The organism is Mycobacterium parmense (assembly GCF_010730575.1).
Lineage (GTDB): Bacteria > Actinomycetota > Actinomycetes > Mycobacteriales > Mycobacteriaceae > Mycobacterium > Mycobacterium parmense.
Window position 1 is genome coordinate 2519087 of sequence record NZ_AP022614.1, and the last position, 56613, is coordinate 2575699.

Annotated in this window: 54 protein-coding genes and 2 pseudogenes (2 of these 56 only partly in view); 10 read left to right on the forward strand and 46 right to left on the reverse strand. The window is 70.7% G+C overall.

Annotated elements, in window-relative coordinates; genetic code table 11:
- The 3 genes from G6N48_RS11380 to G6N48_RS11390 all read right to left on the reverse strand — a co-directional run.
- Positions 1–810 carry the 5' portion of a lysophospholipid acyltransferase family protein gene (locus G6N48_RS11380; RefSeq protein ID WP_085269195.1) on the reverse strand. Its footprint begins 126 nt before the window's first position, so only the first 810 of its 936 coding nucleotides appear in the window; the start codon lies at positions 808–810; its stop codon lies beyond the left edge, outside the window.
- Between the two features lie 96 nt (positions 811–906).
- Positions 907–1464, reverse strand: a complete 558-nt coding sequence (locus G6N48_RS11385) for an MPT63 family protein (RefSeq protein ID WP_085269194.1) — start codon at positions 1462–1464, stop codon at positions 907–909.
- A 372-nt stretch (positions 1465–1836) separates the two neighbouring features.
- The gene (locus G6N48_RS11390; RefSeq protein WP_085269193.1) at positions 1837–2250 is read right to left on the reverse strand and encodes a ChaB family protein; all 414 of its coding nucleotides are present in this window, start codon (positions 2248–2250) and stop codon (positions 1837–1839) included.
- Positions 2251–2380: 130 nt separating this feature from the next.
- On the opposite strand from G6N48_RS11390, the gene G6N48_RS11395 reads away from it, so the two are divergent.
- Positions 2381–2854 carry a MarR family winged helix-turn-helix transcriptional regulator gene (locus tag G6N48_RS11395; RefSeq protein ID WP_139825767.1) on the forward strand — a complete coding sequence of 158 codons (474 nt, stop codon included), beginning with the start codon at positions 2381–2383 and terminating at the stop codon, positions 2852–2854.
- 73 nt (positions 2855–2927) lie between these two features.
- On the opposite strand, the gene G6N48_RS11400 is transcribed toward G6N48_RS11395, so the two are convergent.
- From G6N48_RS11400 to rpsB, 3 genes are read right to left on the reverse strand one after another with little or no spacing between them, the layout of a single operon-like run.
- Positions 2928–4343 carry an amidase gene (locus tag G6N48_RS11400; protein ID WP_085269192.1) on the reverse strand — a complete coding sequence of 472 codons (1416 nt, stop codon included), beginning with the start codon at positions 4341–4343 and terminating at the stop codon, positions 2928–2930.
- A 33-nt stretch (positions 4344–4376) separates the two neighbouring features.
- A complete protein-coding gene (gene tsf, locus G6N48_RS11405; RefSeq protein WP_085269191.1) occupies positions 4377–5216 on the reverse strand; it encodes a translation elongation factor Ts in 840 nt (279 codons plus the stop codon).
- Between the two features lie 12 nt (positions 5217–5228).
- On the reverse strand, positions 5229–6077 hold the full coding sequence (rpsB, locus tag G6N48_RS11410; protein WP_085269190.1) for a 30S ribosomal protein S2: 849 nt from the start codon (positions 6075–6077) through the stop codon (positions 5229–5231).
- Positions 6078–6352: 275 nt separating this feature from the next.
- Between rpsB and G6N48_RS11415 the strand changes: the two genes are divergently transcribed.
- The gene (locus G6N48_RS11415; RefSeq protein ID WP_085269189.1) at positions 6353–6844 is read left to right on the forward strand and encodes a M23 family metallopeptidase; all 492 of its coding nucleotides are present in this window, start codon (positions 6353–6355) and stop codon (positions 6842–6844) included.
- Between the two features lie 125 nt (positions 6845–6969).
- On the opposite strand, the gene G6N48_RS11420 is transcribed toward G6N48_RS11415, so the two are convergent.
- The 8 genes and pseudogenes from G6N48_RS11420 to G6N48_RS11455 form a co-directional block, all read right to left on the reverse strand.
- Entirely contained in the window at positions 6970–7866 is an 897-nt protein-coding gene (locus G6N48_RS11420; RefSeq protein ID WP_085269188.1) for a tyrosine recombinase XerC, read from the reverse strand.
- 31 nt (positions 7867–7897) lie between these two features.
- Positions 7898–9070, reverse strand: a complete 1173-nt coding sequence (locus G6N48_RS11425; protein WP_085269187.1) for a lactate 2-monooxygenase — start codon at positions 9068–9070, stop codon at positions 7898–7900.
- Between the two features lie 28 nt (positions 9071–9098).
- The gene (locus G6N48_RS11430; RefSeq protein WP_085269186.1) at positions 9099–9950 is read right to left on the reverse strand and encodes a siderophore-interacting protein; all 852 of its coding nucleotides are present in this window, start codon (positions 9948–9950) and stop codon (positions 9099–9101) included.
- Between the two features lie 32 nt (positions 9951–9982).
- Positions 9983–11137: a DNA-processing protein DprA gene (gene dprA / locus G6N48_RS11435; RefSeq protein ID WP_085269185.1), complete on the reverse strand. Its 1155-nt coding sequence runs from the start codon at positions 11135–11137 to the stop codon at positions 9983–9985.
- A complete protein-coding gene (locus tag G6N48_RS11440) occupies positions 11134–12645 on the reverse strand; it encodes a YifB family Mg chelatase-like AAA ATPase (RefSeq protein ID WP_085269184.1) in 1512 nt (503 codons plus the stop codon). Before G6N48_RS11440 ends, dprA begins: the two co-directional genes overlap by 4 nt.
- A complete protein-coding gene (locus tag G6N48_RS11445) occupies positions 12645–13031 on the reverse strand; it encodes a YraN family protein (RefSeq protein ID WP_085269183.1) in 387 nt (128 codons plus the stop codon). The genes G6N48_RS11440 and G6N48_RS11445 overlap by 1 nt, the downstream gene beginning before the upstream one ends.
- A 99-nt stretch (positions 13032–13130) precedes the next feature.
- Positions 13131–13952, reverse strand: a complete 822-nt coding sequence (gene fdhD, locus G6N48_RS11450; protein ID WP_085269182.1) for a formate dehydrogenase accessory sulfurtransferase FdhD — start codon at positions 13950–13952, stop codon at positions 13131–13133.
- 98 nt (positions 13953–14050) lie between these two features.
- Positions 14051–14149: pseudogene (locus G6N48_RS11455) on the reverse strand (epimerase); the annotation flags it as partial.
- Positions 14150–14382: 233 nt separating this feature from the next.
- Here G6N48_RS11455 and G6N48_RS11460 point away from each other — a divergent pair.
- Positions 14383–15117, forward strand: a complete 735-nt coding sequence (locus G6N48_RS11460; protein ID WP_085269248.1) for a GAF and ANTAR domain-containing protein — start codon at positions 14383–14385, stop codon at positions 15115–15117.
- Positions 15118–15132: 15 nt separating this feature from the next.
- On the opposite strand, the gene G6N48_RS11465 is transcribed toward G6N48_RS11460, so the two are convergent.
- The 4 genes and pseudogenes from G6N48_RS11465 to rplS form a co-directional block, all read right to left on the reverse strand.
- Positions 15133–15438: a DUF2469 domain-containing protein gene (locus G6N48_RS11465; RefSeq protein ID WP_007171389.1), complete on the reverse strand. Its 306-nt coding sequence runs from the start codon at positions 15436–15438 to the stop codon at positions 15133–15135.
- Positions 15439–15445: 7 nt separating this feature from the next.
- Positions 15446–16211: pseudogene (locus G6N48_RS11470) on the reverse strand (ribonuclease HII).
- A 13-nt stretch (positions 16212–16224) separates the two neighbouring features.
- Positions 16225–17121 carry a signal peptidase I gene (gene lepB / locus G6N48_RS11475; RefSeq protein ID WP_085269180.1) on the reverse strand — a complete coding sequence of 299 codons (897 nt, stop codon included), beginning with the start codon at positions 17119–17121 and terminating at the stop codon, positions 16225–16227.
- 78 nt (positions 17122–17199) lie between these two features.
- Complete coding sequence (gene rplS / locus G6N48_RS11480; RefSeq protein WP_085269179.1) at positions 17200–17541, reverse strand: 50S ribosomal protein L19; 342 nt, start codon at positions 17539–17541, stop codon at positions 17200–17202.
- Between the two features lie 334 nt (positions 17542–17875).
- On the opposite strand from rplS, the gene G6N48_RS11485 reads away from it, so the two are divergent.
- The gene (locus tag G6N48_RS11485) at positions 17876–18847 is read left to right on the forward strand and encodes a serine hydrolase (RefSeq protein WP_085269178.1); all 972 of its coding nucleotides are present in this window, start codon (positions 17876–17878) and stop codon (positions 18845–18847) included.
- 4 nt (positions 18848–18851) lie between these two features.
- On the opposite strand, the gene trmD is transcribed toward G6N48_RS11485, so the two are convergent.
- From trmD to G6N48_RS11510, 5 genes are all read right to left on the reverse strand, one after another.
- The gene (gene trmD / locus G6N48_RS11490; protein WP_085269177.1) at positions 18852–19538 is read right to left on the reverse strand and encodes a tRNA (guanosine(37)-N1)-methyltransferase TrmD; all 687 of its coding nucleotides are present in this window, start codon (positions 19536–19538) and stop codon (positions 18852–18854) included.
- Positions 19539–19541: 3 nt separating this feature from the next.
- Complete coding sequence (rimM, locus tag G6N48_RS11495; protein WP_085269176.1) at positions 19542–20072, reverse strand: ribosome maturation factor RimM; 531 nt, start codon at positions 20070–20072, stop codon at positions 19542–19544.
- Between the two features lie 17 nt (positions 20073–20089).
- Positions 20090–20332 (reverse strand): RNA-binding protein, encoded by a 243-nt coding sequence (locus G6N48_RS11500; RefSeq protein WP_003881089.1) that lies wholly within the window; start codon positions 20330–20332, stop codon positions 20090–20092.
- A gap of 5 nt (positions 20333–20337) precedes the next feature.
- Positions 20338–20871, reverse strand: a complete 534-nt coding sequence (gene rpsP, locus G6N48_RS11505) for a 30S ribosomal protein S16 (protein WP_085269175.1) — start codon at positions 20869–20871, stop codon at positions 20338–20340.
- A gap of 164 nt (positions 20872–21035) precedes the next feature.
- Complete coding sequence (locus G6N48_RS11510) at positions 21036–21458, reverse strand: nuclear transport factor 2 family protein (protein ID WP_085269247.1); 423 nt, start codon at positions 21456–21458, stop codon at positions 21036–21038.
- Positions 21459–21530: 72 nt separating this feature from the next.
- Here G6N48_RS11510 and G6N48_RS11515 point away from each other — a divergent pair, with 72 nt between their 5' ends.
- Positions 21531–22400: a D-alanyl-D-alanine carboxypeptidase family protein gene (locus G6N48_RS11515; RefSeq protein WP_085269174.1), complete on the forward strand. Its 870-nt coding sequence runs from the start codon at positions 21531–21533 to the stop codon at positions 22398–22400.
- Here G6N48_RS11515 and G6N48_RS11520 read toward each other — a convergent pair.
- The 5 genes from G6N48_RS11520 to ffh all read right to left on the reverse strand — a co-directional run bounded on the left by G6N48_RS11520 (position 22369) and on the right by ffh (position 29294).
- Positions 22369–23010 carry a TetR/AcrR family transcriptional regulator gene (locus G6N48_RS11520; protein ID WP_085269173.1) on the reverse strand — a complete coding sequence of 214 codons (642 nt, stop codon included), beginning with the start codon at positions 23008–23010 and terminating at the stop codon, positions 22369–22371. The genes G6N48_RS11515 and G6N48_RS11520 overlap by 32 nt on opposite strands.
- A gap of 1 nt (position 23011) precedes the next feature.
- On the reverse strand, positions 23012–24859 hold the full coding sequence (locus G6N48_RS11525; RefSeq protein ID WP_139825772.1) for an N-acyl-D-amino-acid deacylase family protein: 1848 nt from the start codon (positions 24857–24859) through the stop codon (positions 23012–23014).
- A gap of 61 nt (positions 24860–24920) precedes the next feature.
- Positions 24921–26540 carry a serine/threonine-protein kinase gene (locus G6N48_RS11530; RefSeq protein WP_085269246.1) on the reverse strand — a complete coding sequence of 540 codons (1620 nt, stop codon included), beginning with the start codon at positions 26538–26540 and terminating at the stop codon, positions 24921–24923.
- A gap of 48 nt (positions 26541–26588) precedes the next feature.
- The gene (locus G6N48_RS11535; protein WP_139825765.1) at positions 26589–27695 is read right to left on the reverse strand and encodes a metal-dependent hydrolase family protein; all 1107 of its coding nucleotides are present in this window, start codon (positions 27693–27695) and stop codon (positions 26589–26591) included.
- A 42-nt stretch (positions 27696–27737) separates the two neighbouring features.
- Positions 27738–29294: a signal recognition particle protein gene (gene ffh / locus G6N48_RS11540; RefSeq protein ID WP_085269170.1), complete on the reverse strand. Its 1557-nt coding sequence runs from the start codon at positions 29292–29294 to the stop codon at positions 27738–27740.
- Between the two features lie 259 nt (positions 29295–29553).
- On the opposite strand from ffh, the gene G6N48_RS11545 reads away from it, so the two are divergent.
- Entirely contained in the window at positions 29554–31317 is a 1764-nt protein-coding gene (locus G6N48_RS11545) for a DEAD/DEAH box helicase (protein ID WP_085269169.1), read from the forward strand.
- A gap of 6 nt (positions 31318–31323) precedes the next feature.
- On the opposite strand, the gene G6N48_RS11550 is transcribed toward G6N48_RS11545, so the two are convergent.
- The 6 genes from G6N48_RS11550 to G6N48_RS11575 all read right to left on the reverse strand — a co-directional run bounded on the left by G6N48_RS11550 (position 31324) and on the right by G6N48_RS11575 (position 41241).
- On the reverse strand, positions 31324–33795 hold the full coding sequence (locus G6N48_RS11550; RefSeq protein ID WP_085269168.1) for a [protein-PII] uridylyltransferase: 2472 nt from the start codon (positions 33793–33795) through the stop codon (positions 31324–31326).
- Between the two features lie 45 nt (positions 33796–33840).
- Positions 33841–34179 carry a nitrogen regulatory protein P-II gene (gene glnB / locus G6N48_RS11555; protein ID WP_085269167.1) on the reverse strand — a complete coding sequence of 113 codons (339 nt, stop codon included), beginning with the start codon at positions 34177–34179 and terminating at the stop codon, positions 33841–33843.
- Positions 34176–35564, reverse strand: a complete 1389-nt coding sequence (locus tag G6N48_RS11560; protein ID WP_085269245.1) for an ammonium transporter — start codon at positions 35562–35564, stop codon at positions 34176–34178. Before G6N48_RS11560 ends, glnB begins: the two co-directional genes overlap by 4 nt.
- Positions 35565–35753: 189 nt before the next feature.
- Positions 35754–37118 (reverse strand): signal recognition particle-docking protein FtsY, encoded by a 1365-nt coding sequence (ftsY, locus tag G6N48_RS11565; RefSeq protein WP_085269166.1) that lies wholly within the window; start codon positions 37116–37118, stop codon positions 35754–35756.
- Between the two features lie 63 nt (positions 37119–37181).
- Positions 37182–40790, reverse strand: coding sequence for a chromosome segregation protein SMC (smc, locus tag G6N48_RS11570; protein ID WP_085269165.1), 3609 nt, complete (start codon positions 40788–40790; stop codon positions 37182–37184).
- Positions 40791–40947: 157 nt separating this feature from the next.
- Positions 40948–41241, reverse strand: a complete 294-nt coding sequence (locus G6N48_RS11575) for an acylphosphatase (RefSeq protein WP_085269164.1) — start codon at positions 41239–41241, stop codon at positions 40948–40950.
- Positions 41242–41397: 156 nt separating this feature from the next.
- Between G6N48_RS11575 and G6N48_RS11580 the strand changes: the two genes are divergently transcribed.
- Complete coding sequence (locus G6N48_RS11580) at positions 41398–42171, forward strand: PIG-L deacetylase family protein (RefSeq protein WP_085269163.1); 774 nt, start codon at positions 41398–41400, stop codon at positions 42169–42171.
- A 7-nt stretch (positions 42172–42178) separates the two neighbouring features.
- Here the strand turns inward: G6N48_RS11580 and mutM are convergent, their stop codons facing one another.
- From mutM to sepIVA, 4 genes are all read right to left on the reverse strand, one after another.
- Positions 42179–43048 carry a DNA-formamidopyrimidine glycosylase gene (gene mutM / locus G6N48_RS11585; RefSeq protein ID WP_085269162.1) on the reverse strand — a complete coding sequence of 290 codons (870 nt, stop codon included), beginning with the start codon at positions 43046–43048 and terminating at the stop codon, positions 42179–42181.
- 284 nt (positions 43049–43332) lie between these two features.
- Positions 43333–44046 (reverse strand): ribonuclease III, encoded by a 714-nt coding sequence (gene rnc, locus G6N48_RS11590; protein WP_085269161.1) that lies wholly within the window; start codon positions 44044–44046, stop codon positions 43333–43335.
- Complete coding sequence (locus tag G6N48_RS11595; protein ID WP_179969871.1) at positions 44043–44621, reverse strand: YceD family protein; 579 nt, start codon at positions 44619–44621, stop codon at positions 44043–44045. Before G6N48_RS11595 ends, rnc begins: the two co-directional genes overlap by 4 nt.
- 81 nt (positions 44622–44702) lie before the next feature.
- Positions 44703–45440: a cell division protein SepIVA gene (gene sepIVA / locus G6N48_RS11600; protein WP_085269243.1), complete on the reverse strand. Its 738-nt coding sequence runs from the start codon at positions 45438–45440 to the stop codon at positions 44703–44705.
- Between the two features lie 255 nt (positions 45441–45695).
- On the opposite strand from sepIVA, the gene G6N48_RS11605 reads away from it, so the two are divergent.
- On the forward strand, positions 45696–46856 hold the full coding sequence (locus G6N48_RS11605) for a permease (protein WP_085269160.1): 1161 nt from the start codon (positions 45696–45698) through the stop codon (positions 46854–46856).
- 160 nt (positions 46857–47016) lie between these two features.
- Entirely contained in the window at positions 47017–48408 is a 1392-nt protein-coding gene (locus tag G6N48_RS11610; protein ID WP_163670821.1) for an HNH endonuclease signature motif containing protein, read from the forward strand.
- A gap of 29 nt (positions 48409–48437) precedes the next feature.
- Here G6N48_RS11610 and coaD read toward each other — a convergent pair whose 3' ends face one another.
- From coaD to G6N48_RS11635, 5 genes are all read right to left on the reverse strand, one after another.
- On the reverse strand, positions 48438–48920 hold the full coding sequence (gene coaD / locus G6N48_RS11615; RefSeq protein ID WP_085268022.1) for a pantetheine-phosphate adenylyltransferase: 483 nt from the start codon (positions 48918–48920) through the stop codon (positions 48438–48440).
- A gap of 24 nt (positions 48921–48944) precedes the next feature.
- A complete protein-coding gene (gene rsmD, locus G6N48_RS11620) occupies positions 48945–49499 on the reverse strand; it encodes a 16S rRNA (guanine(966)-N(2))-methyltransferase RsmD (RefSeq protein ID WP_085268021.1) in 555 nt (184 codons plus the stop codon).
- Between the two features lie 9 nt (positions 49500–49508).
- Positions 49509–50123, reverse strand: coding sequence for a vitamin K epoxide reductase family protein (locus tag G6N48_RS11625; RefSeq protein WP_085268020.1), 615 nt, complete (start codon positions 50121–50123; stop codon positions 49509–49511).
- The gene (locus G6N48_RS11630; RefSeq protein ID WP_085268019.1) at positions 50120–50884 is read right to left on the reverse strand and encodes a DsbA family protein; all 765 of its coding nucleotides are present in this window, start codon (positions 50882–50884) and stop codon (positions 50120–50122) included. The genes G6N48_RS11625 and G6N48_RS11630 overlap by 4 nt, the downstream gene beginning before the upstream one ends.
- Before the next feature lie 97 nt (positions 50885–50981).
- Positions 50982–52103 carry an alpha/beta hydrolase gene (locus G6N48_RS11635; protein ID WP_085268077.1) on the reverse strand — a complete coding sequence of 374 codons (1122 nt, stop codon included), beginning with the start codon at positions 52101–52103 and terminating at the stop codon, positions 50982–50984.
- A 268-nt stretch (positions 52104–52371) separates the two neighbouring features.
- On the opposite strand from G6N48_RS11635, the gene G6N48_RS11640 reads away from it, so the two are divergent.
- Positions 52372–53214: an aldo/keto reductase gene (locus G6N48_RS11640; protein ID WP_163670957.1), complete on the forward strand. Its 843-nt coding sequence runs from the start codon at positions 52372–52374 to the stop codon at positions 53212–53214.
- Positions 53215–53226: 12 nt separating this feature from the next.
- On the opposite strand, the gene G6N48_RS11645 is transcribed toward G6N48_RS11640, so the two are convergent.
- The 3 genes in view from G6N48_RS11645 to G6N48_RS11655 are tightly spaced (at most 2 nt apart) and all read right to left on the reverse strand, a layout consistent with a single transcriptional unit that may run on beyond the window.
- A complete protein-coding gene (locus G6N48_RS11645; protein ID WP_085268017.1) occupies positions 53227–53940 on the reverse strand; it encodes an HNH endonuclease family protein in 714 nt (237 codons plus the stop codon).
- Positions 53937–56156: an ATP-dependent DNA helicase RecG gene (gene recG, locus G6N48_RS11650; protein ID WP_085268016.1), complete on the reverse strand. Its 2220-nt coding sequence runs from the start codon at positions 56154–56156 to the stop codon at positions 53937–53939. The genes G6N48_RS11645 and recG overlap by 4 nt, the downstream gene beginning before the upstream one ends.
- Positions 56157–56158: 2 nt before the next feature.
- On the reverse strand, positions 56159–56613 hold the 3' end of the coding sequence (locus tag G6N48_RS11655) for a DAK2 domain-containing protein (RefSeq protein ID WP_179969938.1). It continues 1207 nt past the right edge of the window; the window shows 455 of its 1662 coding nt (coding positions 1208–1662); its start codon lies beyond the right edge, outside the window — the gene reads right to left on this strand; the stop codon is at positions 56159–56161.

A 56613-nucleotide genomic window follows, 5' to 3' on the forward strand; every position in this document is an offset into this window, starting at 1 on the left:
GAGTTCGACAGCCGGCATGAAACGTGTCCTGATCTTCGCGGGCAGCGGCAGCTGCGGCAGCGCCGCCGGCGCGATGCCCCAGGGCAGCGAGATCGCCAGCGGAAAGACCTTGAGCCGCAGCAGGCGGTCGAGGCGCAGCATCCTCGACAACCGGTCACCGCGCATCAGCACCGGCATGGCGTCGGCCCCACCGACCGTCGCGATCGGCACAATCGGGACTCCGGCCCGGATCGCCATCTTCACGAAGCCGCTTCGGCCGGCGAGGTCGGCATGGTCGCGTTCGGTCCACGGACGCAACGAGTCCACCTCGCCGCCGGGCCACAGCGCCACGTCGCGCCCCTCGGCGAGCGCCGTGGCGATCGCGTCCGGCGCCGCGGGCAGAACCCCCATGGAGCGGAAGTAGTGGCCGAACACCGGAATTGCCATCAGCGCGTCGTGGGCCGTTCCGTGCAGGGGCCGGTCCTGGCCGAAGCGGCGCCACCACTGCAGGCCGACGGTCCAGGCGTCCCAGACGAAGGGGGCTCCGGAATGGATTCCCACGAGAAGCACCGGCGCGGCGGGAATGTTTTCCCACCCGTCGATTTCCATCCGGAACCAGTAGTCGACGAGGAAATTCCACAGATATTTCTGGCGCTGCAGGGTGGTCTCGTCCTGTCCGCGCAGATCCCACTCCCCTGCCCGTTCGGCGACCCAACCGCCCAAGCCGCCCTCGAGTTCGCTGCGCCGCTTTTCCATCTTGGCCCGGGCCGCTCGAGCATGTTGTTGCGCCTGCGCCCGGACATCTGCCGGCCTGTGATCGGGATTACTCATTTGTGCGGTGTACCCGATTCGGGCGCGCAAAATTCCTTCTCAATGCGAACTCCCCGGGCCATGTCGAGTGGCCCGGGGAGCTCGGTGGGAAACGGATCAGGCGTGCGCCGCCGGGCTGGGCGGGGTGCCCGGAGCCGGGCTTGCGCTCGGCGCGCCGGGCGCGGGGTTGCCCGGCACGTTCGACGTCCACATCAGGATGTCCTGGTTTCCGTCGTTGTACACGACCCCGTTCGGGGGCGCGCCGGTCACGTCGAAGTAGAGCTTCCCGGTGGACTCGCTGCCCTGCGGGATGGGCGCCGGGTTGAGGCCGCCCGGGGCCTGCGCGTTGTCGATCACCCGGTAGTTCTGGCCGTTGGGGCCACGGGCGATGAAGTCGTTGACCATGGGCGTCACCACCCCACCGTCCGACTTCGCGGTGACGTCGGCCTGGTACAGGGTGCCCTTGGGCGTGTAGCCGGGAATGGCGACGCTGCTCGGTTGCAGGTTGCTGACGGTGTAGTTGGTGACCAAAGGCCCGTCCACGAGTTGCTCGCTGGTCCCGAAGCCCTGGATGTTCGGCGGCGCGGCGTTAGCCGTCGCCACGCCGAGAATGGCTGCCGCTCCAATTCCCCCGGCGGCAATTGCTGTCTTCACAGCGGTCCTGATGAACATCATCTGTTTCCTTTCGTGACACATAATCGCCCCCCTGAAGGGCGGTACCGCGTATTCCGCTGATATCCCGTCGACGCCGGCATTAAACATTCACACTCCCGCAAATGTCGGCAATTACGTGCTCGGCGGCCATTTTGCATTCGTTTATGCGGCAGCGGTTTACGGGGGCCACACCTTTAACTTCTTTATCAAAAGGGCCTTATTGCCCCAGCGGTCACAGCAATCGCCGGCCGGCCGGCGGCGTCGTCAGCGCCGCCAATTCGTAGCCGCCAAAGCCGGTTGATCATCGGTCGCGGGCCGGGCTTTTGGGGCCGCGTCTCGGCATGTTGACCATGCTTTTCTCGGCCACTGCAGGTCGCGCGGCTGCAAGCGCTTTCAGCGACCCCGAACCCGGCGGTTGTGCTTCTTGATCGCATCGATCAGTTCCGACTTATTCATCGTCGAGCGGCCTCGGACGTCGAGCCGGCGCGCGACGTCGAGGAGGTGCTTTTTGCTCGCGTTGGCGTTGACACCCTCCGCCGATTCTCCGGACGCGTTGGGGCCACCGCTGCGGGCGCGCTCGTCGGACGGCCCCTTGTGCTCCTTGGGCTCCCAGTGATCGCCGACCTTTTCGAAACTGTGCTTCAGGGCGGAATACGCGACCCGATGCGCGCGCTCCTCGCTGCCGTATTCGTCGGCGGCCGAATCGTGCGTTTTGGCGAACGTGCGCTGCGCTTTTTCGTTGGAACGCTGCAGCGTGCTGGGCAACTCGCCCTTCTTCGGCTTGCCGCCCTTGGTCGTCTTGGGCATCAGACCTCCTCGTTGGCCACCCGCGGTGAGGTGGCTGTCGAGTACCCCGCTGGGTGACGGGCAATCGCCCGTGGCGTGCACCGGCGTGCCGGTGGCCACAGAGAAGTTCCTGTATGTCAAGATGATTGACATGGTTCAGGCAGAAGACGCCCCACTTGGCTACCTGCTCTACAGGGTCGGGGCCGTTCTGCGCCCGGAGGTTGCCGCGGTGCTGGGTCCGCTCGGACTGACCCTTCCCGAATTCGTCTGCCTGCGCCTCATTTCGATGTCTCCGGGAGTGTCGAGCGCCGAATTGTCCAGGCACAGCAATGTCACACCGCAGGCCATGAACACGGTGCTGCGCAAGCTGGAAGACGTTGGGGCGGTGGAACGTCCGACGTCGGTGTCGTCGGGGCGGGCGCTGCCCGCGACGCTGACCGTCGCGGGTCGTGCTCTGCTCAAGCGCGCGGAAGGCGCGGTGCGCGAAGCCGACGCCCGAATCTTGGGCAAGCTCACGGCAGCACAGCAGCGCGAGTTCAAGAGGATGCTCGACAAGCTGGGGTCGGACGCGGCGACCGCGAGCGCGGCCAAGCCGGGCGAAGCGGGTCGCCGCCCCCAGCCCTAGCGGCGACCGCGAGCGCGGCCAAGCCGGGCGAAGCGGGTCGCCGCCCCAAGCCGGGCGAAGCGGGTCGCCGCCGTCAGGACATCTCGCGGGCTTGGATCCGGGCCCACGGCGCGGCCTCTTCGAGCTCGTAGGCGAGCTCCAGCAGCAACGCCTCCTGCCCCATGTCGGCCGACAGCATCATGCCGACGGGCAACCCGTCGGCGGATTGCGCCAGGGGCAACGAGATCGCCGGCTCGCCGGTGACGTTGTGCAGCGGCGTGAACGCGACCCAGTCGATCAACCTGGTGATCACCTGCTGGTAATCGATGGGAGCCAGGTGTCCGATGCGGGGCGTCTCGTCGGCGAGGGTGGGGGTGAGCACCGCGTCGTAGGTGCGGAAGAACCGCGCGGTGTGCCGCCGCAGCGCGCGCAGGCGCATGATCGCCCGCGGCAACCGGTGCACGTTGCGGGTGGTGTGCCGGTCCAGGCCCAGCGTGAGGCTGTCCAACCGGGCGCGATCGAAGGTGTCCCCGAAGATCCGCCGCCCGCCGCGGACCTGGGCGAACGCCAGGAACCCCCAGTACAGCACGAAGTCCTCGACGAAGCTGGCCGGCACCGGGGGCTCGTCGACGTGTTCCACCCGGTGGCCCAGTTCCTCGAGCCGGCCCGCCGACTTCAGGGTCAGCTCGCGAATCTGGGGGCTGCACTCCCGCTGCACGGATCGGGTCAGGACGGCGATCCGCAGCCGTTGCCGGCCCGGGCCGGTGACGTCGCCGACCGGCGCCAATTTCGGGTTGCGCCAGGCCCGCTCGGCCTCTCGGTAGAACGCCGCGGTGTCGCGCACCGACCGGCTGAGCACGCCGTTGGCGACGATGCCCACCGGCATGCGGCGCAGCGTCGCGTCCAGCGGCAACCGCCCCCGGGAGGGCTTGAGCCCGACCAGACCGTTGCAGGCGGCCGGAATCCGGATCGAGCCGCCACCGTCGTTGGCGTGCGCGATCGGCACCACGCCGGCGGCCACGAACGCGCCCGATCCCGACGACGACGCGCCCGCCGTGTAGTCGGTGTCCCACGGGTTGCGGACCGGCCCCAGCCGGGGGTGCTCCGCGGACGCGCTGAACCCGAACTCCGAGAGTTGCGTCTTGCCCAGGGATATCAGCCCGGTGCCGAGGAAAAGCCGGGTGAACACGCTGTCCGCGGGCGCATGAAACGGCGTCCACGCGTCGGTGCCGTGCATGCTCGGCTGGCCCGCCACGTCGACGTTGTCCTTGACGAAGGTGGGGACGCCGGCGAAGAAGCCGGCGTTCCCGGCTCCTTCCGCATCGGTGCGGGCCTGCTGGAACGCCGCGTACGCCAGGCCGTTCAGGTCCGGGTCGACGGCCTCGGTGCGCGCGATGGCGGCCTCGACCACCTCGGTCCGGGCGACCCGCCCGGACCGGATGGCGTCGGCCAGGCCCACCGCGTCCAGCTCACCGAGAGCGTCGTCGCTGTACGCGTGCACGTGTCGCATAGCGAAGACGGTAGCCCGCCCGCGGCGCTCCGGTTAAGCCTGGCCCACCTCGAAGCGAACGAACCGGGTCACCGTGACGCCCGCCTCGTCGAGCAGGGCCTTGACCGTCTTTTTGTTGTCGGACACCGACGGCTGCTCGAGCAGCACCGCGTCCTTGAAGAAGCCGTTCAGCCGCCCCTCGACGATCTTGGGCAGCGCCTGCTCCGGCTTGCCCTCCGCCTTGGCGGTCTCCTCGGCGATGCGCCGCTCGCTGGCCACGACGTCCTCGGGGACGTCGTCACGGGACAGGTAGCGGGCCTTGAGCGCGGCGATCTGCAGCGCGACGGCGTGCGCGGCGGCTCTGCTCGTGTCCGGGTCAGAGCCCGTGAACTCGACCAGCACACCCACCGCGGGCGGCAGGTCGGCCGCGCGCTTGTGCAGGTAGGCCTCGACGTTGCCGTCGAAGAACGTCGCGCGGCGCAGCTCGAGCTTCTCGCCGATCTTGGCCGAGAGGTCGGCGATGGCCTGCTCGACGGTCTTGGTCGCCGAATCTTTGGAGATGGGGGAAGCTTTGAGCGCCTCGACGTCGGTGGCCTTGGCGTCCAGCGCGGCGTCGACGATCTGGTCGGCCAACGCCTGGAATTCGGCGTTCTTGGCGACGAAGTCGGTCTCGCTGTTCAGCTCGACGAGCGCGCCGCCCTTGGCCGCGACCAGGCCCTCGGCCGTGGCCCGCTCAGCGCGCTTGCCGACGTCCTTGGCGCCCTTGATCCGGAGCGCCTCGACCGCCTTGTCGAAGTCGCCGTTGCTTTCGGTCAGCGCGTTCTTGCAGTCGAGCATGCCGGCGCCGGTGAGTTCCCGAAGTCGCTTGACGTCGGCAGCGGTGAAATTCGCCAATGCTCAGCCTTCCTATGAGGGGTCGGTGGTTGATTCTGCTGCGACCGTGGCCGCTTGTTCTGCCGGGACCGCCGATGGGGTCGCGGAAGCCAGCAGCTCCTGCTCCCATTCGGCGAGCGGCTCGGCGGCCAGCGGATCCCCGGCCTCGGGCTTGCCGTCGCCGCGGCCCACCCCGGCCCGGGCCTGCAGACCCTCGGCGACCGCGGAGGCGATGACCTTCGTCAGCAGCGCGGCCGAGCGGATCGCGTCGTCGTTGCCCGGGATCGGGTAGTCGACCTCGTCGGGGTCGCAGTTGGTGTCCAGGATGGCGATGACCGGGATACCGAGCTTGCGGGCCTCGCCGACGGCGATGTGCTCCTTGTTGGTGTCGACGACCCAGACGGCCGAGGGCACCTTGTTCATGTCGCGGATACCGCCGAGGCTGCGCTCCAGCTTGTTCTTCTCGCGGGTCAGGCCGAGGATCTCCTTCTTGGTGCGGCCCTCGAAGCCGCCGGTCTGCTCCATCGCCTCGAGCTCCTTGAGGCGCTGCAGCCGCTTGTGGACCGTGGAGAAGTTGGTGAGCATGCCGCCCAGCCAGCGCTGGTTGACGTACGGCATGCCGACGCGGGTCGCCTCCGCCGCGACGGACTCCTGCGCCTGCTTCTTGGTGCCGACGAACAACACCGTGCCGCCGTGGGCGACGGTTTCCTTGACGAACTCGTACGCCTTGTCGATGAAGGTCAGCGTCTGCTGGAGGTCGATGATGTAGATGCCGTTGCGGTCGGTGAAGATGAACCGCTTCATCTTGGGATTCCAGCGACGGGTCTGGTGCCCGAAGTGGGTGCCGCTGTCGAGCAGCTGCTTCATGGTGACTACGGCCATGGTTGTGCCTTACGTGTGTCGGTTGTCGCCCCGCGTCGGGTGAAGCCGGGCCCTGGCGCCTGCTGCGATGCCGGACCCGGCCAGAAATATCCTGGTCGGGACCGCCCGGCATGCGGTGCGAGCTCCGAAGAAGCGGGAGACGCGGTACAGGCGCGCGAAGTCAGCCCGCAAGCGAGCTGCGACCAGCAGTTTACACCGACTCAGCAGGTGCTTTTGTCCACAGATCCGGCTCGGGTGGCTGGCGCGGGCCCGCGCGCCGCGGTGAAATCGCCGTCATGCGGTGGGCGGCGCTGATCCTGGGCGCGGGGCTGGTCGGCGCCGGGGCCGCCGCGGCCGACCCCGTGCGGCTGGCGTGGCCGCTGCGGCCGGCACCGGCGGTGGTGCGCGGATTCGGCGCCCCGTCGCCCGACTGGCATGCCGGGCACCGGGGCGTGGACCTGGCCGGGTCGCCCGGTCAGCCCGTGTACGCGTCGGCCGCAGCGACCGTGGTTTTCGCCGGGGTGCTGGCCGGGCGACCGGTGGTGTCGCTCGCCCACCCGGGCGGCTTGCACACCAGCTACGAGCCGGTCCGCGCGGCGGTCCGGGCCGGCCAGGCGGTGACGGCCGGCACCGTGATCGGCGAGCTCGCGGCGGGCCACGCCGGCTGCGGCGCGAAGGCCTGCTTGCATTGGGGCGCGATGTGGGGCCCGGCGTCGGGCGCCCATTACGTCGACCCGCTGGGGTTGCTGGCCTCGACCCCGATCCGGCTCAAGCCGCTGAACCCGTGAGCCATCGGGTGGGCGGCCTGGGCGTCGGGTGTGCAGCCGTGGCGGCCGTCGTCGGCGTGTCGCCACCGTGGTCGCACACTGGCCGCCATGGATGCACGCTCGACGGGCATCGGCGAACGAGCCCGTCAAGCCCGCGGGTGCGCCTGATCGTGCACCGCGCGCAACCGCGAGACCGCCACGTGGGTGTAGAGCTGGGTGGTCGCCAGGCTGGAATGGCCGAGCAGTTCCTGGACGACGCGCAGGTCGGCGCCGCCTTCGAGCAGGTGGGTGGCGGCGCTGTGGCGCAACCCGTGCGGGCCGATGTCGGGCGCCCCGTCCACCGCGGCGACGGTCTGATGCACCACGGTGCGGGCCTGACGCACGTCGAGCCGCCGTCCGCGAACGCCCAGCAGCAGCGCCGGTCCGGACTCCGCGGTCGCCAGGGCGGGACGCCCGTCGGCCAGCCAGACCTGCAGCGCGTCGGCGGCCGGCATCCCGAACGGCACGGTGCGCTGCTTGTTGCCCTTGCCGAGCACGCGCACCAGCCGATACCGGGCATCGACGTCGTCGATGTCGAGGCCGCACAACTCGCTCACGCGGATTCCGGTGGCGTACAACATCTCCACGATCAACCGGTCCCGCAGGGCCAGCGGATCGCCCTGCTGGGCGCCGGAGTGCGCCGCCGCCAGGGCGTCGAGGGCCTGGTCCTGCCGCAGCACCGCGGGCAGGGTGCGGTGCGCCTTGGGCACCTGCAGCCGCACGGCCGGATCGGTGGCGAGCAGCCCGCGCCGCACGGCCCAGGCGGTGAACGCCTTGACCGCCGACGTGCGACGGGCCAGCGTGGTGCGGGCCGCGCCGGCGCCGGCGGCCGTGGCCAGCCAGGACCGCAGCAGGGGCAGGCTCAGCCGGTCGAGGTCGGCGCCGCGCCGGGCGAGGTAGTCGAACAGCGAGCGCAGATCGCCCAGGTAGGCCCGCCGGGTGTGCGCCGAACGGCCGCACTGCAGATCCAGGTACTCGTCGAAGTCCTCGAGGATGGCCTGCATGCCTCCACGGTGGCAGGCTGTACGCGGCGAGTCAGTCGACGCGCCGAAGCGTGGCCGGGGTGAGATCTTTGCGCGTGGGGTAGCCGTCGACGGCCATGATCAGGTCGGCTTCGGCCAGCATCATCCGCAGCACGTGCACGATGCCGTCGACGCCACCGAGCGCCAGCCCGTACGCGTACGGGCGCCCGATCCCCACCGCGGTCGCGCCGAGCGCGAGCGCCTTGACGACGTCGGCGCCGCTGCGCACGCCCGAGTCGAACAGGACGGGCAGCCCGTCGGCCGCCTCGACGACGCCGGGCAGGCAGTCGATCGCCGGCAGGCCGCCGTTGGCCTGCCGGCCGCCGTGGTTGGAGCAGTAGATGCCGTCGACGCCGCCGTCCCTGGCCCGGCGCGCGTCGTCGGGGTGGCAGATGCCCTTCACCAGCAGCGGCAGGTCGGTCAACGACCGCAGCCAGGTCAGATCGTCCCAGTTCAGCGCGTGGCCGAACACCTGGACCCAGCGCAGCACCGCGCCCTGCGGGTCCTCCTCCGGAGGTCGTGACAGCCCGGCGCGGAAGACGGGGTCACTGGTGTAGTTGGCCAGGCAGTGCCCACGCAGCTGCGGGAAGTTGGAGGTGCTCAGGTCGCGCGGCCGCCAGCCCGTCACCCAGGTGTCGAGCGTGACGACGATGCCCTTGAAGCCCGCGGCCTCGGCGCGGTGCACCAGGCTGGTGGCCAGCTCGCGGTCGTTCGGGCAGTACAGCTGGAAGAACCCGGGCGTCTCGCCGAGGGCGGCGGCGACGTCCTCCATCGGGTCGACCGTCAGCGTGGAGGCGACCATCGGCACGCCGATGCGGGCGGCCGCGCGGGCGGTGGCCAGGTCGCCGTGGCCGTCCTGGGCGCAGATGCCGATGACGCCGATGGGCGCCAGAAAGATCGGCGACGGCAGGGTCATCCCGAACAGCTCGACGGACAGGTCGCGGTTCGCGGCGCCGACGAACATCCGCGGGATGAGGCCCCACCGCTCGAAGGCGGTGCAGTTGACCCGCTGCGTGCGCTCGTCGCCGGCGCCCCCCGCCACGTAGGACCACACCGACGGCGGCAGGGCGGTCGCCGCCTTGGCCTCGAGCTCCGCGAAAGCCATCGGCAGGGCCGGCACGACTCCGGCGAGGCCCTGCAGGTAGATCTCGTTCTGGTAGTCCCCGAAGTGGGGTGAGGGTGCCATGGCATCGAGGATGCCAGCCGGCGGCTCGTCAGGACGCCTTGGCCTCCGCCTCGGCCAGCTCCTTCTTCCACTGCCGGAACGTCTCTTCGGTGCGGCCGCGCCGCCAGTATCCGGAGATCGAGCCGGCCCATTTCGGGCTCACGCCGCGCTGCTTGCGGATGTAGGGGCGCAGGTTGTGCATGACGGCCTGCGCCTCGCCGTGGATGAAGACGTGGACCTGTCCGGGCAGCCACACCGAGGTGGTCACGGCCTCGATCAGCGGCGCGTGGTCGCCGGCGCGGTCCTCGGGAACGAGGTCGGCCCGGCCGCCGCGATATACCCAGTGCACCTCGACGCCCTCCGGCGCGGTCACGGCGATCTCGTCATCCTGGCCCGCCACCTCGATGAACGCCTTGCCTATCGCGCTGGGCGGCAGCGCTTCGAGCGCCGCGGAGATGGCCGGCAGCGCCGACTCGTCGCCGGCCAGCAGGTGCCAGTCGGCGGCCGGGTCGGGCGTATACGCCCCGCCGGGACCCATCAGCAGGATCGGCTGACCCGGCTGCGCCGAGGCCGCCCACACGCCGGCCGTCCCGTGCTCGCCGTGCGTCACGATGTCCACGGTGATCTCGCGGGCCGCGACGTCGACCTGCCGGACCGTCATGGTCCGCACCGTCGGCTTCTTGTCGGGGGGCAGGTCGGCGAAGCTGTCCAGGGTCAGCGGCTCGGGCAGGCCCGCCACGTCGACGTCGTCGGGGACGAAGGCCAGCTTGACGTAGGAGTCGGTGAACTTGCTGGGCACGAAAGTGCTGAAGTCTTTGCTGCCCAGCACCACTCGGACCATGTGCGGCGCGAGCTGCTCGGTACCGACGACTTCGAAGCGTTGCAGAGGTCGACCCGCCACGTGTTCTCCTGTCCAATTCCGGCCCCCGTCGACTATACGAGCCGCGGCGTTTTCGCAGCTCGGCCGCGGAGAGGCCGGACGATCCGCCACCGCCCGTCGCAACGCTGCACCAGCCCCGCCAACTCCAGCATCGCCAGCGGCCCCAGCACCTGCTCGGGCACCATCGCCGACGCGACGGCGATCTCGTCGACGGTCACCGCGCCGCGGCCGGGCAACGCCTCGTACACCCGGCGCTCGGCCGCACCGAGCCCGTCGAGGGCCGTCACCGGGCGAGCCGGTTCCGGCGCCAGTTCCCCGATGCCGCCGACCAGCTCGACGACGTCGTCGGCCCGGGTGACCAGCTCGGCGCCATCGCGCAGCAGGGCGTGACATCCCGCCGATGCCGACGACGTCACAGGGCCGGGCACCGCCGCCGCCACCCTGCCCAACGCCCGTCCCCACGCCGCGGTGCTGGCGGCGCCGCTGCGCAGCCCGGCCTCGACCACCACCACGGCGCCGGCGACGGCGGCCACCAGTCGGTTGCGGGTGAGGAACCGGTGGCGGGCCGGGCGCTCCCCCGGCGGGTATTCGGTGAACAGCAGCCCCGTCTGGGCGATCCGGTGCAGCAGCGCCGAATGACCGGCCGGATAGGGGACGTCGATGCCGCCGGCGAGGGCGGCCACGGTGATCCCGTCGCAGACGAGCGCGGCGCGGTGCGCGGCCCCGTCGATGCCGTAGGCGCCGCCCGAGACCACCGCGACGTCACGCTCGGCCAGCCCGGCCGCCAGGTCGGCGGCGACCTGCTCGCCGTAGGACGTCGCCGCCCGGGTCCCGACGACCGCGGCCGCCCGCCGGGAGACCTCGTCGAGACGCGCGGGACCCAGCGCCCACAGCACCAACGGCGCACCCCCGCGCGACCGGGTTCCGGCCCCGTCGAACCCGGCGAAGGCGAGCAGCGGCCATTCCTCGTCGTCAGGGGTGATCAATCGGCCGCCACGGCTTGCGAGCAGAGCGAGATCCGTTGCGGCCCTGTCTGATTCGCGGCGCGCCTCGGTGTGGCGCGCAAGGTCGGCGTCGACCGCACCGCGCCGCACGCGATCGGCGGCCTCGACCGGGCCGACGCGTCCGACGAGACCGGCGAGTTCCGCGCAGGGCGGCTCGGCCACCCGGGACAGGTAAGCCCATGCCCGCAACTCCGTCTCGCTCATCGCTGCGCACCCGCCTGGCGGAAGCTCAGCGCGGCGGCGACCTCGGCGAGGCCGGGTGAGGTTCGCCCGGCCAAATCGGCCAGGCTCCACGCGACGCGCAGGGTGCGATCGGCCCCGCGGATGCTGAGCAGCCCGCGATCCAGCGCCGTGCGCAGCGGCTCCATCGCGGCGCTGCCGGGCCGGAACTTGCGCCGCAGCAGCGGCCCGCTGACTTCGGCGTTGGTCGTGAATCCGTGCGGCCGCCATCGCTGCGCCGCGGCGGCGCGGGCCTGCGCCACCCGGCGGCACACCTGCGCGGTCGACTCCCCGTCCGTGCCCGAGAACGCCCCCGCCCGCACCGGATGCATGTCGACCCGCAGGTCCACCCGGTCGAGCAGCGGGCCGGACAGCTTGCCCAGGTAGCGGCGCTTGACCGCTGCCGCGCAGATGCAGTCGCGGGGATCGGCCGGCGCGCACGGGCAGGGGTTGGCGGCCAGCACCAGCTGGAACCGGGCCGGGTAACACGCCACTCCATCGCGCCGCGCGAGACGAATCTCGCCGTCCTCCAACGGTGTTCGCAGGGCCTCGAGCGCGCGGACGCTGATCTCGGCGCATTCGTCGAGGAACAGCACCCCCCGATGCGCCCGGCTGACCGCGCCCGGGCGGGCCATGCCCGAGCCGCCGCCGACCAGTGCCGCGACCGTGGAGCTGTGGTGCGGCGCCACGAACGGCGGGCGGGTGATCAGCGGGGTATCGCCGCACAACAGCCCGGCCACCGAGTGAATCGCGGTGACCTCCAACGACTCGCTCTCCGACAGCGCCGGCAGCAGACCCGGAAGGCGTTGGGCCAGCATCGTTTTGCCCACCCCCGGCGGACCGGTCAGCATCAGGTGGTGCGCCCCGGCGGCGGCCACCTCCACGGCGAAGCGTGCCTGGGCCTGCCCGACCACGTCGGCCAGGTCGGCCGCGGGCTCGGCGACCGGAGGCGCGGCGGGGGTCCTGCTGTCCAGCCCGGCCGACCCGCTGAGCCACTGCTGGAGCTGCCCCAGCGTGCGCACACCCCAGACCTCGATCCCGTCGACGAGGCTGGCCTCGGCGAGGTTGTCCGCCGGAACGACGACGGAGGGCCAACCGTCGCGTTTGGCGGCCAGCACGGCGGGCAGTACGCCGCGCACTTGGCGGACCCGGCCGTCCAGCGACAACTCCCCCAGCAGCACCGTCTTCTCCAGCCGCGCCCAGGGGCTCCCGCGCTGCGCCGACAGCACCGCGGCCGCCAGGGCGATGTCGTAGACCGAACCCATCTTCGGCAACGTGGCGGGCGACAGCGCCAGCGTCAGCCGCGCCATCGGCCAGCTGTTGCCGCAGTTGGTGACGGCCGCTCGCACCCGGTCGCGGGATTCCTGCAGCGCGGCGTCGGGCAGGCCGACCAGGTGCACACCCGGCAGCCCCGAGGTTATGTCCGCCTCGATCTCGACGATCGCCCCGTCCAGCCCGCGCACCGCGACGGAGAACGCCCGGCCCAGCGCCATCAGCCGACCCCTCGCAGGTGGGTGATCTCGGGGCCGCGACCGCAGTTTGCAGGGCTGACTCGCACACCGATCACGTCGATGCGCAGCGCGGGCCAGCGCCGGTCCTGGCCGGCCAGCCACAGCGCGGCCAGCCGCCGCAGCCGACGCACCTTCTGCCCGGTGACGGCATTCGGCAGGCCGCCGTACCCGTCGCCCGTGCGGGTCTTGACCTCGACGAAGACCACCGTGCCGGTGGCCTCGTCGCACGCGATCACGTCGAGTTCGCCGTAGCGGCACCGCCAGTTGCGGGCCACGACGCGCAACCCGCTCCTCGTCAGGTGGTCCACGGCGAGCGCTTCACCCATCGCCCCCAGCTGGATCCTGGTCATCGTCTTGTGGGTCGTCATGCGGCCACCGTGCGCCCCGGCCCCGACACGACGGTCGGGCCCGGCCGCAGCACGGGGCGGTTATCCCCAGCCGGGCGGCTGTCCACAGCCGCCGCGCTCTCAGGTGATCCTGTCGGCCCGGGTGTAGACGTTCATCGAGTCCCTGCGCAGAAACGCCACCAGCGTCACACCGGACTCCTCGGCCATCGACACCGCCAGCGACGACGGCGCAGACACGGCCGCCAGCACGGGGATGCCGGCCATGACCGCCTTCTGCGTCAGCTCGAACGAGGCGCGCCCGCTGACCAGCAACACCGACGCACCCAGCGGCACCCGGCGGTTTTCCAGCGCCCAGCCGATGACCTTGTCGACCGCGTTGTGCCGGCCGACGTCCTCGCGCACCGCGAGCATCGTGCCGTCGACACCGAACAGCGCGGCGGCGTGCAGACCCCCGGTGCTGGCGAACACCTTCTGGGCCTCGCGCAGCCGGGCCGGCAGCGTCTCGAGGATGCCCGCCTCGACGGTGGCCGGATCGTCGCCGGGCGAGAAGCGGCTGATCAGCCGCACCGCGTCCAGCGAGGCCTTGCCGCAGACCCCACACGAGGAGGTGGTGTAGAAGTTCCGGGTGACGTCGAGATCGGGGGGCCGGACACCGGCGGCCAGGCTGACGTCGAGCACGTTGTAGGTGTTGGCGCCGTCCTCGCCGCGTCCGTCGCAGTAGCGGATGGTCAGCACCTCGTCGCGGTCGCCGATCACCCCTTCGGTGAACAGAAAGCCCTGCGCGAGTTCGATGTCCGACCCCGGCGTGCGCATGGTCACGGTGATCGCCGAGCCGTTGACCCGGATCTCCAGCGGCTCCTCGACGACCAGGGTCTCGGGCCGGGTGGTCTGCTTGCCGGCGGCGACGTGCGTGACGCGCCGGCGCGCCGTCACCTGACCCACCGGACCGACCTCACGGCCTCAACGTACCTGGATTGCGCGGCTCACACCGCCGATGACAGCGCCGCCAGCGTCTCCGCCGAGGAGTGCACCGGCCGCCAGCCGAGCTGCGTCTCGACGGCGGGCTCGCGCTCCAGCGCCGTCACCGCGGAGATGCCGATCTCGCCGGTCGGCCCGGTAACAGCGACGGTGACTCCCACTATTGGGTCCTTCCCTCCCTGGCCGCCCCGAAACACGGGCGGTCCCCACGGCCGCCAGCGCGCCGATCCATCCGAGCCGGGCAAACACTGTGTGAAGCGCACGCCGGTGACCGATAATCTACGGCGATCCAACGCGGGTCAAACCAAGGACACCGCAGGGAGTGGGGCACAGCATGCCGGACGATTCACAGGCCGACACTCGTGGCGGTTCCGAGGCCGACACGGGTGCGCCGATGCCGGCCGAGGCGAAGTCCGACCCGTCGACGGTGTTCGCCGCGCTGGCCGAGATCATCTACCAGGGGTCGGACGCGAATCAGATGTACGCCGCGATCTGCATCGCCGCCACCCTGACCGTCCGCGGCTGCGACCACGCCAGCCTGCTGGCCCGCGAGAACGACCGCTACGTCACCGTCGGCGCCAGCGACCGGCTCGCCCAGCAAATCGACGAACTCGAACGGCGGGCCGGCGACGGCCCCTGCATCGACGCCATCGAGGAGGAGACGCCCCAGATCGACACCGACCTCACCACGCCGTCGCTGTGGCCCGGATTGGCGCAGGTCCTGGTCGCCGAGACGCCGGTGCGCGGGGCCATGGGATTCCGGCTGATGATCGACAAGCGCAAAGGTGCCGCTCTGAACCTGTTCAGCGACACCCCGAACATGTTCGACGCCGAATCCGCCGGGCACGCCGCGGTATTGGCAGCATTCGCCAGCGTGGCCATCAACGCGGTCGCCAAGGGCGAGGACGCCGCGAGCCTGCGGCGCGGCCTGCTCAGCAACCGCGAGATCGGCAAGGCGGTCGGCATGTTGATGCTGCTGCACGACGTCACCGAAGAGCAGGCGTTCGACCTGTTGCGCCGCCACTCGCAGGCGGTGAACGTCAAACTCGCCGACGTGGCGCGGGAGGTCATCCAGAAGCGGGGACAGCTACCGTTGGCCACCGACGGTCTGCCCTCGGCGGGCAAGTAGCCGGCCGCCGCGCGGCTACTCCGGCAGCCGCAGCTCGGGCTTCTCTACCTCTTCGATGTTGACGTCCTTGAACGTGACCACCCGCACCTGCTTGACGAACCGCGCCGGCCGGTACATGTCCCACACCCACGCGTCGGACAGCCGCAGCTCGAAGTAGACCTCGCCGTCGGCGTTGCGGGGCACCATCTCGACGCTGTTGGCCAGGTAGAAGCGCCGCTCTGTTTCCACGACATAGCTGAACTGGCCGACGATGTCCTTGTATTCGCGGTACAGCGAGAGCTCCATCTCGGTTTCGTACTTTTCGAGATCTTCCGCGCTCATCGGGCACTCATTCGCTCAGACGTCCTTCTCTGATACTTCGGACCCATCTTTCCTCACTGCTATCGGGCGCGCTCGGCCGGTGGGTCCGGTTTGCATTCGGCCACCACGGTCGAGCCGGGCCCCGCGGCCACGCGCCGGACGTTGATGTAGGAGTAGCGGTGCTCGGGGCAGGGGCCGAGCCGCGTCAGTGCCGTGCTGTGCGCCGGTGTGCTGTAGCCCTTGTGTTCGGCGAAGCCGTAGCCGGGGTGGTCGGCGTCCATCGCGACCATCAACCGGTCGCGGCTCACCTTCGCCAGCACGCTGGCCGCGGCGATGCAGGCGGCCACCGCGTCCCCGCCGATCACGGGCAGCGACGGCATCGGCAGCCCGGGCACCCGGAACCCGTCGCTGAGGACGTAGCCCGGCCGCACCGACAGGCCGGCGACGGCGCGGCGCATGCCCTCGATGTTGGCGACGTGCACGCCGCGCCGGTCCACCTCGGCCGGGGGGATGAAGACCACGTGGTAGGCCAGCGCGTAGCGCCGAATCACCGGGAACAACCGCTCCCGTGCGACCTCGGTGAGCTTCTTCGAATCATCAAGTGCAGCAAGGCTTTCCAAGCGTCCCGGCCCGAGTATGCAGGCCGCCACCACCAGCGGTCCCGCACACGCGCCGCGGCCCACCTCGTCCACGCCCGCGACCGGTCCCAGCCCGCTGCGGTACAGCGCCGACTCCAGGGTTCGCAGCCCGGACGACTTGCGGATCACCGTCCGCGGCGGCCACGTCCGGGTCATCGCCGAACCAAGGCTACTGCCCCTGTTGCGGATTCACGGAGTCGACACCGCCCCAGCGCGCCGGCGGCCAGACGATGAACCTGGCCTTGCCGATGACGTTGGACACCGGCACGGTCCCCGACATCGGGTCACCGGTGCACAGCACGCCCTTGATGGCGTCGGCCGGAATGCTGGTGCAGTGGGCGCGCGAGTCCGCCGAGTGCGTCCGGTTGTCGCCCATCACCCACAGCCGGCCCGCCGGAACGGTGACCGGGCCGAACTCGCTGCCCAGGCACGGGTACACGGACGGGTCGGCCATCATGGTGCTCGGGCTGAGGTAGGGCTCCTTGAGTGGCTTGCCGTTGACCGTGAGACCGGTGTCGGCGCGGCACTGCACGGTCTGTCCACCGGTGGCGATGACCCGCTTGACCAGGTCGTTCTCGTCGGGCGGCACAAACCCGACGAACGACAGCGCGTTCTGCACCCAGCGCAGCGCCGTGTTGTTGGACCGGATCGACTTGTACCCGACGTTCCACGACGGCGGGCCCTTGAAGACCACCACGTCGCCGGGGCGCGGGGCGCCGAAGCGGTAGGTGATCTTGTCGACCATGATCCGGTCGCCGACGCAGCCCGAGCACCCGTGCAGCGTGGGCTCCATGGACTCCGACGGGATCAGGTAGGGGCGCGCCACAAACGTCAACATGACGTAGTAGAGCACCACCGCGATCACCGCCAGGATGGCGAATTCGCGCAGCGCCGACCGCTTCGGGTGTTCCGGTTCGTCAGCCTCCGGCGCCGGCGGCTCGGGCGCCGGTTCGGGGGCCTGCGGGGCCTCGTCAGGCGCGGACGCCTGCGGGTCACGGGTGGAGACCTTCGGCTCCGGCTGACCAGAGTTGGACTGGGGCTCAGGCGAGTCCGGGGTATCGGTCACGAGATCAGCGTAGCCAGCCCGGGTTGTGGCCCGGTAACGGCGCCGGGCCGACCGCAACGACCGCCAGGGCGGCCCGGATCAGCGCTTCTCCTTGATCTTGGCCTTCTTGCCGCGCAGTTCGCGCAGGTAGTAGAGCTTCGCGCGGCGAACGTCGCCACGGGTCACCACCTGGATGTGGTCGATGTTCGGCGAGTGCACGGGGAAGGTCCGCTCGACGCCGACGCCGTAGCTCTCCTTGCGCACGGTGAACGTCTCCCGGATGCCGCCGCCCTGCCGGCGGATGACGACGCCCTTGAAGACCTGGACGCGCTCCTTGGCGCCCTCGATCACCTTGACGTGGACGTTGATGGTGTCACCCGGGCCGAAAACCGGGATGTCGTCGCGCAGCGACTCTTGGTCGACGAAGTCCAGCCGGTTCATCTTGAGAAGACACTTCCTTGGGGTCGCGGCTCGCGGCAGCCGTCCACGCGCGGGGCGTGAGGCGGTCACCGAGCCGATGGTTCGGGCAACAGGCGCGCATCTCGCAGCAGACGTGAAGCGGCCCGTCCGGCCTGCCACCACTGGAGACAACTGGTCAATTGTGCCAGACAGGGGGTGTGCCGCGAAAATCACACGAAATCACAGCGCCAACCGCGGTTCGCGGCGCGCCGAACCGGCCGGTGAATGGTACACATTACTAGGGTAAACGCGCTGTTGGGGGTGCAGATCGCGGTTTGGCCCGCCCTGACGGACGTTGCGGGGTCGGAGGAGAGGAATGCCGGTACGGCCGCTGACGCTGCTCACCGCCACCGCGGCGGTGGGGTTGATGGTCGTCGGCGGATGCGAGGCCCAGGTCCAGGCAAGGCCTCAGACCAAGGCCTACAACGCCCTCGTGCGCACCGTCCCGGCGCCTGCTCCGTCGCCGGTTCCCACGAATTCGCCGTTAGGACTGGCCCAGCTGCTGCTCGACGCGGACACCCCCCCCGATGCGCCCCAGGCGCTGCCCAGCGCCGGCCTAGGGGGTCTGCAGACCCGCGTGCTGCGGGCCACCGACGAGGCCGCCGCCGCCGGCGCCGCCTTGTCGGTCGCCATCCTCGACCGCGCCACCCACCAGCTGGTCTCCAACGGCAACGGCCAGGTGGTCGGCACGGCGTCGGTGGCCAAGCTCTTCATCGCCGACGACCTGCTGCTGCGCGAGTCCGAGAGCAAGACCGCGCTCAGCCCGGACGACCGCCAGGCCCTGGACGTCATGCTGCAATCGTCCGACGACGGCGCGGCCGAGAAATTCTGGGCCCAGGGCGGCGGGGACGCCATCATCACCTCGGTCGCGGCCCGCTACGGGCTTTCGTCGACGACCCCGCCCAGCGACGGGCGCTGGTGGAACACCATGAGCTCGATGAACGACCTGATCCGCTACTACGAGATGCTGCTCGACGGATCGGGCGGGCTGCCGGCCGAGCAGGCCAGGATCATCGTCAACGACCTCGCCCGGTCCACCCCCAACGGGATCGACGGATACCCGCAGCGGTTCGGCATTCCGGACGGCCTCTACGGCGAGCCGGTGGCGGTCAAGCAGGGCTGGATGTGCTGCATCGGCGCCGACTGGATGCACCTGTCGACCGGGATCGTCGGCCCCGACCACCGCTACATCATGGTGGTCCAGTCCTTACAGCCCTCCGACGACGCCACCGCGCGCGACACCATCACCCGCGCGGTCAAGACGATCTTTCCCGACGGCCGGATCTAGGTCGTCAGTCCAACAGTTCCGGCCGGCGTTCGCGGGTGCGCCGCAGCGACACCTCGCGGCGCCATGCGGCGATGCGCGCATGGTCCCCGGAGAGCAGGACCTCGGGGACGTCCAGGCCGCGCCAGCTCGGCGGCCGGGTGTAGCTGGGCCCCTCCAGCAGGCGGTCCAGGCCCGGTGAGTGGGAATCGTCGAGGTGCGAGGCGGGGTTGCCGAGCACCCCGGCGAGCAGCCGCAGTACGGCCTCGATCATCACCACGGCCGCCGATTCGCCGCCGGGCAGCACATAGTCGCCGATCGAGACCTCCTCGACCCGCATCCGGCGGGCGGCGTCGTCGATCACCCGCTGGTCGATCCCCTCGTATCGTCCGCACGCGAACACCAGGTGCGCCTCGGCGCTCCAGCGCTGTGCGGTCGCCTGGGTGAACAGCGAACCCGCGGGGGTGGGCACCACCAGAAGGGATTGTTCAGAGCAGGTTTGGTCCAGCGCCTCGCCCCACACCGGCGCCTTCATCACCATGCCGGGGCCGCCGCCGTAGGGTGCGTCGTCGACCGAGCGGTGCACGTCGTAGGTCCAGCGCCGCAGGTTGTGCACCTGCAGGTCGACCAGACCGGAATCAATCGCCTTGCCCGGCAACGATTGTCGCAGCGGGTCCAGGTAGGCGGGGAAGATCGTGATGACGTCGATGCGCACGTGCTACCCCAGATCCAGCAGGCCCTCGGGCGGGTCGATCTCGATGACGCCGTCGTCCAGCGACACCGAGACGACGATCGCGCCGACGAAAGGCACCAGCGTTTCCCGCATTTGGCCGTCGAGCTGCCCGCGCACCGCCAGCAGCTCCCCGGCAGCGGTGTGCAGCACCTCCGCAACCTCGCCGACGTCGCGGCCCGCCGTGGTCCGCACGCGCAGGCCCTCGAGTTGGTGGTCGTAGTAGGTGTCGGGCTCGTCGATGGGCGGCAGGTCCGCGGAGTCGACCACGAACAGGCTGCCCCGCAGCGCATTCGCGGCTTCGCGGTCGTCGACCCCGCTCAGCCGCACCAGCAGCCGCCCGCCGTGCTCGCGCGCGCCCTCGACGACGTAGCTGCGCTCCCAGCGCTCCCGGGGGTGCTTGGCGCGCAACGTGTTACCCGAGGCGAATCGGTCGGCTGGATCGTCGGTGCGGATTTCCACCACCAGCTCGCCGCTGATGCCGTGGGCTTTGACCACGCGCCCGACCGTCAACTCCAAGGGAGTTCCCCGCGCGGCTACTGGTCGGTGTCCACCACGTCGACACGGATGCCACGGCCGCCGATTCCGGCGACCAGCGTGCGCAGCGCGGTGGCGGTGCGTCCCCCGCGCCCGATCACCTTGCCCAGGTCGTCGGGATGGACGTGCACCTCGACGGTGCGCCCACGCCGACTGGTCACCATGTCCACCCGGACGTCGTCGGGGTTGTCGACAATCCCTCGGACCAGGTGCTCAACTGCGTCGACGACAACCGAACTCATGGCAGTCAGCTCTCGGTCGCGGGCTCGGCCTGCTCGCCCCCGGCCGGGGCGGCCTCGGCCGCGGTCTCGCCGGCCGCGCCGGTGCCGGCGTCGGGGGCTTCGGTGTCTGCGGAAGCCGCAGAAGACTCCGCGGCCTTCGCGGCCTTCTTGGCCGGGGCCTTCTTCTTCGGCTTCGCGGCCTCGGTGGTGGGTCCGCCGTCCGCCTCGGCCAGCGCGGCGTTGAACAGCTCGAGCTTGGACGGCTTGGGGGGCCGGACCTGCAGGGTGCCCTCGGCGCCGGGCAGCCCCTTGAACTTCTGCCAGTCACCGGTGATCTTGAGGAGCTTGAGAACGGGCTCGGTGGGCTGCGCGCCCACGGACAGCCAGTACTGCGCGCGCTCGGAGTTGATCTCGATCAGGCTCGGGTCTTCCTTGGGGTGGTAGCGGCCGATGACCTCGATCGAGCGGCCGTCGCGCCGGTTGCGGGCGTCGGCGACGGCGATGCGGTACTGGGGGTTGCGGATCTTGCCAAGCCGGGTGAGCTTGATCTTGACAGCCATGACTAGCGAATATCTCCTGTGGTGTCACGCTGCAATTCAGCGATCCGGGCGGGATGCCCGGATCCGGTTTTGCCTCGCGTGTGTCTGACCAGCCGCGCAGCCTGGGTCGCGCGGCGGACAGCCGCCCATTGTGCCAGAACGGCAGGCCCGGACAGAAATCCCGCCTATATCACCTTCTGGAACACCTTGGTCTCGACGCGGCGCGTCATCCGCCAGCCCTGGGGGCCGCGCACGAACTCGTCGTCGTACCACAGGCCGCAGAACAGCACCTGGTCCTTGGGGTTGTCCGGCAACACCATGGGGTTGAAGCAGATCACCCGCGACGACGCGTTGTCACCATCGACGGTCACGGAGAAGTTGCCGAGCATGTGGGCGTACACCGGGAAGTTGGGCAGCACCTCCGACAACCACTTCTTCACCTCGGGGTAGTGCCCCTGGATGCCGCCCAACGCGGTGTAGTCGATGTAGGCGTCGGGGGTGAACACCCGGTCCAGGTCGTCGAACCGGCGGTTGTCGATCGCGGTGGAGTAGTCCACCAGCAATTGCTGGATCTCGAGGCGGTCGGAGATTTCGGCCAGGCTCAGCATGCTTCGCAGGGTACTGAACGTGGGCGTCACCGGAGCCCGGAAGTTAAACCCCGGACGATAAACTTTGCGCCCATGCGCAAGCTCATGGCGATCCTCGGGTGCGCCGCCACCGTGGGTCTGGCCGCCGCCGGCACGTCCCGGGCCGACAGCATGCAGCCGGTCGGCACGGTGCCCATCCCGGACGGCCCGGCCCAGACGTGGATCCTGGCGGACCTCGACAACGGCGAGGTGCTCGCGGGCCGCGACCAGGACGTGCCGCACCCCCCCGCCAGCACCATCAAGGTGCTGCTGGCGCTGGTGGCCCTGGACCAGCTGAACCTGGACTCCACCGTGGTGGCCGACGCCGCGGACGCCGACGTCGAATGCAGCTGCGTCGGCATCAAAGCCGGCCGCACCTACACCGCGCGCCAACTCCTGGACGGCTTGCTGCTGGTGTCGGGCAACGACGCCGCCAACACGCTGGCGCACATGCTCGGCGGCCCGGAGGCCACGGTCGCGAAGATGAACGCCAAGGCCGCCTCGTTGGGGGCCGCGAGCACGCACGCCTCGACGCCGTCCGGCCTGGACGGACCCGGCGGCTCCGGCGCGTCTACGGCCCGCGACCTGGCGGTCATCTTCCGGGCGGCGATGAACGACCCCGTGTTCGCGCAGATCACCGCCGAGCCGTCGGCGATGTTCCCCGGCGATAACGGCGAGCACCCCATCGCCAACAGGGACGAACTGCTGCAGCGCTACCCCGGCGCGATCGGCGGCAAGACCGGCTTCACCGACGCCGCGCGCAAGACGTTCGTGGGCGCCGCCGCCCGCGGCGGCCGCCGGCTGGTCGTCGCCATGATGTACGGCCTGGTCACCCAGGGCGGCCCGACGTACTGGGACCAGGCCGCGAACCTGCTGAACTGGGGGTTTGCGCTCAACCCCGAGGCGGGCATCGGGTCGCTGTAGCCGCTGCGCCCTCCGGCTGCCACGCGGTGAGCAACGCCGTCAGCACCGCCACCCGACGCTGGGCGATATCGGGTTGCGGCAGAACGCTTTCCACCACCGCGGCGCCGTCGAACACGTTGGTGATGAGCGTCACGAGGACGGGGAACGTGTCCTCGGGAAATCCCTGCGCCCCGGGCAACGCGCGCGCGGCGTCGAGGATCTTCGCCGAGTAGTGCCCGAGCTCGTGTTGCAAAGTGGCCCTGAGCTTCTCGTCGGTGCGTGCGGCGATCAGGAGCTCGTAGAGCACGGCGTTGGCGGGGCCGGCGGTGATGTCGCGCAGGATCGCCAGCGCGGCCTGCAGCGCGGGCTGGTCGGCCCGGACCGCCGGAATTTCCGCGACGCGCTTGGTGAACGCCTCGAGCTGGCGGCGCAGCACCTCCGAGGCGGTGGCCGCCATGAAATCGCCCATCGTCTCGAAGTGGCGGAACAGTGCGCCCACCGACACGCCCGCGCGCTTGGAGATCACCGCGGCGGACGCCCGGGCGTAACCGACCTCGATGATGGTCGCGATGCAGGCGTCCAGGAGCCGCGCGACGGTTTCCTCGCGGCGCTGCTGCTGGGTCCTGGCCATGTCAGACACCGATTTTCGGTATGCTCCGCCGGCCGCGGGCCCGCTCGCCGGCGCGCAGGTACCGCCCGGACTTCACGGTCTGGCCGTAGCCGTCGCGGAACCGGCCCCGGGTGTGGCTGCCGCCGAAGACGACGGCCCCGCCCACCCCGGTCGCGACCACGGCGTCGTCGTTTCGGTTGACCATGCGCCGCAGGCCGCCGTAGAACGGGACCGCCTCCTCGTGGTAGCCGTCGACCGAATCGTCGAGACCGGCGGGGTCGATCACCACGAAGTCCGCGCGGTCACCCTCGCGCAGCGTGCCCGCGTCGATGCCGAACCAGTCGGCCAGTTCCCCGGTGAGGCGGTGCACCGCGCGCTCGGTGGACAGAAACGGCGCGCCGGCCAGCTGCGCGTCGCGGGTGCGCTTGAGCAGCCGAAGCGCGAAGTTGTAGAAGGCCATGTTGCGCAGGTGCGCGCCGGCGTCCGAGAAGCCCATGTGCACGCTGGGGTCGGCGGCGAGCTTGTTGAGCTGCCTGGGCCGGTGGTTGGCGACGGTGGTGGTCCACCGGACGTTGCGCTCGCCGTTGTCGACCAGCACGTCGAGGAAAGCGTCCAGCGGATGCAGTCCCCGCTCGTCGGCGATGGCGCCGAAGGTCTTTCCGATCAGCGACGCGTCGGGGCACTCGACGATCACCGCGTCGTGAAAGTCGCGGTGCCACAACGTCGGACCGAGCTTGCGCTTGTCGAACTCGCGCCGGAACCGGCGGCGGTAGTCCTCGTCGGCCAGCAGCGTGTTGCGTTCGAGCTGATCGCGCAGGTGCAGCGCCGCGGTGCCCGCGCCGAACTCCTCGAAGACCGGCAGGTCGATCCCGTCGGAGTACAGCTCGAAGGGCACCGGCAAGTGCTGGAACCGCAGGCGCGAACCCAGGACCTTGTTGAGGATTCGGGTGCCGAGCCCGAACGTGTGCACGGCCAGCGGCATCGACTTGGCGTCGGCGGACACCAGCATGCTCATCCGGACACCTCTACCGCGCCCCAGGATCCGGCTGCTGGTGAGGAAGAACATCAGCACCGTCGCGGGCCTCGCGACGTCGGGTGCGCTCTGCAGCATCCGGCCGCGCCCGCGCAGCACGTCGATCAGCTTGCGGCGCTCGCGCCAGGTCGCGAAGGTCGACGGCAGCGCGCGCGAGCGGAACCGGTCGCCGTCGAGCTTGTCGATCGCCGCGTCCATCCCGGACATGCCCAGCATTCCGGCCTCGAGCGCCTCGTCGAGCAGCGCCGTCATCTTCGCCAGCTCGGCCCCGGTGGGCCGGACCGCGCGGTCGGTCGCCCGTTCGAGGCCCAGCACCGCGGTACGCAGGTCCGAATGACCAAGCAGGGAGCCGACGTTCGGCCCGAGCGGCAGCGCGTCGACGGCCGCGACGTACTCGGCGGCCGTCGACCAGGTGCGACGCGAGGCCAGGGCGCGGCGGACGTATTCGCGCGGCACGGCCTCCACCCGGCTGAACAGGTCGGCAGCGTCGTCGGAGTCGGCGTACACGGTGGACAGCGAGCAGTTGCCCAGTAGCACGGTGGTGACGCCGTGGCGCACCGATTCCCGCAGCCCCGGATCGAGCAGCACCTCGGCGTCGTAGTGGGTGTGCACGTCGATGAAGCCCGGCATGACCCACTTGCCGGCCGCGTCGATCACCTCGGGGCAGCCGGTCTCGTCGAGCGGTTCCCGGCTGACCTCGGCCACCAGGCCGTCGCGGATCCCGAGCGTGCGGGTCAGCGGCGCCGCGCCGGTGCCGTCGAACCACAACCCGTCGCGGATGATCACGTCGTAGGCCACTGCGCCCTCCTTAGGATTTGGCAGGACGCTAACATAGATAGCAAGTACTCGCAATCATTTCCGGGCGACAGGCCGGGTGGAGTTGCGCGCCGACCGGCAATCAGCGATGCGGGCCCGACGGCTGGGGCACCGGCCCGTTGGGGTCCGGCGGGCCCGGCGCGGGGTTGGGCACCGTCACGCCAGGCGGCACCTCGCCGCTGCGGCTGAGCACCGTCGGGACGCGCATCACCGCCGAGCGCTGGCCGCACTCGTTGCTCTGCACGGTGACGGTCTCCTCGCCGTCGAGGTCGCCCTGCGGCTGCGGCCGCAGCGACAGCACCAGCGTCGTCAGCTGGGTCTTGGTCTCACCGTCCGGTCCGACGCAGGCGAATTGCGCGTCCGCGGGCTGCGACTGCCACTCCCCTTCCCGAAACTGCAGGCTCAGCTCGCGGTTGCCGGGCCCCGCCAGCTGCCGGTGGTCGGTGTCGTCGAGCTGGATCGCGGACGCGGTACACGCCGTCGGCGTGCACGACGAACGGAAGGCCCACCAGGTGTTCACGTCCGGCGGTTGCGGGTTGGAGATGTAGTTGAAGGTCTCCTTGGTGCGCTCCACGTCGAGCCGGTAGGTGCCGTCGAGAGGGACGGGCGCGGCGGCCGGGCCGGCGACGGGCGGGGCGGCGGCCGCGGGTGACGCACCGGTGGTCGCGCGGCCCGACGGGGTGGCGGTCGTGCCCGTCGTCCGCCCGATCACGAAGGCGGCGGCGACCAGCCCGACGAGCAACACCACCGCCGCGGCTCCCAGCACCAGCTTGCGGGGCCTGCGCCGCCGCAGCGGGTCCGATGTGTGCCGAACCGGTTGCGCCCTCGCCGCCGCGGAGCGGTGCTCCGCCGGACCGTCGGGCGCGACGGACCGCAGAACCCCGCCGTAAGCGGGATATTCGGCGACCATGACGGCCTCGGGGCTGCGGTCGCCGAGCAGGACTCCGGCGTGTTCGTTGGCGGCCTCGGCGAACTCGCCGCACGTGCGGAACCGGTCCGCGGGCCGCGCGGCGAGCGCCTTCGCGAACACGACGTCGAGGCGGGCCAGCTCCGGGCGCTGCTCGCTGAGTCGCGCCTCCGACCCCGGCGGCGCCCCGCTGAGCAGGTGAAATGCCGTGGCCGCCAACGCGTACTGGTCGGAGCGCCCGTCGGGTTCGGCGCCCCGCAACCACTCGGGCGCGGTGTAGCCGGGAGCGCCGAGAGACCCCATGGGCGGCGAGATGCCGAAGTCGGACAGGGCGACCCGCTGCTCGCCCTCACCCCGGCTGACCAGGATGTTGCCGGGCTTGACGTCGCGATGCAGCAGGCCGCGCTGGTGGGCGTAGTCGAGGGCGCCGGCGATGTCGGTCACCATGGCCAGCACCTCGCTGACCGGTGAGACCGCCGGGAACCGGCCGGCCATGAGCTGCGCGGCGCTGATGCCCTCGACGTAGTCCATCGCCACGAACAGCCGGCCGTCGAACTCACCGCGGTCGTGCACGCCGACGATGTGGGGATGGTAGAGGTTCGCCGCGATCGGGGTCTCCCGCTGGAAACGGCCGCGAAATTCGGGATCCGAGGACAGTTCCGGGGAAAGGACCTTCAGAGCCCGCCAGCAGACGGCGACAAGATCCTGGACGAGGTACACCTCGCCCGTGGATCCGGAGCCGAGCCTTCGCGCCACCGTGAACCCGGCGAAGGTGGCGCCGCTGGCTAAAGCCATCATCCGATGGTAACCATCGCCGCGGCGCCTCGCGCGGCCAGTGCGGGGCTATCGCCAGGGGCGAAACACCTTGCCACGCAGGATCACCAGATCGGGCCGGTTCAGGACGGCGGGACCCGACCGCGGGTCCTGCGAATAGCACAACAGGTCGGCCGGCGCCCCGTGCTCCAGGCCGGGCCGGCCCAGCCAGCGGCGGGCGTCCCAGCACGCCGCGCCCAGCGCCGCGTCGGGGCTCATGCCGATGTTCTTCAGGGCCTCGACCTCGTCGGCAATGCGGCCGTGGGCGACGGTGCTGCCGGCGTCGCTGCCCGCGTACACCGGCACGCCCGCCTCGCACGCCGCGGCCACGCGCGGATAGCAGCGCGTGTAGAGGTCGCGCATGTGGGCCGCGTAGGTGGGGTAGCGCGCGGCGGAGTCGGCGATGCCCGGGAAGTTCTCGACGTTGACCAGCGTGGGCACCAGCGCGGTTCCGTGTTCGATCATCAGGGCGATGGTGTCGTCGGTGAGCCCGGTGCCGTGCTCGATGCAGTCGATCCCGGCGCCGATCAGCCCCGGCAGCGCGTCCTCGCCGAAGACGTGCGCGGTGACGCGGGCGCCGAGCGCGTGCGCGGTGTCGATCGCGGCCTTGAGCACGTCGTCGGACCACAACGGCGCGAGGTCGCCGACGGTGCGGTCGATCCAGTCGCCGACCAGCTTGACCCAGCCGTCCCCGCGCTTGGCCTGCTCGGCCACCGCCGCCGGCAGCTGCGACTCGTCCTCGAGCTCGTCGGCGAAGCCGGCAATGTAGCGCTTGGGCCTCGCGACATGCCGTCCGGCCCTGATGATCCGCGGCAGGTCGTCCCGGTCGTCGAGGCTGCGGGTGTCGGTCGGCGATCCGCAGTCGCGCAGCAGCAGCGCCCCGACGTCGCGTTCGGTCTCGGCCTGGGCGACCGCCTCGTCGAGGGTGATCTCGCCGTGGTGGCCGAGGCCGACGTGGCAGTGCGCGTCGACCAGCCCGGGCAGGATCCAGCCGCCCTCGAAGACGGTGTCGGCCCCGGCGACGGGTTCGGTGCTGATGCGGCCGTCGACGATCCACAGCCGGGTCTCGGCGTCGCCGGGCAGCACGACGCCGCGCACCTGCGTGCGCACCGTGCGGCTACTTCCGTCCGGTCTCATGGTGACGACCCGCTTCGCCCGGCACCGCCGCGCTCGCGATCGTCACGACTTGCCGGGGAACTTGAGCTTCGACAGGTCGAAGTCGGCCAGTCCCGGCGGCAACTCGTTGAGGCCCTCGGGCATCTGGGACAGGTCGGGGAATCCGGCCGGCATTCCGGGCATGCCGGCCATCAGCGGGTTCCGCGCCTTCGGCGGCGTCGGGCCGCGGGCCCCCTTCTTGCCCTTCTTGCCCTTGGCCCCCTTGCTCTTGCGAGTGGCCGACTTGCGGCCCAGGCCGGGGATGCCCATGCCGCCGAGCATCGACGACATCATCTTGCGGGCCTCGAAGAAGCGGTCGACCAGCTGGTTGACCTCGGCGACCGTGACCCCGGACCCGTTGGCGATGCGCAGGCGCCGCGACGCGTTGATGATCTTCGGGTCGGCCCGCTCCTGGGGCGTCATCCCGCGGATGATGGCCTGCAGGCGGTCCAGATCGCGGTCGTCGACCTGGGCCAGCGCGTCCTTCATCTGCCCGGCGCCGGGCAGCATGCCCAGCAGGTTGCCGATCGGGCCCATCTTGCGGATGGCGAGCATCTGCTCGAGGAAGTCCTCGAGCGTCAGCTCGCCGGTGCCGATCTTGGCGGCGGCGGCCTCGGCCTGCTCGGCGTCGAAGACCTGCTCGGCCTGCTCGATCAGGCTCAACACGTCGCCCATGCCCAGGATGCGGCCGGCCATCCGGTCGGGGTGGAAGACGTCGAAGTCTTCCAGCTTCTCGCCGCTGGAGGCGAACAGGATCGGCACGCCGGTGACCTCGCGGACCGACAGCGCCGCGCCGCCGCGGGCGTCGCCGTCGAGCTTGGTCAGCACCACCCCGGTGAAGCCGACGCCCTGGCCGAACGCCTCGGCGGTGGCGACGGCGTCCTGGCCGATCATCGCGTCCAGGACGAACAGCACCTCGTCGGGGTTGACGGCGGCGCGGATGGCCGCGGCCTGGGCCATCAGCTCCTCGTCGATGCCCAGTCGCCCGGCGGTGTCGACGATGACGACGTCGTGATGTTTGGCGCGGGCCTCCGCGAGCCCGGCGGTGGCGACCGCGACCGGGTCACCCGGCCCGGATCCCGGCGATTCCCCGGGGTGTGGCGCGAACACCGGGACCCCGGCACGTTGGCCGGTGACCTGGAGCTGGTTCACCGCGGCCGGCCGCTGCAGGTCGCAGGCCACCAGCAGCGGCGTGTGGCCCTGGCCGCGCAGCCAGGCGGCCAGCTTGCCGGCCAGCGTCGTCTTACCCGACCCCTGCAGGCCGGCGAGCATGATCACGGTCGGCGGCGTCTTGGCGAACGCCAGCTGGCGGGTCTGGCCCCCGAGGATCCCGATGAGCTCCTCGTTGACGATCTTGACGACCTGCTGCGCCGGGTTCAGCGCGCCGGACACCTCGGCGCCCTTGGCGCGCTCCTTGATGCGGTTGACGAAAGCCCGCACCACCGGCAGCGACACGTCCGCTTCCAGCAGCGCCAGCCGGATCTCGCGGGTGGTGGCCTCGATGTCGGCGTCGGTCAGTCGACCCTTGCCACGCAGCCCCGCCAGGGCACCGGTCAACCGGTCAGACAGCGATTCGAACACGCGACCAGCCTAGTGGTACTGCAAGCGCGGCGAAGCCGGGCGCAGCAGCTGCCCCCGCGCGAGGGTGCGGCTGCCCGCACACTCGGTGCCCAACGTGCGGCGGGCCGCACACTCGGCGCAAGAGACGCGGGGAAATCGTCGACGGCGCGCGCCCCGGCGCGACGAGTCGCTGCGGCACTGAAAAGCGTTGGCGTGCTACATTTCACGTCCGCCACTCAATCGCGTCGTCCACGCCCAAAACTGCAGACCACGGGGGGAAATGTCCGTGCAACCGCTCGCCCGCACGGACGCGTCCGTCGACGACGAGGGCGGCGCGATCGCCGAAGCCGGCGGCGGGCCGCTGCGAGGCTGGCAGCGCCGGGCGCTGGTGAAGTACCTGGCCGGCCGGCCGCGCGACTTTCTCGCCGTGGCCACCCCCGGCTCGGGCAAGACGACGTTCGCCCTGCGCGTGGCGGGCGAGCTGCTGGCCCAGCGCGCCGTCGACCAGATCACCGTCGTGGTGCCCACCGAACACCTCAAGGTGCAGTGGGCCCAGGCCGCGGCGCGGCAGGGCATCGCCCTGGACCCGAGGTTCTCCAACGGCACCGCAGCGACGTCGGCGGAGTACCACGGCGTGATGGTGACCTACGCGCAGGTCGCGGCGCACCCCACGCTGCACCGGGTACGCACCGAGCAGCGGCGGACCCTGGTCGTCTTCGACGAGATCCACCACGGCGGCGACGCCAAGACCTGGGGCGACGCGATCCGGGAGGCCTTCGGCGACGCGACCCGCCGGCTCGCGCTGACGGGTACGCCGTTCCGCAGCGACGACAGCCCCATCCCGTTCGTCAGCTATGTCGCGGGCGCCGACGGGGTGCACCGCTCGCAGGCCGACCACACCTATGGCTACTCCGAGGCCCTCGCCGACGGCGTGGTGCGGCCGGTGGTCTTCCTGGCCTACTCCGGGGAGGCGCGCTGGCGGGACAGCGCCGGCGAGGAGCACTCCGCGCGGCTGGGCGAGCCGCTGTCCCCCGAACAGACCGCGCGGGCGTGGCGGACCGCGCTGGATCCCGCCGGCGAGTGGATGCCCGCGGTGATCGCGGCCGCCGATCAGCGGCTGCGCCAGAAGCGGGCCCACGTGCCCGACGCCGGCGGCATGATCATCGCCTCCGACCGCACCGCGGCCCGCGCCTACGCAGCCCTGCTGACGACGCTCACCGGCGAGGCGCCGACCGTGGTGCTGTCCGACGATCCCGGGTCGTCGGATCGCATCAGCGAGTTCGCCGAGGGCACCAGCCGGTGGCTGGTCGCCGTCCGCATGGTCTCCGAGGGCGTCGACGTGCCGCGGCTGTCGGTCGGGATCTACGCCACCAGCGCCTCGACCCCACTGTTCTTCGCGCAGGCCATCGGCCGGTTCGTGCGGTCGCGCCGGCCGGGCGAGACGGCCAGCATCTTCGTGCCGTCGGTCCCCAACCTGCTGCAGCTGGCCAGCGAGCTGGAGGCGCAGCGCAACCACGTGCTCGGGGAGCCGCACCGCCCGGACGGCGACCCCCTCGACGGCGACCCGGCCGTCAGGACGCAGACCGAGAAGACCGAGGCGGACAACGGGTTCACCTCGCTGGGCGCGGACGCCGAGCTCGACCAGGTCATCTTCGACGGGTCGTCGTTCGGCACCGCAACGCCCGCGGGCAGCGAGGAGGAGGCCGACTACCTGGGCATCCCCGGCCTGCTCGACGCCGACCAGATGCGCGCCCTGCTGCACCGCCGCCAGGACGAGCAACTGCAGAGGCGTGCCCAGCTGCAGGTGCCGACCGCCGACGCGACGCCCCGGTCGGCCCCGTCGGTGCACGGCCAGCTGCGCGAGCTGCGTCGCGAGCTCAACACTCTGGTGTCGCTGGCCCACCACCGCACCGGCAAGCCGCACGGCTGGATCCACAACGAACTGCGCCGACGCTGCGGGGGTCCGCCGGTGGCCGCCGCCTCCCGCGACCAGATCAAGGCGCGCATCGATGCCCTGCGCCAGCTCAGCTCCGAGCTGGCCTGACGGCCGCTACTCCTGCACGGGCTTCTCGAGCACTTCCACCGCCGGTCCGCCCAGCACGGCCAGCAGGTGTTGCTCGACGGCCTCGCGGGCGCGTTGCTCGTCGTCGCCGGCCGGCACGGTGACCGAGAACACGTCGGCCGCCGTCGAGCCGAAGGTGTTGACCTTCGCCCACCGGATGTCGGCTCCCGCCCGCTCCAGCGCCCGGGTCAGCAGCGCGAGCAGGCCCAGCCGGTCCGTGGCGCGGACCTCGAGGATCAACTGGGCGGCGCAGGCAGACTCCAGCCACAGGATGCGCGGCGGCGCGACCGAGCGGGTGACCGGGACTCCGACCTGCACCTCGCCGGCCCGCGTGGTCCCCGCGCTCACCGCGTCGTTGTCGCGCTTCTCCAGCGCGCCCATGACGTCGACGTCGCCGTTCAGGGCGCCGTTGAACTGCAGGCGCAGCAGGCCCGCCTCGGGGGGCGAGCCGAACAGCGGTGACGCCACGAATTCGACGATCGCGACGTCGTCGTGGACGTTGGCCGACGCCGAGTGGATCCGCAGCGAGTTCAAGGCCAGCACCGCGGCCGCCTTGGACACCAGCCCTCGCTGGTCCGGCGCGAGCATCACCACGTTCACCCGCTCGCTCCCGCCCGGCGTGAGCTCCACGTGCACCCCGTGATCGGCCGCGAGCGAAAGATAGTGCGGCGCAGTGGGTTCGGCTTGCGGCAGCGGCTCGCCCGCCATCACCAGCCGGCAGCGGCGGACCAGGTCGGCCACCAGCGACGCCTTCCAGTCGCTCCACACCCCCGGGCCGGTGGCCTTGGAGTCCGCCTCGGCCAGCGCGTGCAGCAGTTCGAGCAGCTGCGGATCGCCGCCCAGGGCTTCGGAGACGCCTTTGATCACCTCGGGGTCGTTGAGGTCGCTGCGCGTGGCGGTGACCGGCAACAGCAGGTGATGACGCACCATGGCGGACAGCGTGTCGACGTCCCGGGGTGACAGGCCCAGCCTCTCGGCGACTGGGACCACCAGGTCGGCCCCCAGCACGCAGTGGTCCACGCCGCGACCCTTGCCGATGTCGTGCAGCAGCGCGCCGAGCGCCAGCAGGTCGGACCGGGCGACGTTGGTGGTCAACGGCGCGGCCTGGACGGCGGTTTCGACGGTGTGGCGGTCCACGGTGTACTTGTGCGAGACGTCGCGGGGGGCCAGGTCGCGGATCGCGTTCCACTCCGGCAGCACCCGGCCCCACAGACCGGTGCGGTCGAGGGCCTCGATGGTCGACACCGTGGTGGGGCCGGCCGACAGCACCACCAACAGGTCGTCGAGCGCCTCGCGCGGCCACGGCGTCGGCATCTCGGGGGCGACGGCGGCCAGGCGGCTCAGCGTGCCGGCCCCGATGGGCAACCCGGTGCCGGCCGCCGCCGCGGCCACCCGCAGCACCAGGCCCGGATCGGTGTCCGGGCGCGCGTCGCGGGCGAGGACGATCTCGCCGCCGTACTCGACGACCCCCTCGTCGAGCGGCCGGCGCCGCGGGCGCCGCACCAGGGCGCCGATCCCGCGGCGCGGCAACGCGTTCTGTGCCGTGCGCAGCCCCGTCTCGGCGTGGTAGGCGATGGTGCGAGCGGCGCCGGACAGCACGCGCGCCAGATCGAACCTGTCCCCGAACTGCAGGGCGGCGCTGATCTCGTCCGCGAACTGCGCCAGGAGCACCTCGCGTCCGCGGCCCGACACCCGGTGCAGTTCGGTGCGCACGTCGAGCAGCGTCAGGTAGGCGACGTCCAGGGATCCCTCCGGCAGGTTCGGGTTGGCCATGCCGTGGCGGTCGATGAGCTGGGCGACCCCCAGCGCGTCCAGCAGCTGCACGTCGCGCAGGCCGCCCTTGCCGGATTTGAGGTCGGGCTCGGCGCGCTGCGCGATCCGGCCGCAGCGCTGCCAGCGGGCGTGGGTGATCTCGACAAGCTCGTCCATGCGGGAGCGGATCGCGCTGCGCCACTGGCGCCGTGCGCCGGCGATCAGCTCCGTCGACAGCCGCTCGTCGCCGGCGATGTGGCGCGCGTCCAGCATGCCGAGCGCCGCGATCAGGTCGTTGTTGGCCACCCCCAGCGCCCCCGACACGGTCCGCACGCTGTGGTCGAGCCGAACGTTGGCGTCCCACAACGGATACCAGAGCCGGTCGGCGACCTCGCCCAGCACCTCGGCGGGCTTGTCGTCGTGCAGCAGGATCAGGTCCAGGTCCGAGTAGGGCACCAGCTCGCGACGTCCCAGTCCCCCGACGCCGACGATCGAGAAGCCGCTGCCTTCGGTGACGCCGATCTCGGCGGCCTTTGCGGTGAGCCAGGATTCGTGCAGCTCGAGCCAGGCCCGGCGCAGCGCGGCGGCGTCCAGCTCACCGGCCTCGGCCAGCAGACGACGCCGCGAAGCGGCCAAATCGCTTGCCCCGCAGACATTTTTCGTTTCCGGTCCAGACGCTCCGGACGGGCCGGGCGGGTACTGTGTCATACCCTCCCGGCCCGTCCGGCCCGATTCATCGATGTGCGGCGAGGGTCAGAGGGCATCGGTTCCGCGTTCACCGGTGCGCACCCGCACGATGGTTTCCACGGGGCTCACCCAGACTTTGCCGTCGCCGATCTTGCCGGTTCGCGCCGATCTGACGATGCTGTCCACCACCTTGTCGACGATCGAGTCGTCGACGACGACCTCGATCCGCACCTTGGGCACGAAGTCGACGGAGTACTCCGCACCCCGGTAGACCTCGGTGTGGCCCTTCTGCCGCCCGTAGCCCTGGATCTCGCTGACCGTCATCCCCAGGACGCCCGCCTCCTCGAGGCTGGTCTTGACGTCGTCGAGAGTGAACGGCTTCACGATCGCGGTGACTAGCTTCATGACTGCTCCGCCTCAACTTTCTCGTCCGCCCGGTCCATGCCGTTCCGGTCATCCACGGGTGCCCGCGAGGAGAGGATCGAACCGGTTCCGGTGCCGGTGACCGTCCCGAAATCGTAGCTGCTCTCCGCGTGCTCGGACTCGTCGATACCCGCGGCCTCTTCTTCGGGGCTGACCCGCAGGCCGATGGTGAACTTCAGGATGAAGGCGAGGATCAGCGTGACGGTGAAGGAGTAGAACAGGACGCTGAAGGCGCCGACCGCCTGCCGTTCCAGCTGCGACCAGCCGCCGCCGTAGAACAACCCCTTCGACACCCCGGACACGCCGTTGATCGCCGTGGACTCGGGCGCGGCCACCAGGCCCACCAGCAGCGTGCCCGTCAGACCGCCGATCATGTGAACGCCGACCACGTCGAGCGAGTCGTCGAAGCCGAACCTGAACTTCAGCCCGACCGCCAGCGCGCAGATCGCCCCGCCGGCCGCCCCGATGACCAGGGCGCCCAGCACGTTAACCGACGAGCAGGACGGCGTGATCGCCACCAGCCCGGCGACGATGCCCGACGCCGCTCCCAGCGTGGTGGGCTTGCCGTCACGGATGCGCTCGACGAGCAGCCAGGCGAGCATGGCCGTGGCCGTCGCGATCGTCGTGGTCATGAACGTCGACCCGGCGGAACCGTTGGAGCTGGTCGCCGACCCGGCGTTGAACCCGAACCAGCCGAACCACAGCAAGCCGGCGCCGAGCATCACGAAGGGCACGTTGTGCGGGCGGAACAGCGTGGTGGGCCAGCCTTTTCGCTTGCCCAGCACGAGCGCCAGCGCCAGGCCCGCAACACCGGAGTTGATATGGACCGCGGTCCCTCCGGCGAAGTCGATCGCATGCAGCTTGTTGTTGATCCAGCCGCCGTGCTCGGAGGCGAACCCGTCGGCCGCGAACACCCAGTGGGCGACCGGGAAATAGACCAGGGTGGCCCAAAGCCCGGCGAACACCACCCAGGCGGTGAACTTCATCCGGTCGGCCACCGCCCCCGAGATCAGCGCGACGGTGATGATGGCGAACATCAGCTGGAAGGCGACGAAAACGGTGGCGGGCATGGTGCCGGCCAGCGGAATGTCCACCTGCGTAACGCCTTTGGTGGGGTCACCCTTGACCGCGTTGCCACCGATCAGACCCTTGAGGCCCCAGTAGTCGCCGGGGTTGCCGACCACGCCACCTTTGCTGTCGCCGAACGACATCGAGTAGCCGTAGAGCACCCACAGCACTGTGACGACGCCCATCGAGCTGATGCTCATCATGATCATGTTGAGCACGCTTCTGGTGCGTACCATGCCGCCGTAGAAGAACGCCAGACCAGGCGTCATCAACAGCACCAGCGCGGAACTCGCCAACATCCAGGCGGTATCGCCGGTATCGGGTTGGCCCAATTGCGGGAATGCCACTCGCTATCACCTCCGGTCGCACAGGGACGGCCGGCAGGCGTGCGCCTGTGGCCTGATCCAGAACCATGCGCAATGGTTGTTTCCGCAGTAAAGCCACAGTGTTTCGTCAGGATTAACGTCAGGCTTGCCGTGTAAGGGCACTCAGCCAAGCAGCGCGTCGACGAAGGCAGCCGGCTCGAAGGGCGCCAAATCGTCGGGACCTTCGCCGAGCCCAACCAGCTTCACCGGCACCCCGAGTTCCTGCTGAACACGGAAAACGATGCCGCCCTTGGCCGTTCCGTCCAGCTTGGTCAGGACGGCCCCGGTGATGTCGACGACGTCGGCGAAGACGCGCGCCTGCGCCAGCCCATTCTGGCCGATGGTCGCGTCGAGAACCAGCAACACCTCGTCGACGGCGGCCCGCCGGGTCACCACGCGCTTGACTTTGTCGAGTTCGTCCATCAGCCCGACCTTGGTGTGCAGGCGCCCCGCGGTGTCGATGAGCACCACGTCGGCGCCCGCGGCGATGCCCTTGTCGACGGCGTCGAACGCCACCGCCGCGGGGTCGGCGCCCTCGGCCCCGCGCACCACCTCCGCGCCGACCCGCGACGCCCAGGTCTCCAGCTGATCGGCCGCCGCGGCCCGGAAGGTGTCGGCGGCCCCCAGCACGACGCGCCGCCCGTCGGCCACCAGCACCCGCGCCAGCTTGCCGACGGTGGTGGTCTTGCCGGTGCCGTTCACGCCGACGATCAGCAACACCGACGGGTGGTCGGCGTGCGGCAGGGCGCGGATCGAGCGGTCCATGTCGGGTCGCAGCTCGGTGATCAGAACGTCGCGGAAAACGGCCTTGGCGTCGGCCTCGGTGCGCACGGCGCTGCTCGCCAGCCGGCTGCGCAACTGGGCGATGACCGACTCGGCGACCACCGGGCCCAGGTCGGCGACCAGCAGGGTGTCCTCGACGTCCTGCCAGGCCTCCTCGTCCAGGTCGCCCCCGCCGATCAGGCCCAGCACGCTGCGCCCGAGCGCGTTCTGCGACCTGGCCAGCCGGCCGCGCAGCCGTTCCAGCCGGCCTTCGGTCGGGGCGATCTCCTCGATCTCCGGGGCAGCCGGCGTCGGCCCGGGCGCCGGCTCCGGGGTCTCCGGGGCCGGCGGGGTTTCCAGGGCCGGCGGGGCCTCCGGGACCGGCGGGGCCTCCGCAGCCGGCGGAGCCTGCGGCGGCGAGGCGATCGTCTCGGGTTCGGGGAGGGTGACCTCGGAGATCGTGCGCCGGGGCGCGTCGCGCGGGACGGCCGCGTCGTCGCCGACCCCGGGCAGCCCCGTGGTGTCCACCCGTTCGGCGGTCGGCGTCTGGCTGAAGGAGATGCCCGACGACGCCGTGTAACCGCCGGAGCGGTCGAGCGTTCCGGGCTGCGCCTGGGCCGTGAAGCTGATCCGACGCCGCCGGTGGCGCACCAGTCCCAGGACCAGCAGGGCGACGACAAGCAGGGCCGCGACGACCGCGACGGCGATCCAAAGACCTTGGGACACGGTGACATTGTTTCAAGCGGCCCGGCGGCGGCGGGACCGCCCCTGGTCAGCCCCGGTCAGCTACTAATCCGCCGCGGCGACCAGCTGCTCGACCTGCTGGCCGCGCATTCGCTGCGAGATGACGGCGGTGATGCCGTCACCCTGCATCGTCACGCCGTAGAGGGCGTCGGCGACCTCCATGGTCGGCTTCTGGTGGGTGATGATGATGAGCTGTGACCGCGCCCTGAGCAGCTCGAACAGCGAGATCAGCCGGCGCAGGTTCGTGTCGTCGAGGGCGGCCTCGACCTCGTCCATGATGTAGAACGGCGACGGGCGGGCGCGGAAGATCGCCACCAGCATCGCCACGGCCGTCAGCGCCTTCTCGCCACCCGACAGCAAAGACAGCCGGGTGACCTTCTTGCCCGGGGGACGGGCCTCCACCTCGATGCCGGTGGTGAGCATGTCGTCGGGGTTGGTCAGCCGCAGCCGGCCCTCCCCGCCGGGGAACAGCACCGTGAAGACGTCGCGGAATTCGCGCTCGACGTCGACGAAGGCCTCGTTGAACACCTGCAGGATGCGGGCGTCGACGTCGGCGACGACGCCGAGCAGGTCAGCGCGCGCGGCCTTGACGTCCTCGAGCTGCGTGGCCAGGAAGTTATAGCGCTCCTCGAGCGCAGCGAACTCCTCCAAAGCGAGCGGGTTGACCCGGCCCAGCTCGGCCAGCTCACGCTCGGCGCGCTTGGCCCGGCGTTCCTGGGTCGGCCGGTCGTACGGGATCGGGGCGGGGGCGAACACCTGCTCGCCGCGTTCGCGGGCCTGCTCGTACTCGGCCATCTCCAGCTCGGTCGGCGGCAGCGCGACCTGCGGGCCGTACTCCGCGATCAGGTCGGCCGGCGCCATCCCGAACTGCTCGAGCACCATCTGCTCGAGTTGCTCGATGCGCAGCGCCGCTTGGGCGTTGGCCACCTCGTCGCGGTGCAGCGAATCGGTGAGCGCGGCCACCCGCGCGCTGAGCGCGTTGACCTCGTCGCGCACGGCCGCGATCCCGGCGGAACGTTGCCGGCGCTCGGCCACCACCGCGTCGCGGATCGCCGACGCCGCGCCGACGACCCGGTCCAGCCGCTGCCCCAGCAGCCGACCGGCGTCGGCCACCGCGGCCGCCACGGCGGCGGCCCGCAGCCGCGCCTCCCGGGCCTGCTGGGCCCGCAGCCTCGCCTCGCGTTCGGCGGCCGCCGCGCGCCGCAGCGAGTCGGCCCGCCCGCGCACCGCGTTGGCGCGCTCCTCGGCGGTCCGCACCGCCAGGCGGGCCTCCACCTCGACGCCGCGGGCGCTCTCGGCCGCGGCCGCGATCCGCCCGCGGGCCGTGGCGAAGTCCGGCTCGTCGGTCTGCACCTGCTGGGATTCCTGGGCTACGCGCAGCCGCGTCTCGAGCCCGGTGACCTCCTCGACGGTCTGCGCGCGCCCGGCCTCGAGCTCCTCGCGCTGGCGCAGCAGTCGGTTCCACTCCTCGTCGGCCGCGCGGGCCTCGTGTCCCAGGCGACCCAGCTGTTCGTACATCGCCGAGATCGCGGTGTCGGATTCGTTGAGCGCGGCCAGCGCCTGTTCGGCGGAGTCCTGGCGGGCGGTCTGTTCGGCCAGCGCGCCGGACAGGGCCGCGGTCAGCTGGGCGACCCGCGCCTCCGCGGCGGCGAGCTCGCCGCCGGCCTTGTCGATCTCGGAGGCGACCTCGAGCGTGGACAGCTTGCGGTCGGATCCGCCGCTCACCCAGCCGCGGCCGACCATGTCGCCGTGCAGCGTGACCGCGCGCAGCTGCGGTCGCGCGGCGACCAGTTCCAGCGCCCGATCCAGGTCATCGACCACCGCGACACCCGACAGCATGGCGATCATGGCGCCCCGCAGCCGCGTCGGCGCGTCCACCAGGTCGAGCGCCCACGCCGCCCCGTCCGGCAGGGCGTCGTGCTGTGCCGGGTGGTCGGCCGGCCAGTCACCCAGGACCAGCGCCGCGCGGCCCCCGTCGGCTTCCTTGAGCGCGGCGACCGCGGACCGGGCCGCGCCGAGGTTCTCCGCCGCCAGCGCGTCGGCCGCCGATCCGAGCACCGCGGCCAGCGCCGCTTCGTACCCCGGGCGCACCTTGACCAACTTGGCGACCGGCCCGAGCAGCCCGGTGCCGGTGTGATGCTGCGACAGCCACGCCGCGCCGTCCTTGCGCTCCAGCCCCACCGCCAGGGCGTCGATGCGGGCGCGCAGCGACGCCACCTGGCGTTCGGCGTCCCGCTCGGCGGCCTGCAGCTCGGCGACCCGGGCGTCGGCCAACCGCATCGCGGTCACGGTCCGCTCGTGGTGCTCGTCGAGGCCCACCTCGCCCTGGTCCAGCTCGCCCACGCGACCCTGGACGGTCTCGAACTCCGCCTTGGTCTGCTGCGCGCGGTCGGCGGCCTGCTCGATGCGCTCCGAGAGCCGCGCGACGCTGTCGTCGATCGACTCGACGCGCGCCCGCATGGTCTCCACCTGACCGGCCAGCCTCGCCAGGCCCTCGCGGCGGTCGGCCTCCGCACGAACCGCCGCCAGGTGCGCCTTGTCGGCCTCGGCGGCTTCGCGTTCGCGCTCGCCCAGCTCGGCGCGGGCGGCATCCAGCCGGGTCCGCGCCGCGGCCAGTTCGGCCACCAGCTGCTGCTCGGCCACCGCGACCCGCTCGGCCTCGGCGTCCAGGGCGTCGGGATCGGTGTCGCTGGGGGCCACCGGCGCCACGTCGAGGTGCGCGGCGCGTTCGCTGGCGATGCGCACCGTCGCGGCGACGCGCTCGGCCAGGGCGGACAGCGCGAACCAGGTGTGCTGCACGGACTCGGCGCGCCCGGAGAGCTCGGCGAGCGCGGTCTCGTGGGCGGTCAGCTCCTCGGAGGCGACCGCCAGGCGGGCGGACGCCTCGTCGTGCTCGCGGCGCATAGCGGTTTCGGCATCGAGGATGGCGTCGCGCTGGGTCTGCCGGTTGACCAGGTCGTCGGCGGCCAGGCGCAACCGAGCGTCACGCAGGTCGGCCTGGATGGTCTGGGCGCGGCGGGCCACCTCGGCCTGGCGGCCCAGGGGTTTGAGCTGGCGGCGCAGCTCGGTGGTCAGGTCGGACAGGCGGGCCAGGTTGGCCGACATCGCCTCGAGTTTGCGCAGGGCCTTCTCTTTGCGTTTGCGATGCTTGAGCACGCCTGCGGCCTCTTCGATGAAGGCGCGGCGATCCTCGGGCCGCGACTGCAGGATCTCGTCGAGCTTGCCCTGCCCGACGATGACGTGCATCTCGCGGCCGATCCCCGAGTCGCTCAGCAGCTCCTGCACATCCATCAAACGGCAACCGCTGCCGTTGATCTCGTACTCGCTGGCGCCGTCGCGGAACATCCGGCGGGTGATCGACACCTCGGAGTACTCGATGGGCAGCGCGTTGTCGGAGTTGTCGATGGTCACCGTCACCTCGGCGCGGCCCAGCGGCGCCCGTGAGGACGTGCCGGCGAAGATGACGTCCTCCATCTTCCCGCCGCGCAGCGTCTTGGCCCCCTGCTCGCCCATCACCCAGGCGAGGGCGTCGACGACGTTGGACTTGCCCGACCCGTTGGGGCCGACGACCGCCGTGATGCCCGGCTCGAAGCGCAGAGTCGTCGGCGAGGCGAAGGACTTGAAGCCCTTCAGCGTCAGACTCTTGAGGTACATGGCGTGCCAGACTACCGCTGAAAATTTCCGCGCCCGCCCATCGGCGGAGGGTGTCGGGCCGCCCGACGGCCGTGGCCGACCAGCCTCGTCGCACCGGTCACAGAAGCCACATCAGCCACGGCCGCCGGGCAGTCGTGGTCGACGTGCCGTCGCCGGTCTATCGCTCGACGAACCCGGCAAAGCTCTCGGCCGGCGCCGACCAGTCGGCGATCACCTTGTCGACGCGCCCGGGCCGCGGCGGCCACGAATCGCCGCCTTCCAGCAGCTCCAGCAGCTTTTCCGCGGCCTCGCGTTCGCCCTGGGCCACCACCAGCACCCGGCCGTCGGGCTGGTTGGCGGCGTAACCGGTGAGTCCGAGCTCCAACGCCCGGCACCGCGTCCACCAGCGGAAACCGACCCCTTGAACCGACCCGTGCACCCAGGCGGTCAGCCGAACACCAGGGTCAGCCACCGGAAACCTCGATCCCGTTGGCGGCGCCGACGGTGCACGCCCGGTTCACCACGACGCCCTCGGCGTCGTCGGAGCCGGCGAGGATTCCCACCGTTGCGTCATGGCTCATTTCTACCGGGCGCGGGTCGACGGCACCGGCACGGCATACTGCGTTTCATGGCCACCGTCGTCGCGTTTCACGCCCACCCCGACGACGAGGTGATCCTCACCGGCGGCACCCTGGCGCGGGCCGCGGCCGCCGGTCACCGCGTGGTGGTCGTCACGGCGACCGATGGGCGCGTGCACAACGAACAGGACGGCGTCCGCATCGACGAATTGCGCACCAGCGCAGGCATTCTCGGTGCACATCGGGTCGAGTGCCTCGGTTATGCCGACAGCGGCTACGGCCCGGAGTTCTACCCCGACCCGCCCGGGCGGGTGCGGTTCGGCCGGGCCGACGTCGACGAGGCGGCGCAGCGCCTTGCCGCGATCCTGCGCGCCGAGGATGCCGACCTGCTGCTCAGCTACCAGGCCAACGGCGGCTACGGCCACCGCGACCACGTGCAGGTCCACCACGTCGGCAAGCGCGCGGCCGAACTCGCGGACACCCCGCGGGTGCTCGAGGCGACGATGCCGCGTGAATTGCTTTGCCGAATCACCGATTTCACTCAACTGTTGCGTCTGCCGGGGCCGTACGAGCCGGACGTCGTGCGCACCGCGTACGCCCCGCGGGCGACCATCACCCATCGCATCGACACGTTCCGCTTCGCCCGGCAGAAGCGAGACGCGCTTGCAGCGCACCGTTCTCAGGTCGGCGCCGGGCCGGCCGCGCGCGCGCTCGGGCTCATGCTCCGGCTGCCGCCGCAGGTGTTCGGCGTGCTGCTCGGCCGGGAGTGGTTCGTCGACCCGGCCACGGCCGCCGGGCCCGTGCGGCGCGACATCTTCGACTGAACGGCGGTCAAACCCTGGGCCGCGGTTGGCATCTCGGGCAGTAGAACGACGAGCGGTTCATGAACTTCTCGCGCCGGATCACCGCGCCGCAACGCCGGCAGTTCTGGCCCTCGCGACCGTAGGCGTCCAGCGAGCGGTCGAAGTACCCCGACTCGCCGTTGACGTTGACATACAACGAATCGAACGACGTCCCCCCCTTGGCCAGCGCGTCGCGCATCACCTCGGCGGCCGCGTCCAGGACCGCGGCGAGCCGACGGCGGGGCAGCGAGTCGGCGATCCGCGCGCCGTTCACCTTCGCGCGCCAGAGCGCCTCGTCGGCGTAGATGTTGCCGATCCCCGACACCACCTGCTGGTCGAGGAGCTGGCGCTTGATCTCGGAATGCTTGCGCCGCAACACGTTGATCACCGCATCGGCGTCGAACCGGGGGTCCAGCGGGTCACGCGCGAGGTGCGCGACGGGTTCCGGCACGACGCTGCCGTCGACGGTCAGCAGGTCGGCGAGCATCCACCCGCCGAAGGTGCGCTGATCGGCGAAGCTGAGCACCGTGCCGTCGTCGAGCAGCGCGGAGATGCGGACGTGGTCGGCGCGCGGCACCTCGCCCAGCAGCATCTGTCCGCTCATGCCGAGGTGGACCACCAGCGCCGTGTCGGGGCCCGATTCGCCCGGCTCCGTGTCGAGCAGCAGCCACAGGTACTTGCCGCGCCGGTCGGTGCCGGTGATCCGCGCGCCCAGCAGGCGGGCGGTGAGGTCGGCGGGCCCGGCCTCGTGGCGGCGCACCGCGCGGGGATGATGCACGCGCACGGCCGTCATCGTCTTGCCCACCACATGCGCCTGCAAGCCGCGGCGGACCACCTCGACCTCCGGCAGTTCGGGCATTCAGTGATGATCGCAAGCGCGGCGAAGCCGGGCGCAGCGGGTCATCACCATCAAGACCAGTGATGATCGCAAGCGCGGCGAAGCCGGGCGCAGCGGGTCATCACCATCAAGACCAGTGATGATCGCAAGCGCGGCGAAGCCGGGCGCAGCGGGTCATCACCACACCCCACGATGATCGCAAGCGCGGCGAAGCCGGGCGCAGCGGGTCATCACCATCAAGACCAGTGATGATCGCAAGCGCGGCGAAGCCGGGCGCAGCGGGTCATCACCACAAACAAGCAGCTCTACACGGAGGTCTTGCCCGCGGTGTCGAGCACGTCCAGCGCTTTCCAGGTCGCGGCCGCGGCTTTCTGCTCGGCTTCTTTCTTGGAGCGGCCGACACCCGAGCCGTACTCGGTGTCCATGACGACGACGACCGCGGTGAATTCCTTGTCGTGGTCCGGGCCGGTCGAGGTGACCAGGTACGACGGCGCGCCCATGCCGCGCGCCGCCGTCAGTTCCTGCAGGCTGGTCTTCCAGTCCAGCCCGGCGCCCAGGGTGGGCGCTGCGTCGAGCAGCGGGCCGAACAGCCGCAGGATCACCTCGCGCGCGGTCTCGATCCCGTGCTCCAGGTAGATCGCGCCCAGCAGCGACTCCATGCCGTCGGCCAGGATGCTCGACTTGTCCGCCCCGCCGGTGTTCGCTTCCCCGCGGCCCAGGTACAGGTGCACGCCGAGCCCCTCGTCGGAGAGGTTGCGCGCGACGTCGGCCAGCGCCTGGGTGTTGACCACGCTGGCCCGTAACTTGGCGAGGTCGCCCTCCGAGCGGTCGGGGTGGCGGTGGTAGAGCTCGTCGGTGATGGTGAGCCCGAGGACGGCGTCGCCGAGGAATTCCAGGCGCTCGTTGGTGGGCAGGCCGCCGTGCTCGTAGGCATAGCTGCGGTGTGTCAACGCCAGGGTGAGCAGCTCGTCGGGCAGCTCGACTCCGAGCGCGTCGACCAGGGGTTGGCGAGAACTCACCGCTCACCCCGCGGCTCGGGGGGCAACATCTCGGCCAACTTGGCCCATCGCGGGTCGATGCGCTCGTGCTGGTGACCCGGTTCGGCCGCCAGATTGACACCGCACTCGGGGCACAGTCCCGGGCAGTCCGCCGTGCACACGGGGGCGAACGGGAGTTCCAGCCCGACGGCGTCGACGATCGACTGCTCGAGGTCGATGGTGTCGTCGACGATGCGGCCGACCTCGCCCTCCTCGGTGGTCGCCTCCGTGGTGCTCTCCGGGTAGGCGAACAGCTCGGTCAGCGCCACCTGCACGCGCTCCCGGACCGCGGTCAGGCACCGCGAACACTCGCCGACGGTGGGCGCCGACACCGTCCCGGTCACCAGTACGCCCTCCGACACCGACTGGAACTGCAGGTCGAGTTCCATAGGGGCGCCCGCCTCGATCGCGATCATGTCGAGCCCGACGCGCGACGGACTCGGCACGGTCTCACGCAGGGTGACCATCGCTCCGGGGCGCCGTCCGAGCCGGGTGATGTCGAAGGTCATCGGCGAGGTCGGACGGCGCTGCGTCGTGGTGCTGTGCTGCCGCGTCATACGACGAATCCTACGGCGCCGACCCTCCGACGCCAGTGCAGAACTGGCGTTTAGGTGGTAATGAGCCCTGTTCGGCGCCGGTTAGCGGACCGCGTAGTCGTGGGTGCCGGCGGCGGTCCGCAGCTGGTGGCGCCCGCGGCCGACGGACCGCAGCGTGCCGTTGAGGAACTCCTCGAACTCGGCCAGCTTGTTGTCGACGTAGATGTCGCACTCGCCGCGCAACCGGTCGGCCTCGGCGTGCGCGGTGTCGATGAGGCGGGTGGCCTCGGCGTTGGCGGACTGCACCACCTCGTTCTGCGACACCAGGCGCTGCTGTTCCTTGATGCCTTCCTGAACGGCCTTCTCGTAGGAGATGTTGCCGTTCTCGAGCAGCCGGTCGACCTCGGCCTGGGCGCGTCCGACGCTGGCTTCGTACTCCCGTTTGGCCGCCGTGGCGATCCGGATCGACTCCTCGCGGGCCTCGCCGACCATCCGCTCGCTGTGCTGGCGCGCCTCGTTGACCATGCGGTCTGCCTGCGCTTTTGCGTCGGACAAGAGCCGGTCGGCCTCGGCGCGGGCGTGGTTGAGCATCGACTCGGATTCGGTGGTGGCCGAGGACACCATGGACTCGGCGTGCGTCTTGGCGTCGTGCAGCATCGAGTCGCGCGCGTCGAGCACGTCCTGGGCGTCGTCGAGTTCGCCGGGGATCGCGTCCTTGATGTCGTCGATGAGTTCGAGCACGTCACCGCGGGGAACCACGCAGCCGGCCGTCATGGGCACACCGCGGGCTTCCTCGACAATGGCGCTCAGTTCGTCCAGCGCTTCAAAGACTCGGTACACGGCCATACCCTCCTGGCTCTTGCAAAACATGCTGTTGTAACCAGTGTGCCTGGTGTTGCGCCTGTGACAGCGGTGGCGCGAGCGGTGTGTCGAACATTGGCCGCCGGCCACAACCGGGCTCTGCCCAGGCCATCCTAGGCAAATCCGGGGCAAAACCGCAGTTCGCCGCTTGACCTATACCCCCATGGGGTATAGCTTGGAGGCCGCAGGGCACGGGCACCCGGCCGACGCCGTGCAACCGGAGCGGAGGACTTTGTGGAAGTGCTGGCACCCATCGGACATGCCCTCGAGCTGGCGGGATCGATGACGTGGGAGATCCTGTGGGCGCTCATCCTGGGCTTCGCGCTCTCGGCCGTGGTGCAGGCGGTGGTGCGACGCTCGACGGTCGTCACCCTCATGGGCGACGACCGGCCGCGGACCCTCGCCGTGTCCGCCGGACTGGGCGCGGCGTCGTCGTCGTGTTCGTACGCGGCGGTCGCCCTGGCCCGATCGCTGTTTCGCAAGGGCGCCGATTTCACCGCCGCCATGGCGTTCGAGGTCGGGTCCACCAACCTGGTGGTGGAGCTGGGCATCATCCTGGCCCTGCTGATGGGCTGGCAGTTCACTGCCGCGGAGTTCGTCGGCGGCCCGCTGATGATCGTGGTGCTCGCCGTCCTGTTCCGGCTGTTCGTGCGGTCCCGGCTGGTCGACGCCGCCCGCGAGCAGGCCGAGCGCGGGATCGCCGGATCGATGGAGGGCCACGCCGCCATGGACATGTCCATCAAGGAGGAGGGCTCGTTTCGGCGCCGACTTTTCTCTCCGGAGGGTTTCACCGCCGTCTCGCACGTCTTCGTCATGGAGTGGTTGGCGATCCTGCGCGACCTGGTGGTAGGCCTGTTGATCGCGGGTGCCATCGCGGCGTGGGTCCCCGGAAAGTTTTGGCAGGTGTTCTTTTTGGCCGATCACCCGGGTTGGGCGGCGCTTTGGGGGCCGCTCGTCGGGCCGATCGTCGCCATCTTGTCTTTCGTCTGCTCGATCGGCAATGTGCCACTGGCCGCGGTGTTGTGGAACGGAGGCATCAGCTTCGGCGGTGTCATCGCGTTCATCTACGCCGACCTGCTGATCGTGCCGATCCTGAACATCTATCGCAAGTACTACGGCACCAGAATGATGCTGACCCTGTTGGGCACCTTCTACGCATCGATGGTCGCTGCCGGCTACATCGTCGAATTACTCTTCGGCGCAACCGGTCTCATTCCCCGGCAGCGCAACGCCACGGTGATGGAGGCATCGATCTCCTGGAACTACACCACCTGGCTCAACATCGTCTTCCTGGTTGTCGCCGTGATTCTGGTGGTGCGGTTCGTCAGGTCGGGCGGAACGCCGATGCTTCGGATGATGGGCGGTTCCCCCGACGCCGGGGAGCACCACCACTGACGGCGTTTGCCGTAATGTCCTGCGCGACGCGGCGGTGCCGGGATCGTGCGGATCGGTTCCCTACTGACCGACTCCGCTGTCCGGCAACATTTTTCGTCACTTAGGCGCCGCTGGTCTCAACACGGCGGTTTTTGTCGGTGGGGGTGGCTAGTTTGACGGTATGACTGCGGGCGGCATCGACGATCGGGACGCGATCACCGCGGCCTTCGACGCGCTCGATGCCGCGCTCGACGGGGTGGTGGGGTTGGGGTTCGACGCGCTGACCACCCCCGAGTGCCTGGCGTTGTTGGCGCGCTGCGAGAAGGTACGCCGACGGCTGCCGGTGCCCGAGCATCAGCTCATCAACACCCTGGCCCGCCAGGCCAGCACGCAAGAGCTGGGCGCCAAACTGTCCCACGCGATCGCCGAGCGGACGCTGACCAGCCGCGCCGATGCCGCCCGCCGCATCCGCGACGCCGCCGCCCTGGGACCCCGACGCGGCCTGACCGGCGAGCCGCTGCCGCCCGTGCTGGCCCACACCGCCGCCGCGCAGCGCGAGGGCCGCCTCGGTGCCGAACACGTCGCGGTCATCCGCCGCTTCTGCCAGGAGTTGCCGGCCTGGGTCGACCAACCCACCCGTGATCGCGCCGAGGCCGACTTGGCGCGCAAGGGCGCACAGTTTCGTCCCGAACAACTGGCCGGCCTGGCCGACAAGCTGGCCGACTGCCTCAACCCCGACGGCAACTACAGCGACGTCGACCGGGCGCGGCGCCGCGGCCTGATCCTGGGCAAGCAGCAACCCGACGGCATGTCGGCACTGCGTGGCTGGCTGACTCCCGAGGCCCGCGCCACGCTGGAGGCGGTGTGGGCCAAGCTCGCCGCCCCCGGAATGTGCAACCCGCTCGACGAGCAGCCCTGCGTGGACGGCGCGGCCTCACAACAGGCCATCGACCGAGACGGCCGCTCGGCCGGCCAACGTCAGCACGACGCACTGCTGGCCGCCCTGCGCGCCCTGCTCGCCTCCGGCGAACTTGGCAAGCACAACGGATTACCGGCCTGCATCATCGTCACCACCACCCTGGCCGAACTCGAAACCGCCGCCGGGCACGGACTCACCGGCGGCGGCTCTTGGCTGCCAATGAGCGACGTGATCCGCCTGGCCCGCCATGCCCATCACTACCTGGCCATCTTCGACCGGGGCAAAGCCCTGGCGCTGTACCACACCAAACGCCTGGCCACCCCCGCCCAGCGAATCGTGCTCTACGGCAAGGATCGCGGCTGCACCGCGCCCGGCTGCACCGTCGGCGGCTACTACTGCGAAGTCCACCACGTCACCGACTGGGCCAAAAGCCACACCACCGACATCAACCAACTCACCTTCGCCTGCGGACCCCACCACCGGCTACTACAACCCCGCGGCTGGACCACCCGCAAGAACACCGACGGCGACACCCAATGGATCCCGCCACCCCACCTCGACCGAAATCAACCCCGCACCAACACCTTCCACCACCCCGAAAAACTCCTCCACGAAGAAAACGACGAGGACGGCGACCAAGAGCAAGCGAGCTGAACGCGGTTACAGTTGCGGCACAGCGGTTTTCACGAACCGCCGGAAAGCTTGCCGCGCATCCTGCGGTTCACCGGCTCGGGCAGCAACTGCGACACATCACCGCCCAGCACCGCCACCTCCTTGGCCAGCGACGACGACACGAACGAATACTGCGGCGCGGTGGCGACGAAGAAGGTGTCGACTCCGGCGATGTGCTTGTTCATCTGCGCCATCTGCAGTTCGTACTCGAAGTCGGTGTCGGTGCGAAGGCCCTTGACAATGGCGGTCATCCCCCGGGCCGTGACGAAGTCGACCACCAGGCCTTGCCCGGCCTCCACCCTCAGATTGGGTAAATGCGTCGTCGACTCCTCGATCATCGCGATCCGCTCGTCGAGATCGAACATGCCCTTCTTGGCGGGGTTCGTCAGGATCGCCACCACCACCTCGTCGAACTGGGCGGCGGCGCGCTCGAAAACGTCGATGTGGCCCAACGTCACTGGGTCAAAGGACCCGGGGCAGACTGCGCCGGTCATGACGGATGACGCTACACGCCGGCCTCAGAGCCGTTCGGCAAGCTCCAGACGGGTGTCGCCGTACACGCGCTGCGACCACCGCGACCAGCCTGCCGGCCAGTTCAGCGGCACACTGGCGTTCGCCCGCTCCACCACCGCGACGCTTCCCTCCCGCACCCAGCCGCGGGAGGCCAAAGCTTGCAGCACAGCCTCGATCTCGGCGGTCTCGGCGTCATAAGGCGGGTCGGCCAGCACCAAATCGACCGGGGCGGCGGCCCCGGCGGCCACGACGGCGGCCACAACGCCGCGCCGCACCGTCGCCCCGGCCAGGCCGAGGGTCTCGACGTTGCGGGCGATGACGGCCGCGGTGCGGGCGTCGGACTCCACGAACAACGCCGACGCGGCCCCCCGCGACAGCGCCTCGAGCCCCAGCGCGCCGGAGCCCGCGTAGAGGTCGAGCACCGCGAGGCCGCTCAGGTCGCGTCGGGCGGTGACGATGTTGAACAGCGCCTCGCGCACGCGATCGGTGGTCGGCCGGGTGCCGCGCGGCGGGACGGCGATCCGCCGGCCGCCGGCCACGCCGCCGATGATCCGGGTCACTGTTGCAACTTAGAAGAGGGTGGACCAGTAGTCCCAGAACCGCGCCACGATCAGCAGGAAGACGGCGGTGAACCACAACACGGCGATCGACCACCGCCACCGGTACAGCACCCCGGCAGGCCCGAGCCGCCCGCGTTCCGCCGCCGGGCGCAGCAAGACCGACCCGACCAGCACGGCAAGGGCGACGGTGACCACCCAGACCACCATGCAGTAGGGGCACAGCGCGCCGATGCGGTACAGGCTCTGGAAGATCAGCCAGTGCACGAACACGGCGCCGGCCAGCACCCCGATCTCCAACCCGGCCCAATACCATTGCGGCAAGCCGATTTTCGCCACGGCCAGTACGCCGGTGACGGTGACCACGGTGAAGCCGATGATGCCGATCAGCGGGTTGGGAAAACCGAACAGGGAGGCCTGCGGGGTCACCATCACCGACCCGCAGGCGACGATGGGGCTGAGGTTGCACGACGGCACGTACGACGGGTTGAGCAGGATCTTGATCTTCTCCACCGTCAGGGTCATGGAGGCGGTCAGGCCGATCGCACCCGCGATCAGGACGCACCACGCGCTCGGCGGAGTTACCTGCGCCCGAAAATCGGAATCCGGTGACTCCGGGGCGGTCACGTCGAGGCGGGAGTGGCGGCGGTGTCGATGCCCGGCACGTCGCCCACGATGCTCTTGATCTTGGCCACCAACGCGTCCGGCGTCGACGGGTCGTAGTTCTCGCCGTTGATCTTGATGGTCGGGGTGGCGGTGATATGTGCGGCCGCGGCCTCGCCGGTGACCTTGGAGATGTACTTGCCGCTGTTGATGCAGTCCGGGACCTTGCCCACCACGCCCGCCTCGCGGGCGATCTCGATCAGCCTCGCGTTGTCCGGAAAGCTGGTGCCGGTTTCGCTGGGCTGGATGTCGGTGGTGAACAGCGCGGTGTGGAAGCGACGGAACGCGTCGAGGGACTCGTCGGCGACGCACAACGCCGCCGCGGCCGCCCGCGACGAGTAGTTCTGGGTCCTGGAGCTGTCCAGGATCGACACCATCGAGTAGTCGGCGGCAATAGCGCCGATGTCGATCAGCTTGGACACCGTCGGGCCGAAGGTGCGCTCGAAGTTACCGCAGGCAGGGCACAGGAAATCTTCGTAGAACGCGACGGCGGCCTTGGGATTGCTGGTGCCCGGCTGGGTGACCAGCTTGCTCGACGTCACGCGCACGGTGTCGCCTTCGCCCGTGCCGCCGCTCTTCTTGTGGTGCGACGTCACGATGTAGAAGACGAGGGCGACCGCGAAGATCACCACGAAGGCGGTGCCGCCGATCTGGATGAGCCGTCCGGACCTGCGGTCGGATGCCTTGACGTCGAACTGCGGGGGACGTTTGGGTTTCTCGGCCACAGGTTCGGAGATCCTTCGGTATCGAGTCGTCGGCCCGCCCATGCGGCGGCGCCTCTAGATTACCGGCGACCTTACCGTCGCCCGGCCGGCCGGCCGATCACGCCCGGCTCAGGTGCGCACGCAGCGCCGAGATCATCTCGCTCGTCGCGGCGGCGCTGCCGCCGCCCAGGGCGAACAGGTTGGCGAAGCCGTGCGTCAGCGAACCCATGCACCGCAGGTCAACCGGAGTGCCGGCGGCAGCCAGCCCGGCGGCGTAGCTCTCCCCTTCGTCGCGCAGGGGGTCGAAGCCCGCGACGGCGATGAGGGCGGGCGCCAGCCCGGCCAGCGACTCGGCCAGCAGCGGCGACACCCGCGGGTCGGCCCGGTCGATGCCGGAGCGGCGCAGGTACTGCGACCCGAACCAGTCGATGTCGCGTTTGGTCAGCACGAAGCCGCGGGCGAACAGGCTCAGCGACCGGGTCTGCGCGGTGAAATCGGTCCGCGGGTACATCAGCCACTGCAGGATCGGGGCCGGGCCGCCGCGGTCGCGCGCCGTCTGGCACACCACCGCGGCCAGGTTGCCGCCGGCGCTGTCGCCGCCCACGGCGATACGGCCCGGCGCCGCGCCGAGTTCCGCGGCGTGCTCGTGGGCCCAGGTGAACGCCGCCCAGGCATCCTCGATGGCGGCGGGAGCCGGGTGCTCGGGGGCCAGCCGGTAGTCGATCGACAACACGTGGATTCCGGCGTCGCGGCAGGTCAACCGGCACAGCGAGTCGTGGGTGTCCAGGTCGCCGATCGCCCAGCCGCCGCCGTGGAAGAAGACCAGCAACGGCTGGTTCGCCCCGCCGTCGGCCGGGCGGTAGTGCCGCGCGGCGAGCGCGCCGGCAGGCCCGGGCAGCGCGAGATCGTCGACCCCGACGTGGATTTGCGGACCGGGCAGCTCCGTGCACGTCTGGTGCATGAGGGCGCGCGACGCGATCGGGTCGTCGTCGACGACCAGGCCGTCGATGCCGACCGCGCGCAGGCCCGACAGCATCAGCTGCAGCGTCGGGTCGAGCGTGTTGCCGTCGATGATGACCGAACGGCCCCCGAACAGCGCGCGCTTCGCGGGCGCCGGAATCCACGGAATGACCTTGACGCCGAGCACCGACACCCTGCCCTGCATGCGACTGGTCAGACGGATCGGCGCGCGCTTTGCCCCCAGATGCAGGTCCGGCGCGGCCGGCAGAGTCTTGGTCACGGTCAGCTCCCTCGGTACGACTGCGTCACGCTGAGCGATGGTCACGGCACGTCGACACCCCCGCCGGTCACCGCAAACAACGATCGGGCGAACGCATTGCCGACTCCCGGATGCCGTTCGACCAACTCTACGTGGTGCCCCCGACACGCCCCCGCACCGATCGGCCGGCATACCCGCTGAGTAATATCGTGGTCTCCAGGTCGGTGAACCCTCACGAATCGCGAGCGAACGTCGACGTTCGATGTCGAACGACAGGCAGGTGAATGACTTGACGGGCAACTCGGGCGTTGCCATCCCCTCAATCGCCCTGAACGACGAAAACACGATGCCGGTGCTCGGCCTGGGCGTCGCGGACCTCTCCGACGACGAGACCGAACGCGCGGTGGCGGCAGCCCTCGAGATCGGCTGCCGGCTCATCGACACCGCCGCCGCCTACGGCAACGAAGCCGCCGTCGGCCGCGCGATCGCCGCATCCGGCATTCCGCGCGCCGAGCTGTTCGTCACCACCAAACTCAAAACCGCCGACCACGGCTTCCAGAAGTCGGCGGAGGCCTGCACCGCCAGCCTGGAACGGCTCGGACTGGACTACGTGGACTTGTACCTCGTGCACTGGCCCGCCCCGGCCCAGGGCAAGTACGTGGACGCGTTCGGCGGCTTGATCCAGTCCCGGGGCAACGGGGAGGCCCGTTCCATCGGCGTTTCCAACTTCACCGAGGAACACCTGTCGACGGTCATCGACCTCACCTTCGTCACGCCGGCGGTCAACCAGATCGAGTTGCACCCGCTGCTCAGCCAAGCGGACCTGCGCAAGGTCAACGCGCAGCACAATGTCGTCACGCAGTCCTACACCCCGCTCGTCCTCGGGAAGTTGATGGACAACCCCACGATCACCTCGATCGCGGGCGAGTACGGCAAGACCCCGGCCCAGGTGCTGCTGCGCTGGAACCTGCAACTGGGCAATTCGGTGATCTTCCGGTCCGCCAAGGCCGAACACATCGCCACCAACCTCGATGTCTTCGACTTCGAATTGGCCGCCGAGCACATGGATGCCATCGACGCCCTCAACGACGGCACCCGGTTGCGCCCGGATCCCAACACCTACGCGGACTGAGCCGCCGCCCCGTCAGGCGGCGGGGCAGGTGGCCGCGGACTGCCGGAGCGTGCCCGCCGAAGCCTGGTCGACCGGCAGCGCGTATCCGCGCAGCACCGCGATGAACTGCATGGCGTACTGGCAGCCGAACGCGGTGTTCGGCGGCATCCACAGCGCCGGTGGCGAATCGCCCTTGTCCTGGTTGGCCTGCCCGTCGACCGCCAGCAGGTTGGCCGGATCGTTGGCGAAACGCAGCCGCTCGGCGAACGGCCATCCGTAGGCGCCCATGTCCCAGGCGTAGGCGATCGGGACGATGTGGTCGATCTGGACCGCCTCGCCGACCTTGGCTCCGCGCCGGAAGGCGATCGTCTTGTTCGTGTACGGGTCGTGCAGGGCTCCGGTGGCCACCGCGTCCGGGCACCGTTTGGTCGACACGTAGGTCTTCTCGACGAGGTCGCGGTTGAGGATGTCGTCGCGGGTGTCACATCCGTTGTGCCCCAGCGGAGCGTCGTTGTCGTCGTCCCAGGCGTCGCCGAACGCCGCCCTCTGGTAGTCGTAACGGCGCTGGCGCGACGGCAGCACGGCGATTCCCGCGAGGACGTCGGTGCCGGGCAGCACCCTGGGAACGTCGGCTCGCGCCGCGTAGTCGTGGGCGTGCCGGGCCGCCGTCGATCCCACGGTCTGATAGGCCACCACGACCGCTAGGGCCGCGGCGGCCGCCATCCACAGCAGCAGTTTCCGGCTCACGACTTGTCCAGATACTCGATGCGATCGGTGGTGGTGAACTGCGCCGCGAGCAGCTCCATCCGCGGATTCGACGGGTCCTGCTCGTACTCGCGCACGCACAGTTCGCGGGCGGCCTCGATGACGTCGCTGTGGTCGGCCAGCGATAGCCATCGCAGATTGATCGCACGCCCGGACTGGTTGCGGCCCAGCACATCTCCCTCCCGACGCTCCTTGAGGTCCAGGTCGGCCAGCGCGAAGCCGTCCAGCGTCCCGGCGACCGCCGAAAGCCGTTCGCCCGCGCGCGATCCCGGCGATACCCAACTGGCCAGCAGGCACAGGCTGGGGTGCCGGCCGCGGCCGATGCGCCCGCGCAGCTGATGCAACTGACTGATACCGAACCGGTCGGCGTCCATCACCAGCATGACCGTGGCGTTCGGGACGTCGACGCCCACCTCGATCACGGTGGTGCACACCAGCACATCGATCTCCCCCGCCCGGAACGCCGCCATTGCGGCGTCCTTCTCCTCGGCGGGCAGCCGCCCGTGCATGAGCCCCAGCCGCAGCGCGGCGAGCTCGCCGGCCCGCAGCCGGGCGAACATTCCCTCGGCCGTCGCCGAAGGTCGCGCCCCTTGCTCGCCCGAGCCCTGCTCGTCGGAGTCGTCGATCCGCGGCGCCACCACGTACGCCTGGCGGCCCTGCGCGACCTCCTCGACGATGCGCCGCCAGGCCCGCTCGAGCCAGGCGGGCTTGTCGTTGACGAAGATCACGTTGGTGGTGATCGGCTGGCGTCCGCGCGGAAGTTCGCGCAGCGTGGACGTTTCCAGGTCGCCGTAGACCGTCAGCGCGACGGTGCGCGGGATCGGCGTCGCGGTCATCACCAGCAGGTGCGGCGTGACGCCGGCGGGAGCCTTGGCGCGCAACCGGTCTCGCTGCTCGACGCCGAAGCGGTGCTGCTCGTCGACCACCACCATGCCCAGGTTGTGGAAGTCGACCGCGTCCTGCAGCAGCGCGTGGGTGCCGACGACGATGCCCACCTGGCCGCCGGCGACTTCCGCCCGCACCTGTTTCTTCTGCGCCGCGGTCATCGAACCGGAAAGCAGCGCGACTCGAGTCGCATCGTCCGCGCCGCCCAGCTGGCCAGCCATCCCCAGGGGTCCCAGCACGTCGCTGATCGACCGGACATGTTGGGCGGCAAGCACTTCGGTGGGAGCGAGTAGCGCGCACTGATAGCCGGCGTCCACCAGCTGCAGCATCGCCAGCACGGCCACGATCGTCTTGCCGGACCCGACCTCGCCCTGCAGCAGGCGGTTCATCGGCCGGGTGGCCGACAGCTCCCCGGACAACACGGCGAGCACGTCGCGCTGGCCCGCCGTGAGCTCGAAGGGCAGGCGCTGCAAGAGTTTCGCGGCCAGGCCGTCGCTGCGCGGCGGTGCGGGCGGCCCCGACGCGGACAGCTCACTGTGCCGGCGTGCCAGCAGCGCCCACTGCAGGCCCACGGCTTCGTCGAAGGTCAGGCGCTGCACCGCCCGCCGGCGCGCCGACTCCTCCTCGGCGAGGTGGATGTCGCGCAGGGCCCGGTCCTCGTCGATCAGCCCGTGCCGGGCACGAAAGTCCTCGGGCAGTGGGTCGTCCACCGGGTCGAGGACGTCGAGCACCTGGCGCACGCAGGCGAAGATGTCCCAGCTCTGCACCTTGGTGCTGGCCGGATAGATCGGGAAGAAGGCCCGCTCGAACGCCGACATCTGCAGGTCGCCGCCGGCCGCCTGCGACGCCCTGGCGATGCTGGCCAGCGACTTGGTCCCGTGACTCTTGCCGTCGGGCGAGTCGAGGATGAGAAACGCCGGGTGCGTCAGCTGCATGACGCCGTTGAAGAACCCGACCTCCCCCGAGAGCATCACCTTGGTGCCCTTCGTCAGGTCCTTCTTGATGTAGTTCGCATTGAAAAACGTTGCGGTTACCCGGTTTCGGCCCGAGCCGAGGGTGATGCGGTGGCAGTCCCTCTTCCGGTTGGTCCTCATCGGGAACGTCTTGGTCTCGGCAATCGTGTCGACGAGCGTGATGTGCTCGCCGGCCGGCGGGCGTTCGTCGTCGCTGTCCCAGCGGCTCGCGCCCTCGGTGTAGCTGCGCGGGTAGTGGCGCAGCAGGTCGTCGACGGTGCGGATGCCGAAGCCCTCGTCGAGCGGATCGGCGGCCTTGGCGCCCACGACGTAGTCCAGCCGGTCGCGCAGCGTCGCCACTTCTACTCGACTCCGATCAGCAGCGCGTCGCCGCGATGGCCGGTGCGATAGGTCACCAGCTCGGTGCCCGGATGATGGTCGTGCACATGCTCTTCGAGGATGTCGGCCACCGCGCCCGCGTCGTCGTCCGTCTCGATGCCGGCGCCCATCAGCACCGTCAGCAGGTCCCCGCCCGCCGCCAGCAGCAGGTCGATCAGGCCGATCGCGGCCCCGATCGCGTCGGGCGCCACGATCAGCACCTCGTCGCCCGCGATGCCCAGCCCGTCGCCCGGTTGGCAGCGACCCGCCCAGGTCAACGCGCTCTCGGTGGCGATCCGCACCGACCCGTGCCGGGCGGCGCCGGCGGCGCGGGCCATGGTGTACCCGTCGTCGACGGCCTGCCTGCCCGGTTCGTGTACCGCAAGGGCGGCCAGGCCCTGCACCATCGACCCCGTCGGTATCGGCACCACGTCGATGC

Excerpts from the sequence above, each read along its gene's own strand:
- G6N48_RS11385 (WP_085269194.1), bottom strand. The coding sequence starts at position 1,464 with ATGATGTTCATCAGGACCGCTGTGAAGACAGCAATTGCCGCCGGGGGA.
- G6N48_RS11390 (WP_085269193.1), bottom strand. The coding sequence starts at position 2,250 with ATGCCCAAGACGACCAAGGGCGGCAAGCCGAAGAAGGGCGAGTTGCCC.
- G6N48_RS11395 (WP_139825767.1), top strand. The coding sequence starts at position 2,381 with ATGGTTCAGGCAGAAGACGCCCCACTTGGCTACCTGCTCTACAGGGTC.
- G6N48_RS11400 (WP_085269192.1), bottom strand. The coding sequence starts at position 4,343 with ATGCGACACGTGCACGCGTACAGCGACGACGCTCTCGGTGAGCTGGAC.
- rpsB (WP_085269190.1), bottom strand. The coding sequence starts at position 6,077 with ATGGCCGTAGTCACCATGAAGCAGCTGCTCGACAGCGGCACCCACTTC.
- G6N48_RS11415 (WP_085269189.1), top strand. The coding sequence starts at position 6,353 with ATGCGGTGGGCGGCGCTGATCCTGGGCGCGGGGCTGGTCGGCGCCGGG.
- G6N48_RS11420 (WP_085269188.1), bottom strand. The coding sequence starts at position 7,866 with ATGCAGGCCATCCTCGAGGACTTCGACGAGTACCTGGATCTGCAGTGC.
- G6N48_RS11425 (WP_085269187.1), bottom strand. The coding sequence starts at position 9,070 with ATGGCACCCTCACCCCACTTCGGGGACTACCAGAACGAGATCTACCTG.
- dprA (WP_085269185.1), bottom strand. The coding sequence starts at position 11,137 with ATGAGCGAGACGGAGTTGCGGGCATGGGCTTACCTGTCCCGGGTGGCC.
- G6N48_RS11440 (WP_085269184.1), bottom strand. The coding sequence starts at position 12,645 with ATGGCGCTGGGCCGGGCGTTCTCCGTCGCGGTGCGCGGGCTGGACGGG.
- G6N48_RS11445 (WP_085269183.1), bottom strand. The coding sequence starts at position 13,031 with ATGACGACCCACAAGACGATGACCAGGATCCAGCTGGGGGCGATGGGT.
- G6N48_RS11460 (WP_085269248.1), top strand. The coding sequence starts at position 14,383 with ATGCCGGCCGAGGCGAAGTCCGACCCGTCGACGGTGTTCGCCGCGCTG.
- G6N48_RS11465 (WP_007171389.1), bottom strand. The coding sequence starts at position 15,438 with ATGAGCGCGGAAGATCTCGAAAAGTACGAAACCGAGATGGAGCTCTCG.
- rplS (WP_085269179.1), bottom strand. The coding sequence starts at position 17,541 with ATGAACCGGCTGGACTTCGTCGACCAAGAGTCGCTGCGCGACGACATC.
- G6N48_RS11485 (WP_085269178.1), top strand. The coding sequence starts at position 17,876 with ATGCCGGTACGGCCGCTGACGCTGCTCACCGCCACCGCGGCGGTGGGG.
- G6N48_RS11500 (WP_003881089.1), bottom strand. The coding sequence starts at position 20,332 with ATGAGTTCGGTTGTCGTCGACGCAGTTGAGCACCTGGTCCGAGGGATT.
- rpsP (WP_085269175.1), bottom strand. The coding sequence starts at position 20,871 with ATGGCTGTCAAGATCAAGCTCACCCGGCTTGGCAAGATCCGCAACCCC.
- G6N48_RS11510 (WP_085269247.1), bottom strand. The coding sequence starts at position 21,458 with ATGCTGAGCCTGGCCGAAATCTCCGACCGCCTCGAGATCCAGCAATTG.
- G6N48_RS11515 (WP_085269174.1), top strand. The coding sequence starts at position 21,531 with ATGCGCAAGCTCATGGCGATCCTCGGGTGCGCCGCCACCGTGGGTCTG.
- G6N48_RS11520 (WP_085269173.1), bottom strand. The coding sequence starts at position 23,010 with ATGGCCAGGACCCAGCAGCAGCGCCGCGAGGAAACCGTCGCGCGGCTC.
- G6N48_RS11530 (WP_085269246.1), bottom strand. The coding sequence starts at position 26,540 with ATGGCTTTAGCCAGCGGCGCCACCTTCGCCGGGTTCACGGTGGCGCGA.
- G6N48_RS11535 (WP_139825765.1), bottom strand. The coding sequence starts at position 27,695 with ATGAGACCGGACGGAAGTAGCCGCACGGTGCGCACGCAGGTGCGCGGC.
- G6N48_RS11545 (WP_085269169.1), top strand. The coding sequence starts at position 29,554 with ATGTCCGTGCAACCGCTCGCCCGCACGGACGCGTCCGTCGACGACGAG.
- G6N48_RS11550 (WP_085269168.1), bottom strand. The coding sequence starts at position 33,795 with ATGACACAGTACCCGCCCGGCCCGTCCGGAGCGTCTGGACCGGAAACG.
- glnB (WP_085269167.1), bottom strand. The coding sequence starts at position 34,179 with ATGAAGCTAGTCACCGCGATCGTGAAGCCGTTCACTCTCGACGACGTC.
- G6N48_RS11560 (WP_085269245.1), bottom strand. The coding sequence starts at position 35,564 with ATGTTGGCGAGTTCCGCGCTGGTGCTGTTGATGACGCCTGGTCTGGCG.
- smc (WP_085269165.1), bottom strand. The coding sequence starts at position 40,790 with ATGTACCTCAAGAGTCTGACGCTGAAGGGCTTCAAGTCCTTCGCCTCG.
- G6N48_RS11580 (WP_085269163.1), top strand. The coding sequence starts at position 41,398 with ATGGCCACCGTCGTCGCGTTTCACGCCCACCCCGACGACGAGGTGATC.
- mutM (WP_085269162.1), bottom strand. The coding sequence starts at position 43,048 with ATGCCCGAACTGCCGGAGGTCGAGGTGGTCCGCCGCGGCTTGCAGGCG.
- G6N48_RS11595 (WP_179969871.1), bottom strand. The coding sequence starts at position 44,621 with ATGACGCGGCAGCACAGCACCACGACGCAGCGCCGTCCGACCTCGCCG.
- G6N48_RS11610 (WP_163670821.1), top strand. The coding sequence starts at position 47,017 with ATGACTGCGGGCGGCATCGACGATCGGGACGCGATCACCGCGGCCTTC.
- coaD (WP_085268022.1), bottom strand. The coding sequence starts at position 48,920 with ATGACCGGCGCAGTCTGCCCCGGGTCCTTTGACCCAGTGACGTTGGGC.